Origin of the sequence: Pseudomonas sp. KCJK9111 (assembly GCF_046231935.1) — a bacterium.
In the GTDB taxonomy this organism is placed as follows: Bacteria; Pseudomonadota; Gammaproteobacteria; order Pseudomonadales; family Pseudomonadaceae; genus Aquipseudomonas; species Aquipseudomonas parafulva_B.
In genome coordinates this window covers 1-43,314 of the sequence record NZ_JBJJMO010000041.1, presented here as the reverse complement: position 1 = coordinate 43,314, position 43,314 = coordinate 1, and the positions used below count along the sequence as shown (strand labels likewise).

The window sequence follows — 43,314 nt, the reverse complement described above, 5'->3', positions numbered from 1 at the left end:
TTAATGATACAAATTTTTTGCCGCATCGGACTTCAGAACCCCCAACGCATTAGCTCCAACGCCTACAGTAGTAAAAATGGCTGCGGGAGTGCCAGCTCCAGCGAGCAGGCTTACGCTACCGACAATCCCCGCAACATTCCCAACAAGGCTCAGGACGTCGCCTTGGTCAAAATTCTTGTCAGTTTTGTACTGAGCAGTAATTTTTAGAAATACTGTAGTCGCCGCAAGCGTATTAGCCTTGATATTGAGAAAGGGCGTAAAACCCGCAGTCAGTTTCACAATTGATGTTACACCTGCGACCGCAGCGCCAGCCTGGGCACTCTGGTTCACGAGAGCAAACCCTGATTTGTCGTTATTGTACTGATCCGTCAGGGAAGTAGATGCTGCACCCACTGCCACCGGTTTCTCAACGTAGCCCAAGATAGTTTCTAGTGTTTTGGCTATCTTTCGCTACTCCCTTATCAGGGTCTTGAAGGCGATGCTCATACCCAGCCGGTTACAACTCACACCAGGTGCCCGAGCGGCATGCGGTACTTCCCCATTGAAAACGACAACCCGCCTCGGCTTGGGCTGTATCGACAGGACGATACTTTCTTTGTCAGCGTCGTAGAACACCAACTCCCCACCCCAGCAAGTGGCCCAGTACTCACTGCTGGTTTGACCATTGGCGTACACACCTAATAGTGTCGCCGAGGGCATGTGCGCAGCTTTGATACGCGCCCAGATATCCGCCAGGAAACCCCAGTCTGTTCGCTCTCGTAGTTCTTGTTCACAATCTTCCAACTCGTTCCTGCGAGTACCAGCAATAAAACTATGCCAACATGGCCGATCAAGGGGAGCATAAGGATAGGGCCAGCCATAACGCCACGTTGCGCCCGTGAGGAGCTTGAGTATTTTCGTGTGCTCTTCGTCCGTTATGCCATTATCAACCACACAGATATCTCTGCAAACATTCAATGCCGCCATGATTTCAATCTCCTGATCTCAAATTAGCGATTGGAGACTGTCAGCTAAAACACCTCTAGACTTTCGCACACATGGAAGCAGGTACTCAGCGGCTGCCTTTACCTTACCCTAGCGGAGATAGAGTATTTGGCTCTAATAACGATTTCTGTATTCCACAGTCTAAAACTAATTTTTCGGTCTGACACCTACCTAAACGCCTACCGTTGTCATAAATATTTTCTGAGCATAAAGATAAAAGAACAGCGCACGCGAGACATCAAAGGCAACACCTATTTTTGCATTGACTCAGAATTGGACATAAAAAAACGCCCCCGGCCTTTCGACCGGGGGCGTTTTCATTGAGCCTGAGCTAACTCAGTTCTTGGCTTTCTTGGCAGCGCGGGTACGCTCGCCTTCGTCCAGGATCTTCTTGCGCAGACGGATCGACTTAGGCGTGACTTCGCACAGCTCGTCGTCCTGGATGAATTCCAGGGCCTGTTCCAGGGTGTGGCGAACTGGCGGAACCAGGGCGATGACTTCGTCCTTGCCCGAAGCACGCATGTTGTCGAGCTTCTTGCCTTTGGTCGGGTTCACGCCCAGGTCGTTGTCGCGGCTGTTCAGGCCGATGATCTGACCACCGTAGATTTCCTGACCGTGCTCGACGAACAGCTTGCCGCGCGCCTGCAGGGTTTCCAGGGAATAGGTCAGCGCCTTGCCAGTCTCGACCGACACCAGCACACCGTTCAGACGGCCGGACATCTGGCCAGACTTCATGGTGTCGTAGCGATCGAAGATCGAGGTCAGGATGCCTGCACCGTTGGTCAGGGTCAGGAACTGGTTACGGAAGCCGATCAGGCCACGGGCCGGGATGTTGTACTCAAGGCGCACACGGCCCTTGCCATCCGGAACCATGTTGGTCAGGTCGCCCTTACGCAAGCCCATCTCTTCCATGACCTTGCCCTGGGATTCTTCAGGGATGTCGATGGTGACGTTTTCGAACGGCTCTTGCTTGACGCCGTCGACTTCACGAATGATCACTTCCGGACGGCCCACAGCCATCTCGAAGCCTTCGCGACGCATGGTTTCGATCAGTACCGACAGGTGCAGCTCGCCACGGCCCGATACCTTGAACTTGTCTGGGGAATCGGTTTCCTGAACGCGCAGGGCCACGTTGTACAGCAGTTCCTTGTCCAGACGGTCCTTGATGTTCCGGCTGGTGACGAACTTGCCTTCCTTGCCGCAGAACGGCGAATCGTTGACCTGGAAGGTCATGGATACGGTTGGCTCGTCAACGGTCAGTGGCTTCATCGCCTCGACCGCGGTTGGGTCGCACAGGGTGTCGGAGATGAACAGCTCGTCGAAACCGCTGATGCAGACGATGTCGCCAGCCTGGGCTTCTTCGACATCGACGCGGTGCAGACCGTGGTGGCCCATCAGCTTCAGGATACGACCGTTACGCTTCTTGCCATTGGTGTCGATGGCGACAACCGGGGTGTTCGGCTTGACGCGACCACGGGCGATGCGGCCAACGCCGATCACGCCGAGGAAGCTGTTGTAGTCCAGTGCCGAGATTTGCATCTGGAACGGGCCGTCACGGTCAACCGAAGGCGCAGGTACGTTGTCGATGATCGACTGGTACAGCGGGGTCATGTCTTCGGCCATGTCGGTGTGGTCCAGGCCGGCGATGCCGTTCAGGGCCGAGGCGTAGACGACTTTGAAGTCCAGCTGCTCATCGGTGGCGCCCAGGTTGTCGAACAGATCGAAGATCTGGTCCAGAACCCAGTCAGGACGCGCGCCCGGACGGTCGACCTTGTTGATGACCACGATTGGCTTGAGGCCAGCTTCGAACGCCTTCTTGGTCACGAAGCGGGTCTGTGGCATCGGGCCGTCTTGAGCATCGACCAGCAGCAGCACGGAGTCGACCATCGACATCACACGCTCAACCTCGCCACCGAAGTCGGCGTGGCCGGGGGTGTCGACGATGTTGATGTGGTAGCCGTTCCAGTTGATGGCGGTGTTCTTCGCCAGAATGGTAATGCCGCGCTCTTTTTCCTGGTCGTTGGAGTCCATCACGCGCTCGTCGTTGAGCTCGTTACGCTCGAGCGTGCCCGACTGGCGCAGGAGTTTGTCGACCAGGGTGGTTTTACCATGGTCAACGTGGGCGATGATGGCGATGTTACGCAGATTTTCGATCACAACTGTATCTCGATCAGAGGATTCGGCTGCCGCCAGTGTAGGCGGCGAATAAGTACGTTTGAGGCTCAGCGGGCCCGCAGGTCGGGAGGGCGATGGCGGATGCTGCCGCCATACAGCCCTGGCGTCTTATGCCGGACGATAAACACGCACATTGGCATGTCCCTCACTGAGCAGGTGGTGTGCGTGCAGACGGCTCATCACACCTTTGTCGCAATACAGCAAGTACTGGCGCGTGGGGTCCAGGTGCTTGAACTTGCTGTTGATGGCATAGAACGCAAGCGCCTGGACTTCGATACCGTCGATCGCCAGAGGCTCGTCCTCCTGGGCGTCGGGGTGGCGGATATCGATGACGATCTGGCCCGGCAATGCCTCGGCCACTTCTTCGATCTCGATGTCCTTGCCCAGCTCATCGATCACATGGTCGATGGAGATGAACTTGGCGCGTTCGATGGCGCGCTCGAGCACCTGCATCTCGAACTGCTTTTCTTCGTGCTCCATGCGGTGACGCTTGGCATGGGTGGTCGGGTTCACCGAAATCACGCCGCAGTACTCGGGCATGTGCTTGGCGAAATCGGCGGTCCCGATGGCGTTGGCCTGGTCGATGATGTCCTGCTTGTGGGTCGCCAGCAGAGGGCGCAGCACCAGCTTGTCGGTGGCCGAGTCGATGATCGACAGGTTCGGCAGGGTCTGGCTGGACACCTGGGATATGGCTTCGCCGGTCACCAGCGCATCGATCTCCAGGCGCTCGGCCATGCGCGTCGCGGCGCGCAGCATCATGCGTTTGAGGGTGACGCCCATGTAGCTGTTGTCGACCTTGTTGAGGATTTCGCCGACCACTTCCTCGAAGGGCACGCTGATGAACAGTACGCGCTGGCTGCTGCCGTACTTCTTCCAAAGGAAGTGTGCCACTTCCATCACGCCCAGTTCGTGGGCACGTCCGCCGAGGTTGAAGAAGCAGAAGTGCGTCATCAGGCCGCGACGCATCATCTGGTAGGCGGCCACGGTAGAGTCGAAGCCGCCGGACATCAAGACCAGGGTCTGCTCCAGGGCGCCCAGCGGGTAACCGCCGATCCCCTGGTGCTGGTTGTGGATCACGAACAGGCGCTGGTTGCGAATTTCGATGCGGACCAGCACATCCGGGTTCTTCAACGTGATACCGGCCGCACCGCACTGCTGGCGCAACTGGCTGCCAACGTAGCGATCAACGTCCATCGACGTGAAGTCGTGGTGCCCACCGCGCTTGCAACGCACCGCAAAGTGCTTGCCGGCCAGCAGGTGACCGAAGTGCTGCTTGCACTTGGCAACGATGTCGTCGAAGTCACCCAGGGGGTACTCCTCGACCTGCAGGAAGTGGGTGATACCCGGTGTACAGGTCAGGCGCTCGACGATCTCGCGCTGAACCTTCTCGTCCTCGATGCGGGTGACCACCTCGAGGTTGTCCCAGACCCCATCGACCACGAGCTCAGGATCCAGATCCTTGAGCACGTTGCGGATGTTCTTGGCGAGCTGACGGATGAAGCGCTTGCGCACCGGCCGGCTCTTGATGGTGATCTCTGGGAAGACTTTGACGATAAGTTTCATTGGTTTACAGCGCGCGCAGGGCCTGCCGAAAATGAGGGGCGCGAATTATATCGGAAATTGCTCAGGATTTGACCAACTTTTGAGCAGAAGCTTGCAGAAAAATGCAGGAGACCAGCTTCAGACACCGTGCTTCGGGGCTTGAGGAGGTATCAGCATGCTAGGGGTAGACGGCGCATTGCATCCAGTTGAACCCATACGTCGAACACGGCCCAGTTCACAACTACCCGACCCAATGCACCCAATTGGTGCAAAGCTCAAAAAAATCGCATCGTAAGGGTGCATATTTGCTTCTGCAGCCCCAGTCAGATGCCCACAAACGCCCCCTTCTGTCCAGACCTCGCCATTTTCGGGCACTGGCATGCAATTTGCTCCCTTGTGAGGCAGGTAAGCTTGGCCGACTATCCGCGCCCGGCAACACCCTTTTTCCAGGGCGGCGGCCAACCGTGCCCTAGACCATCCGGAGGACAACATGTCGAAGTCGGTTCAGCTCATCAAAGATCATGACGTCAAGTGGATTGATCTGCGTTTCACGGACACCAAAGGTACTCAGCACCACGTGACCATGCCGGCGCGTGATGCGTTGGACGAAGACTTCTTCGAAGTCGGCAAGATGTTCGACGGTTCCTCCATCGCTGGCTGGAAAGGCATCGAAGCCTCCGACATGATCCTGATGCCGGTGGACGAAACTGCCGTTCTGGACCCGTTCACCGAAGAGCCGACGCTGATCATCACCTGTGACATCGTCGACCCGTCGAGCATGCAGGGCTACGACCGTGACCCACGTGCGATCGCCAAGCGCGCAGAGGAATACCTCAAGAGCACTGGCATCGGTGACACCGTGTTCGCCGGCCCAGAGCCTGAATTCTTCATCTTCGACGAAGTGAAGTTCCAGTCGGACATCTCCGGCTCGATGTTCAAGATCTTCTCCGAGCAAGGCTCGTGGATGACCGGTGCCGATATCGAAGGCGGCAACAAAGGCCACCGTCCAGGCGTCAAAGGTGGCTACTTCCCCGTGCCACCCTTCGACCACGACCACGAAATCCGTACTGCCATGTGCAATGCACTGGAAGAAATGGGCCAACTGGTCGAAGTGCACCACCACGAAGTGGCCACTGCCGGCCAGAACGAAATCGGCGTCAAGTTCAACACCCTGGTGAAGAAGGCCGACGAAGTTCAGGCCCTCAAGTATGTCGTGCACAATGTTGCCGACGCCTACGGCCGCACCGCGACCTTCATGCCAAAGCCGCTGTACGGCGACAACGGCTCGGGCATGCACGTGCACATGTCGATCTGGAAAGACGGCAAGAACACCTTCGCAGGTGAAGGCTATGCCGGCCTGTCCGACACCGCCCTGTACTTCATCGGCGGCATCATCAAGCACGGTAAGGCCCTGAACGGCTTCACCAACCCGTCGACCAACTCGTACAAGCGTCTGGTCCCAGGTTTCGAAGCACCGGTAATGCTGGCCTACTCGGCGCGCAACCGTTCGGCTTCGATCCGTATTCCCTATGTTGGCAGCCCGAAAGCCCGCCGTATCGAAGCGCGCTTCCCGGACCCATCGGCCAACCCATACCTGGCCTTCGCGGCCTTGCTGATGGCTGGCCTGGACGGCATCCAGAACAAGATCCACCCAGGCGATGCAGCCGACAAAAACCTGTATGACCTGCCGCCTGAAGAAGCCAAGGACATCCCGCAGGTGTGCGGCAGCTTGAAAGAAGCGCTGGAAGAGTTGGACAAAGGTCGTGCGTTCCTGACCAAGGGCGGCGTCTTCTCCGACGACTTCATCGACGCGTTCATCGAGCTCAAGAGCGAAGAAGAAATCAAGGTCCGCACCTTCGTTCACCCGCTTGAATACGAGCTGTACTACAGCTGCTGATCTGATCGGCGCCTGGCGCCGATGACTCGATCGAAACGGCCTCCCTTGGGAGGCCGTTTGCGTTTTGGACTTCAAGCATTTCGGAAGCTGCCTACCTCGATCCGTTGCCCTTCCCTCTCAAAATCAAGCCTCCATCCTAAGGAGGCACCCCATGCGCAATCGACTGCTTTGCCTGCTCACCGCGTTCAGCTTGAGCGGCTGCACCGCCGCTTCACCGCGGCACCCTGCTCTTGAGCCGTTGCTAGATACCATTGAGCAGCGCCTGGCCATTGCACAGGCCGTTGCCCTGCACAAATGGGACAAAGAGCAACCCGTGCAAGCCACTGACCGCGAGCAAGCAGTCTTGGCGCGCGTGCAGGTGGCCGCGCCCGGGCTGGGCCTGGCCCCGCACGATGCCGAAGCCTTTTTTGCCGACCAGATAGAAGCCAACAAGCTTGTGCAGTACACCCTGCTTCACCAATGGCGCCTGGCAGGGCGGGCGCCAGACAACCTTCGGGCGGATCTGCAGACTGTCATTCGCCCGAAGCTGGACAGGCTAGAAGGTCAGTTGCTTGAACAGCTCGCCGCATTCAGGCGTCAGGACGGTCAGGCCTGCGCACGAAGCGTGGCCACCGCTATTGCGAGCCGGCCAAGTGCAGCGCTGATGAAGCAGGGCATGATCAGGGCAACTGGCCAGCTTTGCGATCCGTCTTAAACACCCTATGCTCCAAAATGGTGCAGCAATTCCTTGGCCGCACCGCGATTCAAGCCATAATGAGGCACCTGAAACGTTAATGCAGTGTCTTCTGGTGCGAATCTGGGCTAAAACTCACAGGATCCTGTCGAATCTGCCTCTTTTCGGCGCCTTGGTTTGTTTCTTGCATTTCCAGACCAACAGCCACCACTGGATGTGTCGCGCACCGCGCGCCTTCTTTGCCAGCAAGCACCGAAAGAGGTCGACGCCGCACCATGACCATCAGCGATGCACAACACCGTCTGCTTCTGGACAACCTGACCACGGCCACGCTGCTGCTCAATGCCGAGCTGCGGCTGGAGTATATGAACCCGGCCGCCGAAATGCTGCTAGCCGTCAGTGGCCAGCGCAGCCACGGGCAGTTCATCAGCGAACTGTTCACCGAGTCCACCGAAGCGTTGAGTTCGCTGCGCCAGGCCGTGGAGCAGGCGCACCCCTTCACCAAGCGTGAAGCCCAGTTGACCTCGCTGACGGGGCAGACCATCACGGTGGACTATGCCGTCACACCAATCCTGCACCTGGGCCAGACCTTGCTGTTGCTGGAGGTCCACCCGCGCGATCGCCTGCTGCGCATTACCAAGGAAGAAGCCCAGCTGAGCAAGCAGGAGACCACCAAGATGCTGGTACGCGGCCTGGCCCATGAGATCAAGAACCCGTTGGGCGGTATTCGCGGTGCAGCACAATTGCTGGCGCGTCAGCTGCCCGAAGAGAGCTTGCGCGATTACACCAACGTGATCATCGAGGAAGCTGACCGCCTGCGAAACCTGGTCGATCGCATGCTGGGCTCGAACAAGCTGCCGTCGCTGGCCATGACCAATATCCACGAGGTGCTGGAGCGGGTATGCAGCCTGGTGGAGGCCGAAAGCCAGGGCTGCATCACCCTGGTGCGCGACTATGACCCCAGCCTTCCGGACGTGCTGATCGACCGCGAACAGATGATCCAGGCGGTGCTCAACATCGTGCGCAACGCCATGCAGGCCATCAGCTCGCAAAATGAGCTGCGCCTGGGCCGCATCACCTTGCGCAGCCGGGCACTGCGCCAGTTCACCATCGGTCATGTACGCCATCGCCTGGTGGCACGCGTCGAGATCATCGACAACGGCCCTGGCATCCCTGCCGAGCTGCAGGACACCCTCTTCTACCCCATGGTCAGTGGTCGCCCGGACGGTACCGGCCTGGGCCTGGCCATTACCCAAAACATCATCAGCCAGCACCAGGGGCTGATCGAGTGTGAAAGCCACGCAGGCCACACCGCCTTCTCAATCTATCTGCCCCTGGAACAAGGAGCCACCGCCTCATGAGCCGAAGTGAAACCGTATGGATCGTCGACGATGATCGCTCCATTCGCTGGGTCCTTGAAAAAGCCCTGCAACAGGAAGGGATGACCACCCAGAGCTTCGACAGCGCCGAGGGCGTCATGGGCCGCCTGGCCCGTCAGCAGCCAGACGTGATCATTTCCGACATCCGCATGCCTGGCTCCAGTGGCCTGGAGTTGTTGGCGCAGATACGCGACCAGCACCCTCGCCTGCCGGTCATCATCATGACCGCACACTCGGACCTGGACAGCGCCGTAGCGTCGTATCAAGGCGGCGCTTTCGAGTATTTGCCCAAACCTTTCGATGTGGATGAGGCGGTTGCCCTGGTCAAGCGTGCCAACCAGCACGCCCAAGAGCAGCAAGGGTTGGAGGTGCCGCAAAACCTGGCGCGCACGCCTGAAATCATCGGTGAAGCACCGGCAATGCAGGAGGTGTTCCGTGCCATCGGGCGCCTGAGCCATTCCAACATCACCGTACTGATCAATGGCGAGTCCGGTACGGGCAAGGAGCTGGTCGCCCACGCACTGCATCGGCACAGCCCGCGTGCAGCCGCACCTTTCATCGCCTTGAACATGGCGGCGATCCCCAAGGACCTGATGGAGTCGGAGCTGTTTGGCCATGAAAAAGGCGCTTTCACTGGCGCGGCCAACCTGCGTCGAGGACGCTTCGAGCAAGCGGACGGCGGCACACTGTTTCTCGATGAAATCGGCGACATGCCGGCCGATACCCAGACGCGCCTGCTGCGCGTGCTGGCCGACGGCGAGTTCTATCGCGTCGGCGGCCACATTCCGGTCAAGGTCGATGTGCGCATCATTGCAGCGACCCACCAGAACCTGGAGGCGCTGGTGCAGGCCGGCAAGTTCCGCGAAGACCTGTTCCATCGCCTGAACGTCATTCGCATTCATATCCCTCGGTTGGCAGATCGCCGTGAAGACATTCCCGCCCTTGCTCGCCATTTCCTGGCCAGGGCGGCCCAGGAGCTGTCGGTAGAACCCAAGGTACTCAAGCCCGAGACCGAGGAATTCATCCGCAACCTGCCATGGCCGGGCAACGTGCGACAGATGGAAAACACCTGCCGCTGGATCACGGTAATGGCTTCGAGCCGTGAAGTATTGATCGGCGATTTGCCACCTGAGTTGTTGAACCTGCCGCAGGATGCCGCGCCGGTTACCAACTGGGAGCAAGCGCTGCGCCAGTGGGCGGACCAGGCACTGGCGCGCGGGCAGACCAGCCTGCTCGACAGCGCCGTACCGAGTTTCGAACGCATCATGATCGAGACGGCCCTCAAGCACACCGCAGGGCGGCGCCGAGATGCGGCATTGTTGCTGGGATGGGGTCGCAACACCTTGACGCGCAAGATCAAGGAACTGGGCATGAACGTCGCCGGTGGTGATGAGGAAGAGGGTGAAGACCACTAGGCGTCGACTGCTGCTGAACACCAGAGAAGGGCCGCTTAGCGGCCCTTTTCAGTTTGAGCGTTAGGTGCACCGTTGCTGTGCCGCACGCACCGCCTGAAGGCACAAATGGCCGCGCATACTGGCCGTTTTCCCCTTTTTACCCCGCATTAACAGGGTTCAAAAGTTGGCACGGCACCTGCAATAAGACAAATAACTCCAGTTTCGGGGGCCCTGGTACAGGCAGGCCAGGTAACCCCTCTTTTATTCGCTCACGCACACGTTTCGGGGACCTTGGTACAGGCAGGCCGGGAATCCCCTCTTTTATTCGTGCAGGTCCACCTGCACACGCCAGCGTCCAGATACTTCTTCACTGGACCAGCGGCCCTGCAGCGTACGCGCAGCCACCACCGTCAACAGCAGGCCCTCCTGACTGTCCTGCACTCGCCAGCTGACCGGCTTGCCACGCACGGTCAGCTGCCCTCGCTGAGGGCGGCCCTTGGCCTGAAACAGCAACGCCACGGTGCCTTCCACAATCTCGCCATGCAGCTTGGGTTCTGCGTTGAACCACAACACCAACCCGTCTTGCGCCACGCTCACCTGCTGCAACTCACGCTCGACGGGCGCGGTCAGGCGGCCAATCATCAAGCCGATCATCACACCCACAATCGCCAATGAAAGCATCACCCGAGGGAAGGCTTTCGATCGCACGTCCGGTTCAGGGGTAGAATGCTCGCCATCTTCATGCTTGGAGCCGTGCATGTTTCACGTCATCCTTTTTCAACCCGAAATTCCACCCAATACGGGCAACATCATTCGCCTGTGCGCCAACAGCGGGTGCGCGCTGCACTTGATCGAGCCCATCAGCTTCGAACTGGACGACAAGCGCTTGCGCCGCGCAGGCCTCGATTACCACGAGTATGCCACGCTCAAGCGCCACCCAAGCCTGGCGCACTGCCTCGAAAGCCTGGGCCAGCCACGGCTCTTCGCCTTCACGACCAAAGGTTCGCACCCTTTCCATGAAGTGGCCTACCAGCCAGGCGATGCGTTTCTGTTCGGCCCCGAAAGCCGCGGCCTGCCGACTGAAGTGCTGGACAGCCTGCCTGCCGAACAACGGCTGCGACTGCCCATGCGCCCCGGCTGCCGGAGCCTGAACCTGTCCAACACAGTGGCGGTGACGGTCTATGAAGCCTGGCGCCAGAACGGGTTTGCCGGCAGCTGACAAAGCGCTACGCAGCAGCGCAATAGCCCACGGGGGCCTGCTAGAGGCTTTATACCAGGCAAACAAAAAGCGCCACTAAGGGCGCTTTTCGTGATGCGGGCGATCACTGCACGGTGGGTGCTTCGCCGGCTTCCTGCATGCGCTGCATTTCTTGCGCATACAGCGCATCGAAGTTGACCGGCGACAGCATCAAAGCCGGGAACGAGCCACGGGTCACCAGGCTGTCCAGGGTTTCGCGGGCATACGGGAAGAGGATGTTCGGGCAGAACGCACCCAAGGTGTGGCTCATCGACTCGGCATCCAGGTTCTTGATCAGGAAGATACCCGCCTGCTGCACTTCGGCGATGAAGGCGACCTCGTCACCGTTCTTGACCGTCACCGACAGGGTCAGCACCACTTCGTGGAAGTCGCCTTCCAGGGCCTTTTGCTTGGTGTTCAGGTCAAGCCCAACGCTCGGCTCCCAGGTCTGACGGAAGATCTGCGGGCTTTTCGGGGCTTCGAACGACAAGTCACGCACGTAGATGCGCTGCATCGAGAACTGAGGGCTGTTGTCTTCTGCAGCAGCGCCGGTGGTCTGTTGGTCAGTCATGGCAGATCCTTATCCTAATGTTTGGGAATGCAGTGCAAAAATCAGTCGGCAAGCAGTGCGTCGAGCTTACCGGCGCGCTCCAAGGCATACAGTTCATCGCAGCCACCGACGTGGGTGCTGCCGATCCAGATTTGCGGCACGGAGGTGCGACCGGCCTTCTGGGTCATTTCAGCGCGAACCTGCGGCTTGCCATCGACCTTGATTTCCTCGAATGCCACACCCTTGCTTTTGAGCAGGTACTTGGCACGCGTGCAGTAGGGGCAGTAGTCGCTGGAATAGACGATGACAGGTTTCATATCACTTCACCAAAGGCAGGTTGTCGGCTTTCCAGCTGGAAACGCCACCGCTGAGTTTGGCAGCGTTGTAACCAGCCTTGAGCAGGTCGCGGCACACGGTGCCGGCATGTTGACCCATCGCGTCCACCACGATCAGGGTCTTGTCCTTGTGCTTTTCAAGCTCGGTCATGCGGGTGGCCAGCTTGTCCTGGGGGATGCTGAGCGCACCGACGATGTGACCGGCAGCATATTCCTTGGCCGGGCGAATATCGATGACCAGGCCTTTGTCGGCGTTGACCAGGGCGGTGAGTTGCCCATTGCTCAGGCTCTGCCCGCCACGGCGGATTTCGTTGACGAGCAACGCAGCCAGCAGAACGACGAAGATCGCCACCAGGAGGTAGTGGTTTGTCGCGAATTGAATCAGGTTAGCAACCATCTGGGGTGTTCCACGCGATTGAAAATGCCGGCCAGTATACACACCAGCCCGGTGCCACCAAAGCCTGACCGGGCCGCGGAGCAAGTGCCGTTACACAATGCCGTGAGGGTGCGCCGGTCGGGCTTGAGGACGATTATTCGACCACACCGGCGCATTTGCCCTAAAATGCGTGTCTTTATCATCTTTGAACAACCGTGAGTTTGATTGATGACGAGCACGCCCAAACCCCTGGTCCTGATCATCCTGGACGGCTTCGGTTACAGCGAAAGCCCTGAGTACAATGCCATCCACGCCGCCAACACGCCGGTGTACGACCGCTTGCAGGCTACCCAGCCGCACGGCCTGATTTCCGGTTCGGGCATGGATGTCGGCCTGCCGGATGGCCAGATGGGCAACTCCGAGGTCGGCCACATGAACCTGGGCGCCGGGCGCGTCGTTTACCAGGACTTCACCCGCGTCACCAAGGCCATCCGTGACGGCGAGTTCTTCACCAACCCGGTGCTCACCGGTGCGGTCGATGCGGCGGCGGGCGCTGGCAAGGCCGTGCACATTCTCGGCCTGCTGTCCGACGGTGGCGTTCACAGCCACCAGGACCATCTCGTTGCCATGGCTGAGCTGGCTGCGCAGCGTGGGGCCGAAAAAATCTACCTGCACGCCTTCCTCGATGGCCGCGACACCCCGCCGCGCAGCGCCCAGTCCTCCATCGAACTGCTCGATGCCACGTTCGCCCGGTTGGGCAAAGGCCGCATCGCCAGCCTTATCGGCCGCTACTTCGCCATGGACCGCGACAACCGCTGGGACCGGGTGAGCGCCGCTTACAACCTGATCGTAGACAGTGACGCGCAATACACTGCCGACACTGCCCTGGCCGGTCTCGAAGCAGCCTACGCCCGCGATGAGAGTGATGAGTTCGTCAAGGCCACGCGCATCGGCGAGCCCGTCAAGGTCGAAGACGGCGATGCGGTGATTTTCATGAACTTCCGCGCCGACCGCGCCCGCGAGCTGTCGCGCGTGTTCGTCGAGCCGGACTTCAACGAATTCCCGCGCGCGCGTCTGCCGAAAGTGGCGGCGTACATCGGCCTGACCCAGTATTCGGCCAAGATCCCGGCGCCGGCCGCCTTCGCGCCGGCCAGCCTGCACAACGTGCTGGGCGAATACCTGGCGAACAATGGCAAGACCCAGCTGCGCATCGCCGAAACCGAAAAGTACGCGCATGTCACCTTCTTCTTCTCGGGCGGGCGCGAAGAACCATTCGAAGGCGAAGAGCGTATCCTCATTCCATCGCCCAAGGTCGCTACTTATGACCTGCAGCCGGAAATGAGCGCGCCCGAAGTCACCGACCGTATCGTCGAAGCCATCGAGCAGCAGCGTCATGACGTGATCGTGGTGAACTACGCGAATGGCGACATGGTTGGCCATACCGGTGTGTTCGATGCCGCAGTCAAGGCCGTCGAGGCCCTGGATGGCTGCATGGGCCGCATCGTCGCGGCGCTGGACAAGGTCGGTGGCGAAGCACTGATCACGGCCGACCATGGCAACGTCGAGCAGATGGAAGACGAATCCACCGGCCAGGCGCACACCGCGCACACCACCGAGCCGGTGCCGTTCATCTATGTAGGCAAGCGCAACCTCAAGGTCCGCGAAGGCGGAGTGCTGGCAGACGTGGCACCGACCATGCTCAAGCTGCTGGGGCTGGAGAAGCCTGCCGAGATGACAGGCACGTCCATCCTGATCGACGCCTGACAGTCATGCCACACGCCACAGGAAGCACGGGCCAGTTCGCGGCCCTTTCCTGTGGCGTGTAGCGTGCAGCCTGCCGCTCATTCATACTAGGCCAGTCTCCATCCCCGGTATGCCAAACCCATGCTTCGCGCCCTGATCCTTCTCGCCTTGTCTTGCCTGCTCACCCCGGCGTTCGCCGACGAGCGCGCACAGACCCAGCAGCAACTGGACGCCACCCGCCAGGACATCGCCGAGCTCAAGAAAACCTTGGGCAAGCTCCAGGAAGAAAAGGCCGGCGTGCAGAAAGACCTGAAGGCCACCGAAACCGACATCGGCAACCTGGAGAAGCAGGTGGAGGCCCTGCAGCAGCAACTAAAAAAGACCGAGGGCGAGCTGGAGCGCCTTGATACCGAGAAAAAAAAACTCCAGAGCGCCCGCGTTGAACAACAGCGGCTGATTGCCATCCAGGCCCGTTCGGCCTATCAGAACGGCCGTGAGGAATACCTCAAGCTGCTGCTCAACCAGCAGAACCCCGAAAAATTCGCGCGAACACTCACCTACTACGACTACCTGAGCAAGGCGCGCCTGGAGCAACTGCGCGCCTTCAATGACACCCTGCGCCAACTGGCCGGTGTCGAACGTGACATCGGCAACCAGCAAGCGCAATTGCTGGCCCAGCGCGCCGACCTCGATACCCGCCGCCAGGCGCTGGAAGTCGAACGAGGCAAGCGCCGCGAGGTGCTGGCAAAGCTCAACGGCGATGTGAAGGACCGCGACCAGAAGCTGCGCGCCCGCGAGCAGGACCAGGCCGACCTTTCCAAGGTACTCAAGACAATCGAGGAAACCCTGGCCCGCCAGGCGCGTGAAGCCGAGCAGGCACGCCAACGCGCACTGCTGGCCCAGCAGGAGGCGGAAAAACGCCGCCAGCAAGAGGCACTCGCCGCCGCAGCCCGTGACAAGGCGCCCGAGCCAGTCGAGCCACCTCGCAAGGCCCGCGCGACCCTCGGCCCCATGGTTTCGAGCGACGGTGCCAGTTATGGCGGCGCATTTTCTGCGTCCCGCGGAAAACTTCCATGGCCCGTCAATGGTCGATTGCTGGCACGCTTCGGGGATGCCCGTGGCGGTGATTCACGCGCCAAGTGGGACGGGGTGATGATCAGTGCCAACCCCGGTACCCAGGTACGGGCTGTCCATGGCGGCCGTGTGGTGTTCGCCGACTGGTTGCGTGGCGCCGGCCTTCTGGTCATTCTCGACCACGGCAATGGTTACTTGAGCCTTTATGGCCACAACCAGAGCCTGCTCAAGAGCGCCGGAGACGTCGTCAAGGCGGGCGAAGCTATTTCGACAGTCGGCGATAGCGGTGGCCAGGAGGCTGCCGGTCTGTATTTCGCCATCCGCCAGCAGGGCCGGCCTTCCGACCCCTCCCAGTGGTGCCGCGGCTAGTCAAACTTATGTGGCGCAGCGTGTGCTGTGCCCATGCTCCGAAGGGAGCGTCTACAGGATCAGGAGTTCGTTCGACATGCTGCACTCGCCCCGTCTTACCCAGCTGGCCCTGTCCATCGCCCTGGCGGTCGGCGCACCCCTGGCCATTGCTGCAGAGCCTGCCAAGGCGGCTGCCGTGCCCGTCACCGAGGTCACTGCCAAAGCGCCGCTGCCGCTTGAAGAGCTGCGCACCTTCGCCGAGGTCATGGACCGTATCAAGGCGGCTTACGTCGAGCCTGTCGATGACAAGACGCTGCTGGAAAACGCCATCAAAGGCATGCTCAGCAACCTCGATCCTCACTCGGCCTACCTGGGCCCTGAAGACTTCCAGGAGCTTCAGGAAAGTACCAGCGGTGAGTTTGGCGGCCTGGGCATCGAAGTCGGCCAGGAAGACGGTTTCATCAAGGTGGTCTCGCCCATCGATGACACCCCAGCGTCCAAGGCCGGCGTGCAGGCGGGCGACTTGATCGTGAAGATCAACGGCGCACCGACACGCGGCCAGACCATGACCGAGGCCGTGGACAAGATGCGCGGCAAGGTGGGCGACAAGATCACCCTGACGTTGGTGCGCGATGGGGGTACGCCGTTCGATGTGACCCTTGCTCGTGCAGTCATTCAGGTTAAAAGCGTCAAGAGCCAACTGCTCGAGAACGACTACGGCTATATCCGCATCACCCAGTTCCAGGTCAAGACCGGCGACGAAGTGGGCAAGGCCTTGGCCAAGCTGCGCAAGGACAACGGCAAGAAGCTGCGTGGCGTGATCCTGGACCTGCGCAACAACCCGGGGGGCGTGTTGCAGTCGGCGGTGGAAGTGGCTGACCACTTCCTGACCAAGGGCCTGATCGTGTACACCAAAGGGCGGATCGCCAATTCCGAGCTGCGCTTCTCGGCTGACCCTGCCGATGCCAGCGAAGGTGTGCCACTGGTGGTGCTGATCAACGGCGGCAGCGCCTCGGCCTCGGAAATCGTCGCGGGCGCCTTGCAAGACCAGAAGCGCGGCGTGCTGATGGGCACCGACAGTTTTGGCAAGGGCTCGGTCCAGACCGTGCTGCCCCTGGCCAACGACCGTGCCCTGAAGCTGACCACTGCCCTGTACTTCACCCCCAACGGTCGCTCCATCCAGGCCCAGGGTATCGTGCCGGACATCGAGGTCCGCCAGGCCAAGCTTACGGCCGAAGCGGACAACGACAACTTCAAGGAAGCCGACCTGCAGGGGCACCTGGGCAACGGCAATGGGGGCGCCGACCGTCCCACCGGCAGCAGCAAGCGCAAGGAGCGGCCGCAGGACAACGACTTCCAGCTGAGCCAGGCCCTGAGCCTGCTCAAGGGCCTGAACATCACCAAAGGCAGCTGAGCCACCCATGCGTTATTTGCTGTATCTGCTGATCGGGCTGATGGCGGGCGTGGCGCACGCCGCGCCCACCAGCCAGGCCTACATGAGCATCATCATCGATGACCTCGGCCAAAGCCCCGAACGCGACAGTCGAACCCTGGCGCTGCCGGGGCCGGTGACCATGGCCATCATGCCCGACACCCCGCATGCCACCGATTTCGCCCGCCAGGCGCATAAGGCGGGTAAAACCGTCATCCTGCACATGCCCATGGACCCGGCCACCGGGCCCTATGCCTGGCACCCCGGCGTGTCGCAAGACGAGCTTGCCAGGCGTCTTGATGCCGCCCTGGCCAAGGTGCCTTATGCCGCTGGGGTGAACAACCACATGGGCAGCCGCATGACGGCACAACGCGACGCCATGACCTGGTTGATGGGTGAGCTACAGCGCCGCGACCTGTTCTTCGTCGACAGCCGCACCAGCGCTGCGACCGTGGCCGCGGCACAAGCCCAGGCACAGGGCACGGCGAATGTCTCCAGGGATGTGTTTCTGGATGATGAGCGCACGCCGGAGGCAATTACGCGCCAACTGCACCAAGGCATCGCCCTGGCACGCAAGCAGGGCTCGGCAGTGCTGATTGGCCACCCGTATCCACAGACCCTCGAAGTGCTGGAGCGCGAGCTGCCAAACCTCACGCGACAGGGTGTGAAGCTGATCAACCTGCAGCAGATGATTGCCGAACGAAGCAACCTGGCCATGCCCGCCCATGGCAAGCAAGGCCGCTACAGCAACCGTTGAGCGGGCATCGCGAACGATGCCCGCCAAGCAGGTCATGTGAACGGAATGATGCCTCGTGCCTGTTCCAGCGTCAGCCTTCCTCGATGCAGACGAAGGCCTGACTCAGCGGCCACCTGGCTGCTCATGCGACGTTGCTTCCAGGTTTTCAAATGCCCGACGGTAAAATCTTCGGCAAATGCATCGGGCGAGTCGAAATGGAAATGGGCGGCCCAGAGGTTGCGCTTGCTCGGCAGGCGCAAGATTTTATATTCGTCGAAGGCAGTGCCATTTTGCATGGTTCGCCGTTCTACATACTCCACCTTGATCAAGCCTTCATCGTGCAGGAACTTCAAAGCCTCGGCAGAGGGATAGCTGGTGTCCGTATAGAGCGTTGTAAGCTGCAGTTTCTTGTCCGCCCGCAGTGTATCGGCGCTCCGCTCCAGCGCCCTGAGCAGCATGTCGTTGCCGCCCCCATCCCGGACGACGGCTGCCGCTTGATCCATTTTCTCGAGCTGGGCGTCGTAAAGCTGCACCAGGGTGCCACTTTTGATGTCATTCTTCACATAGGCTTCAGCCTTTTCCTTGATCGCACCGCTTTCTTCGATCAACGATTGCACCCACAGGCTCAGATCCGCAGGTGGTGGTTCATCAGACAATGAAGGCCGTTTGGCAGGCTTGCGCTGCTGCCATTGCCCGTCCACTTGCTCGAAGGTCGCCAACAGCTCATTGCTGAACGATTCACGAACTTCCAGCAGGGGTTTTCCGTCCTGGATCACTTGCGTGCCAAACAGCAATTGCCCGTCTGCATTGCGGACCAGATGCTGCGGTGTGTCGGAAGCCTTGTAAGGTGAGCGTGCGTTGGACGTGCTGTTGCCCTGACCCCCATCTTGTTCGCGCGCCGCTTCAAGCAGGCGCCGGCCGGCATCGAACTTGAGCTTTTCCACGTGTGCGCGATAACGGTCGAGCATGGCTGGCTCAATCAGCTCACCGCCGTCCCTGTGGATCCGATCACAGTTGAGCAGGGCGGCAGAGTACTCGTCCCAGGCTTCCTGCAGGATCGAGATCCGATCCTGGACTCCAAGATTGGCGAAATCCAATTCGCCATGCGCTTCAGCCGCATTGCGCAATGCAATGCCTGCAAGATCTTCACGGTAGCCGAGGAGTTTTTTCTGGCCCGCTGCATCGTCAAGGTGCAGGGCCAGATCCGCCAAGTTGAGCGCCTGATGGAAACGCATCTGTACGGTGGTGAATTTTCGCAGCGCAATCAACTCGGCTGTCGTGCGCGACGGCTCTTGCTGCACGCCTGCGATTTCAAAGTCATCGGGTGTGTCGGCGAGCTGCTGGTCGAGGTGTTCGAGGGCTGTCAGCACGCGGTCTTGCCTATCGACAACGAGCGCCAATCGTTGCCGGAAGCTTTCATACTCCGCGCTGACCTGCGTCAGGTCTTGCCCGTCGATACGCTTTTGCAGCGCGCTGAGGCCTGCGTAATCGTTGAGGCTTTGAAGCTCGGCGACAACGAAGTCGTTGTTGCGGATGATACTTGCACGCGATGAAGCCTCATACTCTGGAAGAATCTCATTCCAACCCGCTTTTGCTCTTTCAGTCCCGTATTTGGGCTCTTTCATGGCTGAAAGAAGCGGCAAGATTGCGGCGTCCGCCGCGATAGCGATCTCTATTTGCTGGACAGCAGCATTGCGCTTGTCGAGTATTTCATCCTCCCACTGCTTGATACGCGTATCGAACTGGTCAATCAACAGCTTGAGTTTTTCTGCCTCCTCCCCTTGCGGGAGGGCCGCTTGAGCGTGTTGTGTACTCTCTCTGCGCGCTTTTAGCGCAGTCAGCTTCGCCTGCAAACTCTCCACTTCCGAACCGATCCGGCTGAATTCACTGGACGCTGCCACTCTGCGCTGGTCATGGCCATTGATCGCTTTATGCAGCTCACGGAACTGGCTGGCAAGGCGGACGCGGGTTTGGTTACGATTCATACCCCCCGAGAGGCGCAGCGTCGAATCAACGCGCCACACACCGTCAACGCGTGTCAGCCATGGACCTTGATTAGCATCGCTATCGACCACTCGTACACCTTCGGATGAAAGCTCCACACGGTAGACCTCATTGGCGAGCATGGCATAGTGATTGTCGCCAATCTTGTAAAGCCCGACAGTTTCCCCACTGCTCAGTGGTTTCAGCCCGGCCAATGAAACGCTTGAACGCATGCTCAACAGCGCAGCTCTCTGGGGTGCAGGCAACCAATTGAACCCTTGCTGGCCGCGCCATGAAAAGTCAATCCACCGGTTTGACAGCGTATTAGATGCCTGACCATCGATCGGGTCAGTGCGGGTCGGTTTTACAGTCAATTCGGCAAAGGCGCCTCGCTGCGGTGCAGGGCTCACGAACGCTGTGGCATCAAGCGGCTCTTCAACGACAACGGGCGGTAGTTGAGGCCGCCGGGCATGCATTAATGTCATCCCCATGTTGAGCAGTAGATCGACAATGGCGGCCGAGCGACTAAATCTATTTCCTTGCTCCAGAGATACAAGATCGCTTTTCAGCGCCGCCATCAGCTGCACCAACCAGGCAACAGACGCAATTGGGCCAGACAGCACTGGGGTCACTACATTGAACAGAAGCCAGGCGCCTTCGATCAAGGTCTGCCAGCGATTTTCGGCATTTGAAACAGAGCTCGCCTCAGCAATCCGTACGAGCAACTCACAGTGGTCGATATACAGCATCTCATCGATATTCGAACGCCAGAACTCGACGGACAATGTGGCAGGAGGTGTCTCCGGGGGCGTGAAAAAGTCCAGGTTCAGAACAGGAACATGTGGCCTGAAACCACCGTTCCGGTAGACGGCCATAGCCGAAGGCTCCATCCACTGCAGGATGCTGTCTTGGAGCAGTTGCGATTGCTGAACATGTTTGAGCAATGCATCCAGGCTATCGTACTGACGTAGCGTGTCTTGCTTGAAAAGCGGTCGATACAGCAGTACCAATGCAGGCTCGACGCAGTAAAGCACATACATGCCGCTGACTTTGTCGGTCCGCAAGGAGGAAGCGCCGCGTCGAAACGTCAACGGCAGGAGCAGCACCCGTGGATTGGCGATATCCAAATGCCCCGCGCAGAAATCCACCACGCATTGCAAGCCGTTTTCCTCGACCTTGCCGTCAGTCATCCCCGTTACAGCACTGGCGAGCAAAGCACTTCGCCATTCTTTACCCATTTTTCGAACCCGCTCGGCACGCCTATCCGGGGCGTTTAATGCGTCGGCCACATAGCGTGGATACCGCGCTCCGATATCAACTTGGGATACAAGCTGCCTAGCGGCGCTGGCATTGAGCCAGTCAGGGAGCTCGAGCCCGCTGCGGTGGCGGATCTGGGTGATGATCGCTCCGTTGAGCGAGAGCAGATTGCCGATGGCAAAGTCTGTCAAGCTCTTGCTACCCGCATATTCGAGAGGCTCGCCGCCGCCTGCACCGGTAGCAGCACCACCCGAGATCCCTTGCGCCATGGCCAGGTCCAGGACAATATCGTCTGGTGAGCAGCTATTTTCATGGTCCTGGACCATCTGCTGGATCAGGCGCTGACGGGTGTAACCCTCAAGCGACTCGATGCCATCAAGCGCTGCTACACCATCCGACTCGAGTTGATAGGTCGCAATCTGTACCAGGGCAGCGCCCCAGGCGAACGTATTCTTGCCCCCAGCGCTCCACAGCCCAGGCGGCGTCCTCACTGCGGGGGTGTCGTTTTCATAGCTTATGAACCAATCAGCGAGATCGCTTAGCTTGGCGAAACGGGCTTCGAGTGCTGTGACATCGCCCAGGCCACGCAGACACGCAGTGTCTACGCGGTCGAACAACGCCTGCAACAACAACGCGGTTTGTACTGCAAAGACATTTCCCTCGATTGGGTGACGGGTCCAGGTCATACGCTCGAACACGTAGCGTTGCGCCAACTCATCGCGCAATGCACTACCGAATTCGCTTAACGAGCCAAAGCTGCGCACGATACCTGATGGTGCGCACCACAGAACGGCTTCCCGCTCGTCCCATTCTCCGCAAACCAGCAAATTGCACAGCCCTTGTTCATGCTCCAGCGAGCTATCACCCAGCGCAACCCGCACGGCGTAAACGGCTCCATGATTTGGCTCTGCGCTAATGAGGCCTCTTAGGCAGGCCTGCTCTTGCGCGTCCAGGTCCTGCAGGGGTAAACCTCGCAAAAGCGCAGTCTTGAGCAGAAGTTGCATCCAGTGATCACGGGTGATGCCGGCATTGTCCTGACTGTTCCAGTACTGCAACTGAGCCTCGCAGAAGTGTTGAGGCAGTTGCTCGACCAACTCATTGAGCGCTGCAGAGATCCCGCTGAGTTGTCGAGTGTCAAACGGGGACTTGGACCCTGCGAAGCGGAAATCTGCAGTCAGCCCCAGGTTGTGGTGACGCCCATCTGGCAAAGCCTCCAGATCAAGTGGCTTAGACTCAAGCATGGCTTGAAGTATTCGATCTACGAAAGGTCCGGTATTCCAGTAAGGGGTAGCGGGGTCGGGGGCATCCAACATCAGAGGGTCAGCGGACGTCAGCGTAGGAGTGGTGGAGGTCAGCCACGGTAACGCATTTACCAGGACCTTCAGCAACTGCTCGCTGGCCACTTGTCGCAGCGTTGGCCTTCCTGAAAAATGCCGGGCCACTGCTTGCTTGAAATCGAATATGGGCGTTGCAGGATTGTTCATGTTTACACACCTCTTGAAAAAACAAGAGGCTGCTGCAAGTTGCAGGGGCGGCGTCACTACATATTGCTTGGCCTGGATTTAGCACCGTGATTCACAGTGAGTGAGTCGAGGCCTACGTTCATCAGCCACAGACCGCGATGTGCTCTGCCACCTGGCAGCGAGCAGAGCACAGGCCACAGCAGCATCGTTACTCGAATGGAATGATGCCCTCCACATCGCCTTTGCGTAGCTGGCCACGGTAAATGGAGAGCACTTCCTGTTTCTTCGCGGCCCGCAACACAGCTTGATGCCCAAGCCTGCGCTGCTCCCACAATTTCAGATGCCCACGAGAAAAGTCCTGATCTGCCGTGTCCACGGCAGGATAATGAAAGTGAGCCTCCCAGATAGGCTTGCCTGATACCCGTTTGATCTCGTAGGTATCCAAATAGTCATTTGCTCCCAGCGGCACTCTGCGATCGGCTCGGCTAACGGTAATCTCACCCAGTTCGTAAAGGAATTTGAGCGCGTTCAAGGTAGGGGTTTTGCAGGTCAGGTAATAGGTCTTGAGCAGCTCCTGACGATGGTCGTCAAGCTCAGTGATTGCATGCTCGATCCGCCCTCGTAACGCACTTTCAGCATCAGTTCGAGGCAACAACGCCAGGTTGGCTTTAAGGTCTTTGACGTGCTCGTCGACGATCGTGGCCAATCCTAATGGCTCATTCTTGGCGAAGAATTTCCTTGCCATCGCAACCGTGGCATCAACGTTATTGATCAGTTTTTGCGCTTGTCGACGCAACTCGCTTACCTTGATGGCAGGGCTCGGCGGCTGTTCAGCAGCGCCTGACGGTTCGACCTCTTGCCACTGGCTATCCTGCCGGCGGAAGGTTCTCAACACCTTGGCATGACTGTCCACTTGCTGCAGTACAGGGAGACCTGCGTCGTCGACGGTCTCGACACCGACTACGTTACGTCCCTGCTTGGTTCTGACCATTCGACGCACACCGCCGCGTGGAGCATAGACGGGCGTGCGTGGTGCAAAGGCCTCGGTCTGCTCGACCTCACGAATATTGGCCTGCATTTCCTCGCTGGCCAACAGCTTCAACCGGCGTAGCTCGTCGAGGTACTGTTGGAGCTTGTCGAGTCGGATAGCTTCAGGCCGGGAGCTGGCCAGATATTGCGCCTTGCCAATGGTCTCCTCGTACGCATCAATCACGTCATTGAGCACAGCGACTCGCTCCCCGGCAGACAAGCCACTACCCGCCAGGTCACCGTGGGCACTGCCCGCACTCTTGAGAGCCTTTCCAATCAGCATTTCATTGTACGCGTTGATCTGCTCTTCGGAGGCACCTCGTAGACGATCAAGTGACAATTCGCCAAGGTCTTCAAGCAGTCGAAACTCAACATCAATGGCGTTCAATTTGCGCTGTTGGATAATTCTGGTCAGTTCAAGATGCTTGTTTTCGACCTTGCCATCAGCATCCTGGAACACAATGTCATTGTCGGCTCGCGTGCTTTCGAGTAGCGGATCAAGCTTTGCGGCCAAGGCCAGCATGTCTTTGCCCCACTGTGTCACACGCTCGAGCGAGGCGGTCAATCGCTTGTAGCTTTGCTGCTCCTGCTCCGTGGTAGGTAGGACTGCGATTTCATCAAGCTGCGCGTCTATGGACTCTTCATTGATCATGACCGCCAGCAAGTTGTAATACGTCTCGCAGGACGCCAACAGGCCACGTCGGATGATGCTGCGTTGATAAGCTACCGTGGTCGAGACGAACTGACTGGAAGGTCTTACCGACCCGCCCGACATCAGCAGAGCGTCGTGTTCACTGTCGTGTTTGATGAGCGCGTCCAGGTCGTTGCACACATACTGGCGCTGCCCCCTCCTGACCTGGCGCAGTAGGCTGATCATTTCCAGTTGCTGTGCATCAGGCGTTTCTATTCGCTCAAGTTCATCAAGTTTCTCGGTGGTCTTATCCACTTCAGAAGCATGTCGGTCATAGGTCGCGACCAATGCTTCGCGCGCACGCGTCAAACGCTCATCCTCTTCACGTATGCTCTCTTCGCGGCGCATGTTCTCTTCGCGTATGAGCTGAAGACGACTCTTGGGCATCCCGCCTCGCAAGCGTTGGCCCGAGTCGATACGCCATGCCCCGCCCACACGCTTCAACCATGGGCCAGGCTTGCCCTGCGCATCAATGATGCGCACGCCTTCGGCATCGACCGATACAGCAAAGGTGCCCATCAGCATCTTTGCGTAGCGTTGCCCATCGACCGTGTACAAACCTGCGGCCTCCCCGCTGGAAGCCGGCGAGTGCTGTTCCAGATCGATCTGCACGCGCAAACCCAAGACCTTGCTGCGCATTTCGGCCGGTAAGGCATTGAACCCTTCCCCACCTGAGAAGGAGAAATCCATGATCGCCTGCGCCTTGGTGACTGGCCCAGGAAGGTAGACTTTGCCTTGCCTCGGCACATCGGCATCGGCCAGCACTGGGAGCGTCGATCCGGGGGCCAACGTCGACGGGCGTACTGCATCGGGTAGTTCTACGGGCTTGGCGGCGGTTTTTGGTTTGAACACGTGCCCCAGCGCCATCACCAGGTTGAGCACGATATCCACCATGGCAGCCGAGCGCTCGAACGCCGTACCTTCACGGATGGCTTTTTCGTCGGCCGCCGCGGCGTTGACCGTTTGGACCATCCAGGCTACAGCGCCGACGGGGCCACTGACCAACATGGACGCTACGTCGAACAGCAACCAGGCACCTTGGGTGAGAATCGCCCACTGGCTTTCGGCGTTGGCGACCGAGCTGCGTTCGGCCAGATCGACCAGCAAATCGCGGTTGGCTCTGTACAACTGAAGGTCGACATCATCTAGCCAGGGTCTGGCCCAGAACTGAGCAGGCGCAACACGCCCGGGCAGGATCGAGGTATCGATGATCGAATGCCCCAGATGGGGCTCGCTGAACCCGCCGTAGTCGTAGACAGGGCGTACTTCAGGCGCTAGCCAGTCGAGAATGCTGGCCTGCAGCTCAGCATTGTTGCGTACCTCATCCATCAAGGCCTCTGTGCTGGTGAATTCCAGCACGGCCTTACCGCCGTAGAGGGGCCTGTACAGCACAACTGCCCCTGGCGTCTGATTGACCAGGACATACATGCCATGTACCTGATCATATAGCTCACTGTTCGGCGCACGTCGCATTGCGAAAGGCATCAGCGTGCTGGCCGGTTGCGTTGCGTCCACCCTGCCGCCGCAATAATCGGAAATAGCCTGGAGACCGACTTCGCTCAACCGTCGAGTCAATTTTGCCTGCAAGGCGCTATACAGGAATGCACTTCGCCATTCTCCTGCAAAACGTTTAACCCGCTCAGGCTGGCGCTGCGCGTCGTCGAGATGGGTGACCACATACGCCGGATAAGTGGCACCGATATCCGCTCGCCAGACAAGCTGCTTGAGGTAGTCGACGGTCAACCAATCCATGATCAGCTGGTTTTCACGGTGGCCGATGGCGGTGATGGTCGCTTGCCCGAGCGAACTCAGGTTACCAATGGCGAACTCCGTCAAGGTAATGGTGCGCTTTTCCACAACGCCGTCGCCGACACCCGTGCCTGCCCCGCCAGAAACCCCGTAGGCAGTACTCAATTCCAGCAGCACGTCATCGGGAAAATAATTGGCATCGACCGGATGATCCTGCAACAGCTGCTTGCGCAATTGCTGACTGGTATAGCTGTGAAGATCGAGAATTCCGGACAATGCACCTGCCCCGTTCGAGTTGGCCTGAGCCAGGGCAATTTCGAAAAAGGCGCTTTGGCAAGCGAAGCTATCGGCCGCTGGTACCTGAAGTACACCTTTGGGTGCTTTCTGGAGGTCGGACTGGTCGACGTAGCCTTCGATGAACCATTGCGAAGGATCGCTCAACGCAAAGTAGCCCTGCTCCAGCTCCTTGACGTCAGCCAAAGGTGCCGTGGACAGGTCTTTCACTTGCCCCAACATCAGTTCCTGCATCATGGCCGTTTGCTGGGCGAAGGGGTCTCCTTCAAGCTCATGCCGATGCCATACCATCCCTTGCTCGTCCACAAGGGCGGGATACTCCTGCTGTAGGGCCTGCGCAAATTCATCCAGCGTGTCGAACGCCCAGACCACGCCGGACGGCTTGCACCACAGCACTGCCTCACCCTGGTTCCACTGCCCCTGTACGATGAGATCGGGCAGGAAACGGCTAACGCTGCTGTTCTGATAAGGACGTACCATCTCCACCATGAACACAGTCGGTCGCTTACCGGGGCTGCCCAAGAGTTCACGCAGACAGGCCTGCTGCCGAGCACTCAAGCCGTGAAGCGACAGGTTGTGCAGCAGCGCCGTTTTCATGACCAGCTGCAGCCAGCGATCGCGGCTGACGCCCATACTGCCGACAGCACGCCAGTACTTGACCTGTGCCGCGTTGAAATAGTCGTCCAGTAAAAGCAGCAGGTCTTCGAAGGCAGGTTGCAGAGCCACGAGATCGATTTGATCGCCCTCGGCAGTCTCGAACGGGTCGGGGATGGCAAAGAAGTGTTTGCCGTTGAGCAGCAGATACTGATTGATGTTGGCCACTGGCGTGAAGTCCAGCACTCGGTTGTGCAGCTTGGCCTTGAGTATCTCGTCCACGAGTGGAAGGGTCGTTGAGCTTTGCCCATCGGGGTTCGCCCTGACCAGGCTCAGCTGGTTGGCATCCTTGAGCGTGGGGCGATGCACGGCGATCAGGGGGTAGTGCGCTATCAGCAGCCCCATGATCTGCCGGCTGGCTACTTGCCGTAAGGTAGGCCGACCAGAAAACTGCGCGTTGACCTGGGCTTTGAAGTCGTATGAAGCGGCTCGAGCGGTGGGCATGGTGGGCCTCCTTGAATCGGGAGCCCCACCGTAGCCACGCACGTGTGGTCATTGGCCGTACATATTGCTAGGCCAGGTCGTGCGTCAGCTGTAGACCCGCCCCAACACCTGCCGATGGCTCTCGAACTGATCCAGCACATCGCGCACGATTTGTTCAGGCGCAAAACCCATCAGGTCATACTCCTGGCTACCGTCGTGCAAATACACTTCGGCGCGGTAGAAGCGTTGCCGTACCTCGGGCTCACCCTCGGCCGGGGCTTCTGTCGGTGCAGCCATGTAACCATCGAGGCTGACTTCATAGACGAAGGGGTTGCCTTCTTCCATCATCACTCGCAGGCCCATCATGTTGCGCGACTGGCCGACCCGGGTCTCGACGTCGAAGCCCTGGGTTTGCAACTGGGCCGCTGCATCCTTCAGCGCAGGGCTTACCTGCTTGTCCATGAAGCGCTGCACCACCGCCTGGGTCGGTTGCAGTTCGAGTTGAGTCAGGCGCTCACTGAAGCCTCGACGGCCACGTGCGGCCAGTTCGGCCCGCTCCTGCTCCATGGCCACGTCCTGCCGCATGGCCTTGTACAAGCCGAACATGAACAGCACCAGCACCACCGAGAACGGCAGGCCTGCCAGCACCACCATGGTCTGCATGGCTTCGAAGTTGCCGGCGAACAACAAACCGATGGTGACCAGGGTGATGATCACCGACCAGAACACCACCATCCAGTGCGGGGCGTCCTCGTCGACCTTGCCACCTTTGCACGACAGGTTGGCCATCATGACTGCGCCGGAGTCCGCTGGGGTCAGGAACAGCACAAAGCCAACAAACACGGCCACACCGATCACGATCTTAGCTGCCGGGAAGTATTCCAGCAGTTGGTAGATCGACATGGACGGCTGCTCGAGGGCGGTCTTGCCCAGTTCCACGGCGCCATGGTTGATCACCAAGTCCAAGGCGGTATTGCCGAAGATCGACAGCCACGCCAAGGTGAAGCCCAGCGGGATCAACAGCACACCGCTGACCAACTGGCGCACGGTACGGCCCTTGGAGATCCGGGCAATGAACATGCCTACGAACGGGCCCCAGGAAATCCACCAGGCCCAATAGAACACCGTCCACAGGCCCAACCAGCGTTCGGACTTGCCCACCTCACCCTCATACACATACAGGTCGAAGGTTTTCAGCACGATGCCGTTGAGGTAGTCGCCCACGTTCTGCACGAAGCCGTTGAGCAGGTGCAGGGTTTCGCCGCCCAGCAGGACGAAGATCAGCAGGCCACTGAACAGCGCGATGTTCAGGTTGGACAGGCGGCGGATGCCGTTTTCCACGCCCGAGACCGCTGCCACTGTGGCAACACCAGCCATTACCAGAATCACCACCAGCAGGTTGGTCTTGCTGTGGTCCATGCCGAACAGGTATTCAAGCCCCGACGCGACCTGCATCGAGCCGATCCCAAGGTTGGTGACCAGGCCCAGCAGGGTCACGAACATGCCGAAGATATCCACAGCGTTGCCGGCAGCGCCCTTGACCCAGCGCTCGCCCACCAGTGGATAAAGTGCCGAGCGCAGTGCCAGCGGCTGGTTGTGACGGTAGGCGAAGTAACCCACGGCCAGGCCCACCAGGGCGTAGATCGCCCAGCCGTGCAGGCCCCAGTGCAGGAACGTAAGCTGCAGGCCCTGACGCGCCGCTTCCAGGCTGGCCGGCGTGCCTTCGGGCGGATTGAAGTAGTGATCCAGTGGCTCGGATGCCCCGAAGTACAACAGCGAGATACCGATGCCCGACGAGAACAGCATGCCCGCCCAGGCGCCGTAGCTGAAGTCAGGCTGGTCTTCCTTGCCGCCCAGCTTGAGCTTGCCGTAGTCGGAAAACGCCAGGTAGATGACGAACAGCAAGTAGCCGCAGATCACCAGCATGTAGTACCAGCCGAAACTGCGCGTCAGCCACTGCTGGGCGACGCCCAGTACGCGGCCGGCAGTTTCAGGAACAGCGATAAGCAAGGCAGTCAGAACGAGGATCATCAGCGCCGAGGTGTAGAACACCACGCGGTTGACCCGTACCCTCTCGGCGGGGGGTTTGGTTAGTGAGGCAGAACTCATTGCAAGAAGGCTCCGGGCAGAACGGCAGTGGAGGCTAATCGGTCTTCCTGAGCATTTGGTGGAATACCCCCACTGCATCAGGTGTTATAAAAGCACCCTGGGAATCGCGGTTTCGAACCGATCCGCTGCAACACATACGCCGCTACCACCGCTTCATAACGCTGCGCACGGTTGAAAGTGCGCGCATTGGTCACAGGGATATCGCCCGATCCTGAGGCATGTCGCAGGTTATCCACGCTGCGACGGCGTCTGCATCCTTTATCGATCGCCCCCGTACAAGCCTTGCCGGCCCTGGGTTTGCGCGATTTCCTAAGGTTTCAATCGATGCCGCTGGAGCCGCCACATGGGCTGTCAATGGCACAAATTGTCGCAGAGCTTATTCTTTATTGATTGAACGTTCAATCAAAACAAAATAGACTGGTCTTCGCCGAGTCAGACGCTGGTCGTCTGCTCGCAGACCTGAGGAGAAAGCAAGATGCCCAAGGTCGGTATGCAACCCATCCGCCGTCAGCAGTTGATCGAAGCCACGCTACAAGCGGTCGATCAGGTCGGTCTGGGGGACGCCAGCATTGCGCTCATTGCCCGTTTGGCCGGCGTGTCGAACGGCATCATCAGTCACTACTTTCGGGACAAGAACGGCCTGATCGCAGCGACGATGGGCTACATCATGAGCATGCTCAACGAAGGCGTGCGAGCACGCCGCCAGGCGTTGACGGACGATGCGCCGCGCGCCCACCTGAAAGTGATCATCGAGGGCAACTTCGATGCCAGCCAGGTGAATGGCCCGGCGATGAAAACCTGGTTGGCCTTTTGGGCTTCCAGCATGCACCAGCCCGATCTGCACAGGTTGCAACGGATCAACGACCACCGTTTGTACTCTAACCTGTGTTGCCAGTTTCGCCGCGTGCTGCCGCTTTACCATGCACGCAAGGCAGCCCGCGGGCTGGCGGCTCTGATCGACGGCCTGTGGCTGCGTGGAGCCTTGTCGGGGGATGCCTTCGACACCGACCAGGCAATACGGATCGCTTACGAATACATGGATCTACAACTGGCCAAGCAGCACACACTGGGTACTGACCCTGCTGCTGAAAAACGGCGCACGGCCTCTGCCAGCACGGCAGGAGCGTGAAGCCCGGCCTACTCACACATTGCACTTGCGAGGACACTATGGCCCGTTTCGGAACGCAAAAACTCTACATCGATGGCGGTTACGTCGACGCTGGCACCGATGCCACCTTCGAAGCCATCAACCCGGCTACCGGCGAAGTGCTTGCCCACGTGCAACGCGCCACCGAGGCTGACGTCGAGAAGGCTGTCGAAAGCGCCGAGCGCGGCCAGAAAGTGTGGGCGGCCATGACTGCCATGCAGCGCTCGCGCATCCTGCGCCGCGCCGTGGACATCCTGCGCGAACGCAACGACGAGCTGGCCATGCTGGAAACCCTGGACACCGGCAAGTCCTACTCCGAAACCCGCTACGTCGACATCGTCACCGGCGCTGACGTGCTGGAATATTACGCAGGCCTCGTCCCTGCCATCGAAGGCGAGCAGATTCCGCTGCGCGAATCGTCCTTCGTCTACACCCGTCGCGAACCGCTGGGCGTGACTGCCGGTATCGGCGCCTGGAACTACCCGATCCAGATCGCCCTGTGGAAATCCGCACCGGCCCTGGCTGCCGGCAACGCGATGATCTTCAAGCCGTCGGAAGTCACCTCGCTGACCACCCTCAAGCTGGCCGAGATCTACACCGAAGCCGGCCTGCCGGACGGCGTGTTCAACGTACTGACCGGCAGCGGCCGCGAAGTCGGCAGCTGGCTGACCGAGCACCCGCGCATCGAGAAGATCTCCTTCACCGGCGGCACCACCACCGGCAAGAAGGTTATGGCCAGCGCCTCGAGCTCCTCGCTCAAGGAAGTGACCATGGAGCTGGGCGGCAAGTCGCCGCTGATCATCTGCGCCGACGCCGACCTGGACAAGGCCGCCGACATCGCCATGATGGCCAACTTCTACAGCTCGGGCCAGGTGTGCACCAACGGTACCCGCGTGTTCATCCCAGCCGAGCACAAGGCCGCCTTCGAAGCCAAGATTCTCGAGCGCGTGGCGCGTATCCGTGCCGGCAACCCGGAAGATGAAAACACCAACTTCGGCCCGCTGGTCAGCTTCCAGCACATGGAAAGCGTGCTGGGCTACATCGCCAAGGGCAAGGAAGAAGGTGCCCGCGTACTGTGTGGCGGCGAGCGCCTGACCGAAGGCGACTTCGGCAAGGGTGCCTTCGTGGCCCCGACCGTGTTCACCGACTGCCGCGACGACATGACCATCGTCAAGGAAGAGATCTTCGGCCCGGTCATGAGCATCCTCAGCTACGAGACCGAGGAAGAAGTGATCCGCCGCGCCAACGACACCGAATACGGCCTGGCTGCCGGTGTGTGCACCAACGACCTGAACCGTGCCCACCGCATCATCCACCAGCTCGAAGCGGGCATTTGCTGGATCAACGCCTGGGGCGAGTCGGCAGCCGAAATGCCGGTGGGCGGCTACAAGCAATCGGGCGTTGGCCGCGAGAACGGCATCAGCTCGCTGGCCCAATACACCCGCATCAAGTCGGTACAGGTCGAGCTGGGCGACTACGCCTCGGTCTTCTGACCGGCCGTAGCACGCCAGCCCATGCTGCAGGACAGCGCCGGTCGTTGACCGACCGGCCCTTGCAGCACTCATCCATTTGCGCGTCAGGCCAGGCTGCACCAGGTGCAGCACCAGACGCGCAACTGCTTCCGGAGGAAGCTTCCCATGGAATACGATTACATCATCGTTGGTGCCGGCTCTGCCGGTAACACCCTGGCTACTCGCCTTACCGAAGACGCAGGCACCACCGTGCTGCTGCTCGAAGCCGGCGGCCCTGACTATCGCTTTGACTTCCGTACCCAGATGCCAGCTGCCCTGGCCTTCCCGCTGCAAGGCCGCCGCTACAACTGGGCCTACGAGACCGACCCGGAGCCGCACATGGACGGCCGCCGCATGGAATGTGGCCGTGGCAAGGGCCTGGGTGGCTCCTCGCTGATCAACGGCATGTGCTACATCCGCGGCAACGCCCTGGACTTCGATGGCTGGGCTGAGCTGCCAGGCCTGGAAGACTGGGCCTACCTGGACTGCCTGCCGTACTTCCGCAAGGCCGAAACCCGCGACATCGGCCCCAACGACTACCACGGTGGTGACGGCCCGTTGAGCGTGGCCACGCCCAAGGCTGGCAACAACCCGCTGTTCAACGCCATGGTCGAGGCTGGCGTACAGGCCGGCTACCCGCGCACCGAAGACCTCAACGGCTACCAGCAGGAAGGCTTCGGCCCGATGGACCGTTCGGTGACCAAGAATGGCCGCCGCTCCAGCACTGCCCGCGGTTACCTGGACCAGGCCAAGAAACGCCCCAACCTGACCATCGTGACCCACGCCCTGAGCGACCGCGTACTGTTCGACGGTAAGCGCGCCATCGGTGTGAGCTACCTGGTGGGCGACAGCGAAGAGCGCGTCGAAGCACGTGCCCGCAAGGAAGTGATCGTCAGCTCCGGCGCCATCGCCACGCCGCAACTGCTGCAGCGCTCCGGCGTGGGCCCGCGCGCCCTGCTCGAAAGCCTGGACATCCCGGTCGTTCACGACCTGCCAGGCGTTGGCGAAAACCTGCAGGATCACCTGGAACTGTACCTTCAGTACGCGTGCACCCAGCCCGTCTCGCTGTACCCGTCGCTGCTGTGGTGGAACCAGCCGGCCATCGGCGCCGAGTGGCTGTTCAACGGTACCGGCATCGGGGCCAGCAACCAGTTCGAGGCCGGCGGTTTCATTCGCTCGCGCCCTGAATTCAAATGGCCGAACATCCAGTACCACTTCCTGCCGGTGGCCATCAACTACAACGGCTCCAAGGGCGTCAAGGAACATGGCTTCCAGGCGCACATGGGCTCGATGCGCTCGCCTAGCCGCGGCCGCGTCCAGGTCAAGTCCAAGGACCCACGCCAGCACCCAAGCATCCTGTTCAACTACATGGCCACCGAGCAGGATTGGGAAGAATTCCGTGACGGTATTCGCCTGACCCGCGAAATCATGGCCCAGCCAGCGCTGGACCCGTACCGTGGTCGCGAAATCAGCCCAGGTGCGCACGTGCAAACCGATGAAGAGCTGGACAAATTCATCCGTGAGCACGCCGAAACCGCCTACCACCCATCGTGCTCGTGCAAGATGGGCACCGACGACATGGCAGTGGTCGATGGCGAAGGCCGCGTGCATGGCATGCAGGGCCTGCGTGTAGTGGATGCGTCGATCATGCCGATCATTATCACCGGCAACCTCAACGCCACCACCATCATGATTGCCGAGAAAATCTCGGACAAGATCCGTGGTCGCAAGCCGTTGCCGCGCAGCACCGCCAAGTACTACGTGGCCAACGACGCGCCGGTCAAAGGCAAGCCCATGCGTGAAGTGAAGCAGGGCTGATCACCAAAGGGGCTGCCTGGCAGCCCCTTTTTTTCGGGTCAGCGAACGACTATTCCGCGCGCTGCCATATAGGCCTTGGCCTCAGGCACCGTGTACTCCCCAAAATGGAAAATGCTGGCAGCCAACACGGCACTGGCATGCCCTTGCAAGATGCCATCGGCCAGGTGCTGAAGGTTACCCACCCCGCCCGAGGCGATCACCGGGATGCTCAACGCATCGCTGATGGCACGGGTCACGCCCAGGTCGAACCCGTTCTTCATGCCATCCTGGTCCATGCTGGTCAGCAGGATTTCGCCCGCACCCAGGTCTTGCATCTTCTTCGCCCACTCCACCGCGTCCAGGCCGGTCGGCTTGCGCCCGCCATGGGTGAAGATTTCCCAGCGCGGGGTTTCACCCGGGGCTGATACCTGCTTGGCATCGATGGCCACGACGATGCACTGGGAACCGAAGCGGTCTGCGGCCTCGCCCACGAAGTCCGGGTTGAACACCGCGGCAGTGTTGATCGATACCTTGTCGGCACCGGCATTGAGCAGGTTGCGGATGTCCTGCACGGTGCGCACCCCACCCCCCACCGTCAGCGGGATGAACACCTGGCTGGCCATGCGCTCGACGGTGTGCAGGGTGGTATCGCGACCATCGACGCTGGCCGTGATGTCAAGGAAGGTGATCTCGTCCGCACCCTGCTCGTTATAGCGCCGGGCAATCTCCACCGGGTCGCCGGCATCGCGGATGTTCTCGAACTTGACGCCCTTGACCACACGGCCGTTGTCCACGTCCAGGCAAGGGATGATGCGTTTAGCTAAAGCCATGAGAGGGCTCCTGGGAAGCAACAGCAAGCGGCAAGCGTGGGGCAACACAGGAGACGCCACAGGCGCCCCCTTGTCGCGCTCGCTTAGCGCTGGCCAATGCTCGGGTAGTTGTCACAGAAGGCCTGAGCCTCGGCTACGTCGAGGGTGCCCTCGTAGATGGCGCGGCCGGTGATGGCGCCAATGATGCCAGGCGCCTTGGCTTCGAGCAGCGCCTTGATGTCGCCCAGGTTGTGGATGCCACCCGAAGCGATCACCGGAATCGACGTGGCTTCTGCCAGGGCCTTGGTGAACGGTACGTTGCAGCCCTGCATCATGCCGTCCTTGGCGATGTCGGTGTAGACGATCGCCGAGACGCCATCGGCCTCGAAGCGCCTGGCCAGGTCGATGACCTGCACGGTGCTCACTTCGGCCCAGCCATCGGTGGCGACGAAGCCGTCCTTGGCGTCCAGCCCGACGATGACCTTGCCAGGGAAGGCCTTGCAGGCCTCGGCCACGAATTCAGGCTGCTTCACCGCCTTGGTGCCGATGATGACATAGCTGACGCCAGCCTTGACGTAGTGCTCGATGGTTTCCAGCGAGCGGATGCCGCCACCGATCTGGATCGGCAGGGTGGGGTAGCGCTTGGCGATGGCGGTGACCACTTCACCGTTGACCGGCTGGCCTTCGAAGGCACCGTTGAGGTCGACCAGGTGCAGGCGACGGCAGCCGCCCTCGACCCACTTGGCGGCCATGCTCACCGGGTCATCGGAAAATACCGTGGAATCTTCCATGCGGCCCTGGCGCAGACGCACGCAGGCACCGTCCTTCAGATCGATAGCGGGGATAATCAGCATCTTGGGAACCTGTCCGTTCTTGGGGTTTCAGGGCTTCTCGAGCGCCCACAGATCGCTTTCGATGCTCTCGAACCGCTCCTTGAGGTGCAGCTGAACATCGGCGATCGCCCTGTTGTAGTAATGGGGTGCAATGTGACGGGTGAACAGTTCGAGCACCTCGGCGACCTCGAACGACCCCAGCTCCAGCTCGAAACGGTCTTCGAGAAAGCGCTTGAGCGTATCGAGCGCTTCACGCTCCTGCTCGGGGGCCAGTGTGAGGATCGGCGCCTTGGTCTTCGAACGGCTCATTTACCAGCGCCCGTCCCAGGCCACGAAGTTCTGCAGCAGTTGCAGGCCATGGGTATGGCTTTTCTCCGGGTGGAACTGGACCGCGAAACGCGAACCATCGGCCAGCGCCGCAGCGAAATCGACGCCGTAATGGCCACGGCCGACCACCTGGGTGGGCTTGCCGGCGGCAATGTAGTAGCTGTGCACGAAATAGAAACGCGCCCGGTCGCTGATGTCGTGCCACAGAGGGTGATCGACGCTCTGGCTGACTTCGTTCCACCCCATGTGCGGCACTTTCAGATGCTCGCCGTCTTCTTGCAGGTCTTTGCCGAACAAGCGCACCTGGCCCGGGAACAGGCCAATGCAGTCGACGCCGTCGTTTTCTTCACTGTGCTCGAGCAGCGCCTGCATGCCTACGCAGATGCCCAGGAATGGGCGATCCTGGCTCACTTCACGCACCAGGCTGTCAAAGCCCAGGCGGCGAATCTCGGCCATGCAGTCGCGAATGGCGCCAACGCCTGGGAACACCACCCGGTCCGCTTCGCGGATCACCGCTGCATCACTGGTGACCAGTACCTTGCCGGCGCCGACGTGCTCAAGCGCCTTGGCCACCGAGTGCAGGTTGCCCATGCCATAGTCGATTACCGCTACCGTCTGCATTTACAGGCACCCTTTGGTGGACGGCATCTGCCCGGCCATGCGCTCGTCGAGGGTAACAGCCATACGCAGTGCGCGGCCGAAGGCCTTGAACACGGTCTCGATCTGGTGGTGGGTGTTGTGCCCCCGCAGGTTGTCGATGTGCAACGTGACCAGGGCGTGGTTGACGAAGCCCTGGAAGAATTCCTGGAACAGGTCGACGTCGAAACCGCCGACGCTGGCACGGGTGTAAGGCACATGCATCTGCAGGCCAGGGCGGCCGGAAAAGTCGATGACCACGCGCGACAATGCTTCGTCCAGCGGCACATAGGCGTGGCCGTAGCGGAAGATGCCTTTCTTGTCGCCGATGGCCTGGGCGAACGCCATGCCCAGGGTGATACCGACGTCCTCGACGGTATGGTGATCGTCGATATGCAGGTCGCCCTTGCACTCGATATCCAGATCGATCAGCCCATGGCGGGCGATCTGGTCCAGCATGTGTTCAAGGAAAGGCACGCCGATATCGAATCGGGCCTTGCCACTGCCATCGAGGTTGATCGAGCACTTGACCTGGGTTTCCAGGGTATTGCGCTCGACGGAAGCCTTACGTTCGACCATCACCAGCTCCGCAAAATCATTAGGCGAAAAGGGCTGCATTATAGGCGCAGATGGCCGCTGCTTGGAACGCGCAAGACATATGGCAAGCCCAGTCATGACGGGCTCGGATACCGCTACAGGTCTATACAACCGGGAGGCGATGACCGCTTTGTACTAACCGGAGGGTCGCCACTGAACGCGGCCCTGTTGCACTTGCCGACAGCATCGATGCCACGGGGCCCGGCGCGAAGGCCCCATGACAACGCTTCGACTGGCCTAGGTCAGTGGAACAATACGGCGGTCTTCTGCAGGGTCACCCAGACGCCCCAGGCCAACGGCACCACCACCACGGCCCAGGCCAGCAGCACCAGCGGCAGGCTGCCAGGTGCGGCCTTCCATTCGAGGGATCGCGCGCCGTCAGCACCCTTGTCGTGGCTCAATGCACGTTCGGCGGCCAGTTGCGCATCGGTCATGAAGTGCTTGTCGGCCACCGGGCGGATCAGCATGTTGCAGATGAAGCCCAGCACCAGCAGGCCAGCGAGGATGTACAGGGTCATGTCGTACGCTGCCGCACGCTCGACGCCAGCCGCCAACTGATACTCACGCAGGTAGGTGATCAATACAGGCCCCAGCACCCCGGCGGCGGCCCAGGCTGTCAACAGGCGCCCATGGATGGCGCCGACCATTTGCGTGCCGAACAGGTCGGCCAGGTAGGCCGGTACCGTGGAGAAGCCACCGCCATACATCGACAGGATGATGCAGAACGCCGCCACGAACAGCGCCACGTTGCCCAAGTGGCCCATGTTCGGGATCAGGCTGTACAGGCCAACGCCCAAGGCAAAGAAGGCGAAGTAGGTATTCTTGCGCCCGATATAGTCGGAGAACGACGCCCAGAAAAACCGCCCGCCGATGTTGAACAGGCTCAACAAGCCGGTAAAGCCCGCCGCAATGGCGGCAATCTGCGCCAATTGCGCGGCATTGAGCTGGCTGAAGGTGAGTTCATTGCCCAGCAGCTTGCCAGCGAACACTTCCTGCAACAGCGGTGAGGCCATGCCAAGAATACCGATACCGGCCGAAACGTTCAGGCACAACACCAGCCAGACCAAAACGAACTGCGGGGTTTTCCAGGCTACGCTGACGTGCACATGGCGATCGGTGACCATGCCGTTGCCCGCCTTCTTGGCCGGTGCGCTCCAGCCTTCGGGCTTCCAGCCGGTGGGCGGGATGCGATACGCCAGGGCGCCGGCCGTCATGAACACGAAGTAGATCGCGGCCATGACCACGAAGCTCTGCCATACGCCCACCTCGTGCGCGTTGCCAAAATGGCCCATCAGCGCCGTGGCCAACGGTGCACCCACCATGGCTCCGCCGCCGAAGCCCATGATAGCCATGCCGGTGGCCATGCCGCGCTTGTCCGGGAACCACTTGATCAGGGTGGAAACGGGCGAAATGTACCCCAGGCCCAAGCCAATGCCGCCGATCACACCGGAACCCAGCCACATCAGCCACAGCTGATGGGTCTTCACCCCGATGGCGGAAATCAGCATGCCGCCACACCAGCACAGCGCCGAGACCAGCCCGGCCTTGCGCGGGCCGGCGTGCTCCAGCCAACCGCCCAGCACGGCGGCCGAACAGCCGAGGAAGACGAAGAACAGGGTGTAGATCCAGCTGAGCATCGAAATGGGCCAGTCGCACTCGGCGCTGAACAACCGGGCAATGAAGCTCATGTCTGGCGCGCATGCCACCGGCGCCGTAATACCCAAGGCTTGCGACAACGGCAGCCAGAACACCGAAAAGCCATAGGCCATGCCGATGCACAGGTGAATGGCCAGAGCAGCCGGGGGCACCAGCCAGCGGTTGAAGCCCGGCCGGGCGATGATGCGTTCCTTGGAGAGGAAGCCTGGCGCACTGGCCAGGGCATCCGCCGTCACGGTACGGCTCATGGAGATGATCCTTTTTTATAAGTTGTGGAGGCAGGCAAAGCGGCGCAAGGGTGCAGTATCCGATCACATGAAAGCAATCTGATATCGCCCATTTTAGTTCGGCTGACACGGTCAGGCGCTGTAGCCGATCTTCTGAACTGCCATGATCACCGCTGTCGAAAGCCGTAGCATCTGCTTGGCACGTAGGAAATGGCCGGTATATCCAGGCGAATAAACAGGGACGGCCGCTGCGGCGCTATACTCTCGCGCTTGAATTCACATTCCGATAGTTAAGGACTCGCCCATGAAAGCGTTCGGCAAAATCCTGGGCCTAGGGCTTCTCGGGTTGTTGCTGATCATCGTGGCGCTGGGCTTTGCCCTGACCCACCTGTTCGATCCCAACGACTACAAAGACGAGATTCGCCAGTTGGCGCGCGACAAGGCTCATGTGGAGCTGACCCTCAACGGCGACATTGGCTGGAGCCTGTTCCCATGGCTGGGGCTGGAGCTGCATGACGCCAGCATCGCCACCTTGAATGCGCCCAAGTCGCCCTTTGCCGACTTGCAGATGCTGGGTCTGTCGGTGCGGGTACTGCCGCTGCTGCGCCGCGAGGTGCAGATGAGCGATGTGCGCGTCGAAGGGCTGAACCTGATCCTGACCCGTGACGAACAGGGGCATGGCAACTGGGAGGACTTCGGCAAGCCATTGCCCGCGTCGGCCGAAGGCAAGACCCCTGCGCCAGGGGATGCGCAAGGCACCGAAAACAGCGATCAGCGCTCCGGCACCGCCAGCGCAGACCGACCGGTCAAGCTCGATATCGACAGCTTGACCGTGAACAATGCACGCGTGCAGTACACCGACGCACGCAGCGGCGTCAGCTACAACGCCGAAAGCATTCAGCTCAGCACTGGCGCGGTGCACGAAGGCGCCAATATTCCACTCAAGGCCAGCGCATTCATCAGCGCCAGCCAGCCCAACATCAAGGCGCGCACCGAACTGGCCGGCGAGCTGCGTTTGGACCGTGCGCTCAAGCGCTACAGCTTCGAAGACATGCGCCTGTCGGGTGAAACCTCCGGCGAGCCGACCGGCGGCAAGACCGTGACCTTCGCCGCCCAGGGCCAGTTGCTGCTCGACCAGGCCGCCAACGTGGCGTCATGGAACGGCCTGAAACTGTCGGCCAACCAGCTGCGCGCCCTGGGCGAACTCAACCTGCGTGAGCTGGACAAGACGCCGCAGCTAAGTGGCGGCCTGTCCATTGCGCAGTTCGACCTGCGCACGTTCCTGGACGGTATCGGCCATCCGCTGCCCGCCACCCAGGACCCGGCCGCCTTCGGCAAACTCGAACTGGTCACGCGCCTGCAAGGCACCCCTGCCAGCATCGCCCTGGAAGACTTGTCGGTGAAACTGGACAGCAGCACCTTCACCGGGCGCGTGGCGATCGAAGATTTCGCCAGGCAAGCCCTGCGCCTGCAGCTCAAGGGCGACAGCTTCGATGCCGACCGGTACCTGCCGGCCAAAAGCGAAGAGGCCAAGGGCGCCACTGCTGCGCGCAAGGCCCAGGTACAGCAGCAGGAAGCCAGTGCCGTGGCTGGTGCAGGCAGCACACCGCTGCCCGACGCCCCCACCCAGGGCGCCTGGAGCACCGACAAACTGCTGCCGGTGGACCGTCTGCGCGTCCTCGACCTGCAGGCAGACCTGAGCTTCGGTTCGCTGACGCTGGACAAGCTGCCCATCGGCAACGCCCGCCTGACAGCCAATGGCCAGGGTGGGCTACTGACCCTGCAAACCTTGCGCGGTGACCTGTACAACGGCACCTTCGAGGCCAAGGGCACGGTCGATGTGCGCCCCGCCGTGCCACAGCTGGGGGTCAATACCCGCATCCAGCGAGTACCGGTCGAGCACTTCATCAAGACCGACGACAAAGACAAGACGCCGCCGGTCAAGGGCCTGCTGACCCTGTCCAGCGACCTGACCGCCACCGGTAACAGCCAGAAAGCGCTGGTGGACACGCTCAACGGCACAGCCAACTTCACCATCAATGACGGTGTGCTGGTCAATGCCAACCTCGAACAGCAACTGTGCCAGGCCATCGCCACGCTCAACCGCAAGTCGCTCAGCGGCGAGCCGCGCGGCAAGGACACCCCGTTCCAGGAGCTGCGTGGCAGCGTGGTGATTCGCAATGGCGTGGCCAGCAACCCTGACCTTAAGGTGCGAATCCCAGGCCTGACCGTCAACGGCCATGGTGACGTGGACCTGCGGGTATTGGGCATGGACTACAACGTGGGTGTGATCGTCGAGGGCGACCAGCGGGCCATGCCCGACCCGGCCTGCCAGGTCAACGAGCGCTATGTGGGTGTGGAAGTGCCGCTGCGCTGCCGTGGCCCGTTGGAGCTGGGCGCCAAGGCCTGCCGTCTGGACAAGGACGGCATGGGCAAGGTCGCTGCCAAACTCGCAGGCAATCGCCTCAAAGACAAGATCGACGAAAAGCTCGATGAAAAACTCGGAGACAAAGTGAGCCCGGAACTCAAAGACGCGCTCAAGGGGCTGTTCAAGCGATGACACCCGAGCAGTTTTCCAGCGCTGTGCTGGAGTGGTACGACGCGCACGGTCGGCACGATCTGCCCTGGCAACAGGGCATCAACCCGTATCGGGTATGGGTGTCTGAGATCATGCTGCAACAGACCCAGGTCAGCACGGTGCTGAACTATTTCGACCGCTTCATGCACGCGCTACCGACCGTGCAGGCGCTAGCCGAGGCGCCCGAGGACGAGGTGCTGCATTTGTGGACGGGCCTGGGCTACTACACCCGCGCCCGCAACCTGCAGAAGGCTGCAAGAATCGTGGTCGAGCAGCATGGCGGGGTATTTCCGCGCAGCGTCGAGCAGCTCACCGAGCTGCCCGGTATCGGCCGCTCCACAGCCGGCGCCATCGCCAGCATCAGCATGGGCATTCGTGCGCCGATCCTGGACGGTAACGTCAAGCGGGTGCTGGCCCGGTTCACCGCCCAGGCCGGTTACCCCGGTGAGCCTAAGGTGGCCAACCAACTGTGGGCCACCGCCGAGCGCTTCACGCCCAAGCTTCGTGCCAACCACTACACCCAGGCGATGATGGACCTGGGCGCGACGCTGTGCACCCGCAGCAAACCCACCTGCCTGCTCTGCCCGGTACGGCGCGGCTGCGAGGCGCACCTGCACGGCGAAGAAACCCGCTACCCCGAGCCCAAACCGCGCAAGGCGCTACCGCAGCGGCGCACGCTGATGCCGCTGCTGGCCAACGACGACGGCGCCATCCTGCTGTACCGTCGCCCGTCCAGCGGCCTGTGGGGCGGGCTGTGGAGCTTGCCGGAGCTCGACGACATCGCCCAGCTCGACGACCTGGCCGACCAGCACGGCCTGCGCTTGGGCCGCAGCCGCGCCCTGGACAACCTGACCCACACCTTCAGCCACTTCCAGCTGGCCATCGAGCCTTGGCTGGTGCACGTCGACCCGGTCGAAGGGCACATGGTCGATGCCGACTGGCTCTGGTATAACCTGGCCACCCCACCGCGCCTGGGCCTGGCCGCCCCGGTGAAGAAGCTGCTCAAACGCGCAGCCGACGAACTGATTGCAGGAGATGCCTGATGACCCGCACCGTGATGTGCCGCAAGTACAACGAAGAACTGCCCGGCCTGGACCGCCCACCCTATCCGGGGGCCAAGGGCCAGGACATCTTCGATCACATCTCGCAGAAGGCCTGGACCGACTGGCAGAAGCACCAGACCATGCTGATCAACGAAAAGCGCCTGAACATGATGAATGGCGAGGACCGCAAATTCCTCCAGGCCGAGATGGACAAGTTTTTCGCCGGCGAAGAATACGCCCAGGCAGAAGGCTACGTACCGCCCTCGCAGTGACCTCGGGGAACGTAAGCGACGGAATTAATTTAATATTTTTTTCAAAAAGTCGTTGACGAGCAGTCTGAAAGTCTATTTAATTCACCTCGTCGCCCAGATAGCTCAGTCGGTAGAGCAGAGGATTGAAAATCCTCGTGTCGGCGGTTCGACTCCGTCTCTGGGCACCACCTTCAGCTTCTGGTGGTTGCAAAGTTACCCGAAGCGACACAAGAAACCCGCCCAGTGCGGGTTTTTTGTTGCCTGTCGAAAAGTGCTGGTGGACCGCCCTTCGTCATGGGTAGCCTTCGAGCAACAGCACTCATCCCGGCCAAGTTGACCAACATCAAAAAGCCAGCCCCCTGTCGTCCTTAGCAT

Annotated in this window: 32 protein-coding genes and 1 tRNA gene; 16 read left to right on the top strand and 17 right to left on the bottom strand. The window is 60.4% G+C overall.

Going from position 1 to position 43,314, the window contains the following annotated elements; translation table 11 throughout:
- From ACK59L_RS14675 to thiI, 4 genes are all read right to left on the bottom strand, one after another.
- On the bottom strand, nucleotides 1-420 hold the full coding sequence (locus ACK59L_RS14675) for a hypothetical protein (RefSeq protein WP_409274422.1): 420 nt from the start codon (nucleotides 418-420) through the stop codon (nucleotides 1-3).
- Between the two features lie 30 nt (nucleotides 421-450).
- The gene (locus ACK59L_RS14670) at nucleotides 451-966 is read right to left on the bottom strand and encodes a 2OG-Fe(II) oxygenase (protein WP_409274420.1); all 516 of its coding nucleotides are present in this window, start codon (nucleotides 964-966) and stop codon (nucleotides 451-453) included.
- 354 nt (nucleotides 967-1,320) lie between these two features.
- Nucleotides 1,321-3,141: a translational GTPase TypA gene (gene typA, locus ACK59L_RS14665; protein WP_023532979.1), complete on the bottom strand. Its 1,821-nt coding sequence runs from the start codon at nucleotides 3,139-3,141 to the stop codon at nucleotides 1,321-1,323.
- 126 nt (nucleotides 3,142-3,267) lie between these two features.
- The gene (thiI, locus tag ACK59L_RS14660) at nucleotides 3,268-4,722 is read right to left on the bottom strand and encodes a tRNA uracil 4-sulfurtransferase ThiI (RefSeq protein WP_409274417.1); all 1,455 of its coding nucleotides are present in this window, start codon (nucleotides 4,720-4,722) and stop codon (nucleotides 3,268-3,270) included.
- 469 nt (nucleotides 4,723-5,191) lie between these two features.
- On the opposite strand from thiI, the gene glnA reads away from it, so the two are divergent.
- From glnA to ntrC, 4 genes are all read left to right on the top strand, one after another.
- On the top strand, nucleotides 5,192-6,598 hold the full coding sequence (gene glnA, locus ACK59L_RS14655) for a type I glutamate--ammonia ligase (RefSeq protein WP_023532915.1): 1,407 nt from the start codon (nucleotides 5,192-5,194) through the stop codon (nucleotides 6,596-6,598).
- A 151-nt stretch (nucleotides 6,599-6,749) separates the two neighbouring features.
- A complete protein-coding gene (locus ACK59L_RS14650; RefSeq protein ID WP_409274415.1) occupies nucleotides 6,750-7,292 on the top strand; it encodes a chorismate mutase in 543 nt (180 codons plus the stop codon).
- 254 nt (nucleotides 7,293-7,546) lie between these two features.
- Nucleotides 7,547-8,632 (top strand): nitrogen regulation protein NR(II), encoded by a 1,086-nt coding sequence (gene glnL, locus ACK59L_RS14645; protein ID WP_058604257.1) that lies wholly within the window; start codon nucleotides 7,547-7,549, stop codon nucleotides 8,630-8,632.
- Nucleotides 8,629-10,065, top strand: coding sequence for a nitrogen regulation protein NR(I) (gene ntrC / locus ACK59L_RS14640; RefSeq protein ID WP_058604256.1), 1,437 nt, complete (start codon nucleotides 8,629-8,631; stop codon nucleotides 10,063-10,065). Before glnL ends, ntrC begins: the two co-directional genes overlap by 4 nt.
- Nucleotides 10,066-10,365: 300 nt before the next feature.
- Here the strand turns inward: ntrC and ACK59L_RS14635 are convergent, their stop codons facing one another.
- Nucleotides 10,366-10,803, bottom strand: a complete 438-nt coding sequence (locus ACK59L_RS14635) for a hypothetical protein (RefSeq protein ID WP_409274412.1) — start codon at nucleotides 10,801-10,803, stop codon at nucleotides 10,366-10,368.
- On the opposite strand from ACK59L_RS14635, the gene trmL reads away from it, so the two are divergent.
- Nucleotides 10,802-11,263 (top strand): tRNA (uridine(34)/cytosine(34)/5-carboxymethylaminomethyluridine(34)-2'-O)-methyltransferase TrmL, encoded by a 462-nt coding sequence (trmL, locus tag ACK59L_RS14630; RefSeq protein WP_058604254.1) that lies wholly within the window; start codon nucleotides 10,802-10,804, stop codon nucleotides 11,261-11,263. The two genes, ACK59L_RS14635 and trmL, sit on opposite strands and share 2 nt — an antisense overlap.
- A gap of 103 nt (nucleotides 11,264-11,366) precedes the next feature.
- Here the strand turns inward: trmL and secB are convergent, their stop codons facing one another.
- Genes secB through ACK59L_RS14615 form a run of 3 tightly spaced genes read right to left on the bottom strand, consistent with a single transcriptional unit; the run spans nucleotide 11,367 to nucleotide 12,563 of the window.
- A complete protein-coding gene (secB, locus tag ACK59L_RS14625) occupies nucleotides 11,367-11,852 on the bottom strand; it encodes a protein-export chaperone SecB (RefSeq protein ID WP_023532907.1) in 486 nt (161 codons plus the stop codon).
- Between the two features lie 41 nt (nucleotides 11,853-11,893).
- The gene (gene grxC, locus ACK59L_RS14620; protein ID WP_409274409.1) at nucleotides 11,894-12,148 is read right to left on the bottom strand and encodes a glutaredoxin 3; all 255 of its coding nucleotides are present in this window, start codon (nucleotides 12,146-12,148) and stop codon (nucleotides 11,894-11,896) included.
- A 1-nt stretch (nucleotide 12,149) separates the two neighbouring features.
- Nucleotides 12,150-12,563, bottom strand: coding sequence for a rhodanese-like domain-containing protein (locus ACK59L_RS14615; protein WP_023532978.1), 414 nt, complete (start codon nucleotides 12,561-12,563; stop codon nucleotides 12,150-12,152).
- Between the two features lie 207 nt (nucleotides 12,564-12,770).
- Here ACK59L_RS14615 and gpmI point away from each other — a divergent pair, with 207 nt between their 5' ends.
- The 4 genes from gpmI (at nucleotide 12,771) to ACK59L_RS14595 (ending at nucleotide 17,896) form a co-directional block, all read left to right on the top strand.
- On the top strand, nucleotides 12,771-14,306 hold the full coding sequence (gpmI, locus tag ACK59L_RS14610; RefSeq protein WP_144967523.1) for a 2,3-bisphosphoglycerate-independent phosphoglycerate mutase: 1,536 nt from the start codon (nucleotides 12,771-12,773) through the stop codon (nucleotides 14,304-14,306).
- Between the two features lie 120 nt (nucleotides 14,307-14,426).
- Nucleotides 14,427-15,728 carry a murein hydrolase activator EnvC gene (locus ACK59L_RS14605; protein ID WP_058639159.1) on the top strand — a complete coding sequence of 434 codons (1,302 nt, stop codon included), beginning with the start codon at nucleotides 14,427-14,429 and terminating at the stop codon, nucleotides 15,726-15,728.
- A gap of 76 nt (nucleotides 15,729-15,804) precedes the next feature.
- A complete protein-coding gene (locus tag ACK59L_RS14600) occupies nucleotides 15,805-17,121 on the top strand; it encodes a S41 family peptidase (RefSeq protein ID WP_058604251.1) in 1,317 nt (438 codons plus the stop codon).
- A 7-nt stretch (nucleotides 17,122-17,128) separates the two neighbouring features.
- Nucleotides 17,129-17,896 (top strand): divergent polysaccharide deacetylase family protein, encoded by a 768-nt coding sequence (locus ACK59L_RS14595; RefSeq protein ID WP_409274406.1) that lies wholly within the window; start codon nucleotides 17,129-17,131, stop codon nucleotides 17,894-17,896.
- A 32-nt stretch (nucleotides 17,897-17,928) separates the two neighbouring features.
- Here ACK59L_RS14595 and ACK59L_RS14590 read toward each other — a convergent pair whose 3' ends face one another.
- The 3 genes from ACK59L_RS14590 to ACK59L_RS14580 form a co-directional block, all read right to left on the bottom strand.
- The gene (locus ACK59L_RS14590) at nucleotides 17,929-22,599 is read right to left on the bottom strand and encodes a hypothetical protein (protein ID WP_409274404.1); all 4,671 of its coding nucleotides are present in this window, start codon (nucleotides 22,597-22,599) and stop codon (nucleotides 17,929-17,931) included.
- A 187-nt stretch (nucleotides 22,600-22,786) separates the two neighbouring features.
- Nucleotides 22,787-27,217 carry a dermonecrotic toxin domain-containing protein gene (locus ACK59L_RS14585; protein ID WP_409274402.1) on the bottom strand — a complete coding sequence of 1,477 codons (4,431 nt, stop codon included), beginning with the start codon at nucleotides 27,215-27,217 and terminating at the stop codon, nucleotides 22,787-22,789.
- 306 nt (nucleotides 27,218-27,523) lie between these two features.
- Entirely contained in the window at nucleotides 27,524-29,527 is a 2,004-nt protein-coding gene (locus ACK59L_RS14580) for a BCCT family transporter (RefSeq protein ID WP_409274400.1), read from the bottom strand.
- Between the two features lie 475 nt (nucleotides 29,528-30,002).
- Here ACK59L_RS14580 and betI point away from each other — a divergent pair, with 475 nt between their 5' ends.
- From betI to betA, 3 genes are all read left to right on the top strand, one after another.
- Nucleotides 30,003-30,656: a transcriptional regulator BetI gene (gene betI / locus ACK59L_RS14575; protein WP_023533018.1), complete on the top strand. Its 654-nt coding sequence runs from the start codon at nucleotides 30,003-30,005 to the stop codon at nucleotides 30,654-30,656.
- 38 nt (nucleotides 30,657-30,694) lie between these two features.
- Entirely contained in the window at nucleotides 30,695-32,167 is a 1,473-nt protein-coding gene (gene betB / locus ACK59L_RS14570; RefSeq protein WP_023532870.1) for a betaine-aldehyde dehydrogenase, read from the top strand.
- Nucleotides 32,168-32,311: 144 nt separating this feature from the next.
- Nucleotides 32,312-34,003 carry a choline dehydrogenase gene (gene betA, locus ACK59L_RS14565; RefSeq protein WP_023532909.1) on the top strand — a complete coding sequence of 564 codons (1,692 nt, stop codon included), beginning with the start codon at nucleotides 32,312-32,314 and terminating at the stop codon, nucleotides 34,001-34,003.
- Between the two features lie 38 nt (nucleotides 34,004-34,041).
- Here betA and hisF read toward each other — a convergent pair whose 3' ends face one another.
- The 6 genes from hisF to ACK59L_RS14535 form a co-directional block, all read right to left on the bottom strand.
- Nucleotides 34,042-34,812 carry an imidazole glycerol phosphate synthase subunit HisF gene (hisF, locus tag ACK59L_RS14560; protein ID WP_145253785.1) on the bottom strand — a complete coding sequence of 257 codons (771 nt, stop codon included), beginning with the start codon at nucleotides 34,810-34,812 and terminating at the stop codon, nucleotides 34,042-34,044.
- 83 nt (nucleotides 34,813-34,895) lie between these two features.
- The gene (hisA, locus tag ACK59L_RS14555; RefSeq protein ID WP_058604245.1) at nucleotides 34,896-35,645 is read right to left on the bottom strand and encodes a 1-(5-phosphoribosyl)-5-[(5-phosphoribosylamino)methylideneamino]imidazole-4-carboxamide isomerase; all 750 of its coding nucleotides are present in this window, start codon (nucleotides 35,643-35,645) and stop codon (nucleotides 34,896-34,898) included.
- A 27-nt stretch (nucleotides 35,646-35,672) separates the two neighbouring features.
- Nucleotides 35,673-35,933 carry a DUF2164 domain-containing protein gene (locus ACK59L_RS14550; protein ID WP_023532918.1) on the bottom strand — a complete coding sequence of 87 codons (261 nt, stop codon included), beginning with the start codon at nucleotides 35,931-35,933 and terminating at the stop codon, nucleotides 35,673-35,675.
- A complete protein-coding gene (gene hisH, locus ACK59L_RS14545; RefSeq protein ID WP_058604243.1) occupies nucleotides 35,934-36,572 on the bottom strand; it encodes an imidazole glycerol phosphate synthase subunit HisH in 639 nt (212 codons plus the stop codon).
- The gene (gene hisB / locus ACK59L_RS14540) at nucleotides 36,573-37,166 is read right to left on the bottom strand and encodes an imidazoleglycerol-phosphate dehydratase HisB (RefSeq protein WP_023532883.1); all 594 of its coding nucleotides are present in this window, start codon (nucleotides 37,164-37,166) and stop codon (nucleotides 36,573-36,575) included.
- A 260-nt stretch (nucleotides 37,167-37,426) separates the two neighbouring features.
- The gene (locus ACK59L_RS14535) at nucleotides 37,427-39,088 is read right to left on the bottom strand and encodes an OFA family MFS transporter (RefSeq protein ID WP_196142477.1); all 1,662 of its coding nucleotides are present in this window, start codon (nucleotides 39,086-39,088) and stop codon (nucleotides 37,427-37,429) included.
- Between the two features lie 283 nt (nucleotides 39,089-39,371).
- On the opposite strand from ACK59L_RS14535, the gene ACK59L_RS14530 reads away from it, so the two are divergent.
- The 4 genes from ACK59L_RS14530 (at nucleotide 39,372) to ACK59L_RS14515 (ending at nucleotide 43,127) form a co-directional block, all read left to right on the top strand.
- Nucleotides 39,372-41,627, top strand: coding sequence for an AsmA family protein (locus tag ACK59L_RS14530; protein ID WP_409274395.1), 2,256 nt, complete (start codon nucleotides 39,372-39,374; stop codon nucleotides 41,625-41,627).
- Nucleotides 41,624-42,688: an A/G-specific adenine glycosylase gene (gene mutY, locus ACK59L_RS14525; protein WP_409274393.1), complete on the top strand. Its 1,065-nt coding sequence runs from the start codon at nucleotides 41,624-41,626 to the stop codon at nucleotides 42,686-42,688. The genes ACK59L_RS14530 and mutY overlap by 4 nt, the downstream gene beginning before the upstream one ends.
- Nucleotides 42,688-42,960 carry an oxidative damage protection protein gene (locus tag ACK59L_RS14520; protein WP_058639172.1) on the top strand — a complete coding sequence of 91 codons (273 nt, stop codon included), beginning with the start codon at nucleotides 42,688-42,690 and terminating at the stop codon, nucleotides 42,958-42,960. The genes mutY and ACK59L_RS14520 overlap by 1 nt, the downstream gene beginning before the upstream one ends.
- Nucleotides 42,961-43,051: 91 nt before the next feature.
- A tRNA-Phe gene (locus ACK59L_RS14515) sits at nucleotides 43,052-43,127 on the top strand.
- Nucleotides 43,128-43,314: the final 187 nt, after the last annotated feature.

Coding starts and splice junctions, on each gene's coding strand:
- ACK59L_RS14590 (WP_409274404.1), bottom strand. CDS start 22,599: ATGAACAATCCTGCAACGCCCATATTCGATTTCAAGCAAGCAGTGGCC.
- grxC (WP_409274409.1), bottom strand. CDS start 12,148: ATGAAACCTGTCATCGTCTATTCCAGCGACTACTGCCCCTACTGCACG.
- ACK59L_RS14535 (WP_196142477.1), bottom strand. CDS start 39,088: ATGAGCCGTACCGTGACGGCGGATGCCCTGGCCAGTGCGCCAGGCTTC.
- betB (WP_023532870.1), top strand. CDS start 30,695: ATGGCCCGTTTCGGAACGCAAAAACTCTACATCGATGGCGGTTACGTC.
- gpmI (WP_144967523.1), top strand. CDS start 12,771: ATGACGAGCACGCCCAAACCCCTGGTCCTGATCATCCTGGACGGCTTC.
- betA (WP_023532909.1), top strand. CDS start 32,312: ATGGAATACGATTACATCATCGTTGGTGCCGGCTCTGCCGGTAACACC.
- ACK59L_RS14580 (WP_409274400.1), bottom strand. CDS start 29,527: ATGAGTTCTGCCTCACTAACCAAACCCCCCGCCGAGAGGGTACGGGTC.
- glnA (WP_023532915.1), top strand. CDS start 5,192: ATGTCGAAGTCGGTTCAGCTCATCAAAGATCATGACGTCAAGTGGATT.
- hisH (WP_058604243.1), bottom strand. CDS start 36,572: ATGCAGACGGTAGCGGTAATCGACTATGGCATGGGCAACCTGCACTCG.
- ACK59L_RS14600 (WP_058604251.1), top strand. CDS start 15,805: ATGCTGCACTCGCCCCGTCTTACCCAGCTGGCCCTGTCCATCGCCCTG.
- ntrC (WP_058604256.1), top strand. CDS start 8,629: ATGAGCCGAAGTGAAACCGTATGGATCGTCGACGATGATCGCTCCATT.
- betI (WP_023533018.1), top strand. CDS start 30,003: ATGCCCAAGGTCGGTATGCAACCCATCCGCCGTCAGCAGTTGATCGAA.
- ACK59L_RS14615 (WP_023532978.1), bottom strand. CDS start 12,563: ATGGTTGCTAACCTGATTCAATTCGCGACAAACCACTACCTCCTGGTG.
- trmL (WP_058604254.1), top strand. CDS start 10,802: ATGTTTCACGTCATCCTTTTTCAACCCGAAATTCCACCCAATACGGGC.
- ACK59L_RS14530 (WP_409274395.1), top strand. CDS start 39,372: ATGAAAGCGTTCGGCAAAATCCTGGGCCTAGGGCTTCTCGGGTTGTTG.
- ACK59L_RS14650 (WP_409274415.1), top strand. CDS start 6,750: ATGCGCAATCGACTGCTTTGCCTGCTCACCGCGTTCAGCTTGAGCGGC.
- hisB (WP_023532883.1), bottom strand. CDS start 37,166: ATGGTCGAACGTAAGGCTTCCGTCGAGCGCAATACCCTGGAAACCCAG.
- hisA (WP_058604245.1), bottom strand. CDS start 35,645: ATGCTGATTATCCCCGCTATCGATCTGAAGGACGGTGCCTGCGTGCGT.
- secB (WP_023532907.1), bottom strand. CDS start 11,852: ATGACTGACCAACAGACCACCGGCGCTGCTGCAGAAGACAACAGCCCT.
- mutY (WP_409274393.1), top strand. CDS start 41,624: ATGACACCCGAGCAGTTTTCCAGCGCTGTGCTGGAGTGGTACGACGCG.
- ACK59L_RS14595 (WP_409274406.1), top strand. CDS start 17,129: ATGCGTTATTTGCTGTATCTGCTGATCGGGCTGATGGCGGGCGTGGCG.
- hisF (WP_145253785.1), bottom strand. CDS start 34,812: ATGGCTTTAGCTAAACGCATCATCCCTTGCCTGGACGTGGACAACGGC.
- ACK59L_RS14550 (WP_023532918.1), bottom strand. CDS start 35,933: ATGAGCCGTTCGAAGACCAAGGCGCCGATCCTCACACTGGCCCCCGAG.
- ACK59L_RS14635 (WP_409274412.1), bottom strand. CDS start 10,803: ATGCACGGCTCCAAGCATGAAGATGGCGAGCATTCTACCCCTGAACCG.
- ACK59L_RS14605 (WP_058639159.1), top strand. CDS start 14,427: ATGCTTCGCGCCCTGATCCTTCTCGCCTTGTCTTGCCTGCTCACCCCG.
- thiI (WP_409274417.1), bottom strand. CDS start 4,722: ATGAAACTTATCGTCAAAGTCTTCCCAGAGATCACCATCAAGAGCCGG.
- ACK59L_RS14520 (WP_058639172.1), top strand. CDS start 42,688: ATGACCCGCACCGTGATGTGCCGCAAGTACAACGAAGAACTGCCCGGC.
- glnL (WP_058604257.1), top strand. CDS start 7,547: ATGACCATCAGCGATGCACAACACCGTCTGCTTCTGGACAACCTGACC.
- ACK59L_RS14670 (WP_409274420.1), bottom strand. CDS start 966: ATGGCGGCATTGAATGTTTGCAGAGATATCTGTGTGGTTGATAATGGC.